Source organism: Parvularculales bacterium, assembly GCA_036881865.1.
Taxonomy (GTDB): domain Bacteria; phylum Pseudomonadota; class Alphaproteobacteria; order JAPOUT01; family JBAJNM01; genus JBAJNM01.
In genome coordinates, this window is record JBAJNM010000013.1 from 1 (window position 1) to 43,388 (window position 43,388).

The following is a 43,388-nucleotide window of genomic DNA, read 5'->3' on the forward strand; positions in this document are numbered from 1 at the left end:
AATATGGCGCGCCCGGAGAGATTCGAACTCCCGACCCCTTGATTCGTAGTCAAGTACTCTATCCAGCTGAGCTACGGGCGCTTACCAACAACCCCATAATATCCACTATCACAACCGGACCGCCAGTGCCGCAGACATTGCATCGGGGAATATACAGAATATGCTTAGGGGGTTTCATAGCGCTCCCCTTGCCTCATGGCAAGCCAACCACCCGCTCCATCCCCGCATCTCCCCCCAATGCTTGACAGAAACGCCGCCAAGGGTAGTATAATAGCCCTAACCGGCTCGGGAGCGGTTTTAGCCTAATCCCTGTGTCCCGAACTCTTAACCCCTGAACGGATATCCTCATGTTTGCAGTCATCAGAACAGGCGGCAAGCAATATAAGATCACCAGTGGCGATGTTATTGCTGTCGAAAAGCTGACCGGTGCGGTGGGTGACACGATCACTCTGGACGACGTGCTGATGCTTGGGGGAGATGAGCCCGTTGCAGGGACACCCCTTGTGGACGGAGCGCAGGTATCCGCCGAGATTGTCCGTCAGGGACGCGATAGCAAAATCACGGTCTTCAAAAAGAAAAGACGCAAGAATTACCGCCGTACCATGGGACACCGGCAACATCTGACCTGGCTGAAGATTACGGGCCTTGAAGGCCCCCAACAAGCGGCAGGTAAAACATCAACTAAAAAAGCGGCAAGTAAAACGGAAAAAACTGCCAGCCAAACCGAGGAGACCTGAACCATGGCCCACAAAAAAGCGGGCGGCTCATCGCGCAACGGACGTGACTCAGCAGGACGCCGTTTAGGCGTTAAAAAGTTCGGGGGTGAAAAAGTAGCCCCCGGCATGATTATCGTGCGCCAGCGAGGGACAAAGTGGCATCCCGGTCTTCATGTGGGCATGGGACGCGATCATACCCTGTTTGCCAAGACCCATGGCGCGGTTACCTTTCATGTCGGACGCGGCGGACGGCAATCCGTTTCCGTTGTTCCGGGCGATATCCCACCGGCTCCTTCGCAGGAGCATGCATCCTGAGCCTGACTGTTGTTCTTTCGTAGAGACATTTGCAGGGAGGTGGGATACGGCCTCCCTATTTTTTTATCTTTTTTTTGAAAAGCAAAATCCATGAAGTTTCTTGATGAAGCACGTATTTATATCAGTTCAGGCGATGGTGGCGCAGGGTGCGTCAGTTTTCGCCGTGAAAAATATATCGAGTTCGGTGGCCCCGACGGCGGTGACGGCGGTAACGGCGGCAATGTGGTGACAGAATGTGTTGCGGGGTTGAATACGTTAATCGATTACCGCTACCGCCGTCACCTTCGGGCGGGGCGGGGGCAACCCGGTATGGGACGCAACCGCACCGGCGCACGCGGAGACGATGTCATACTCAAAGTGCCGGTGGGTACGCAGATTTTTGAGGAAGACAGCAACACTCTCATGGCAGACCTGACCCATGTCGGACAATGCATCACCCTCGCCCATGGCGGCAATGGAGGGTTTGGCAATGCACGCTTCAAGACGGCGACCCGTCAGGCCCCGCGCCATGCCAACCCGGGCGCCCCCGGCACGGAATATTATATACGGCTGCGTCTTAAACTCATTGCCAATGCCGGCCTTATAGGACTGCCCAATGCGGGAAAGTCAACTTTGCTTGCGCGTGTTAGCCGGGCGCATCCTAAAGTCGCCTCTTATCCCTTCACCACGCTTTATCCCCATCTCGGTGTTGTAGAGGCTGACGAGGAACGGTTCGTGCTGGCCGATATTCCCGGATTGATCGAAGGGGCTCACAAGGGAGACGGACTAGGTCACCGGTTTCTGGGCCATGTAGAGCGGTGCTCCGTCTTGTTTCATATTCTTGATGCCACCCGTGAGAGTGTCACCCGGGACTGGCATATTGTCCGCGATGAGATCACCGCATACGGGGGCGGGCTTGCGGACAAGACCGAGATTATCGGTCTCAATAAAATTGACAGCCTGACGGAGGATGTCATACGCACCAAGGTAGAAGAAATCACAACGGCAGCGGGAAAAGAACCTCTTTGCCTGTCGGGTGTTTCAGGTACCGGAGTCACGGAGGCCATGAGACATATACTGCAGCAGTGCCAGCGCCATGAAAGCGATGGCGATCATGAGACCCGTGAAGCGATGGAGGATGAGTATGCTCCCACCGATCAAAGGGAGGTATGGCACCCATGAGCAGCGGCGATATTACCCAGGCGAAGCGATTAGTCATCAAGGTTGGCTCTGCTCTTCTGGTGGATGAAGCAACGGGGCGTTTGAACGAAACATGGCTTGCGACTCTAACGGAGGACATAGCGCGCATGGTGGCGCGAGGTCAGGAGATTATTGTCGTTTCGTCAGGGGCCATTGCTCTTGGACGTCATGCGCTTAAGTTGCCGAGGGGCGAGTTGCGCCTTGAGGAGAGTCAGGCAGCGGCGGCCTCCGGACAAATTACGCTGGCCAATATATGGGCCGGCGCTTTGGGGAAGCATGAGCTAGCGGCGGCGCAGGTTTTACTTACTCCCGGTGATACGGAGCAGCGCAGGCGATACCTTAACGCCCGCGCAACCCTGACGACGCTTATAAAGTTTAACGCCATTCCCATCATCAACGAGAATGACACGGTGGCGACCAGTGAAATACGCTATGGCGATAATGACCGGCTGGCCGCAAGGGTGGCGGTTATGATTGGTGCCGATTGTCTGGTTTTGCTGTCTACGGTGGACGGGTTTTATTCTGCCGACCCCGGCGAAGACCCCACCGCCAGGCGATTTGATATTATTGATATCGTAACGCCACAGTTAGAAGATATGGCAGCGGATACAGGGAGCGATCTCAGCCGGGGGGGAATGAAGACCAAACTGGAGGCGGCGCATATGGCGTTGGAGTCCGGTTGCCGTATGGTGATCGCCCCGGGGGATACATCCGCACCTTTGCAGGCGATCGAAGCGGGTGGCCCCTGCACATGGTTTCACACACCTCATAGTCCTGTTACAGCCCGCAAGGCGTGGATTTCAGGGAGTCTTGCCCCTCTCGGTGTTCTGGAGATTGACGAGGGAGCCCTTCGCGCTTTGGGGGCGGGTAAGAGTCTACTTCCGGCGGGTGTCAAGTCGGTCACAGGGATTTTTGACCGGGGTGATGCGGTGCGTGTGGTCACAGGTCAAAATCAGGAGGTTGCGCGTGGCCTGTGTGCCTGGTCCAGTGCAGATGCGGCACAAATTGCTGGGTGCAAAAGTAATGAAATCAAAGCCATTCTGGGATATGGTGGCCGTGAGGAAATGATACACCGGGACGATCTGGTGCTAAAAAAACAGGGAAAACCATGAGTGCGACTGTCCAACACATAACGGATTCCGTAGAGACTACGGCCCACGCATTAGGCAGGGCCTCCCGTGAGGCTGCCGAGGTATTAGCGTGCCTTGGGCCTAAAGCGAAAGAGGCAGCATTGCTGGCCGCCGCCATGACCATGCGGGCGGATGCGGGTGATATTCTTGACGCTAATGCTCGCGATTTAGAGGAAGCATCCCAACGGGGGCTTGCCGAAGCCAAGCAGGAGCGTCTCACCCTTAATGATGAGCGTGTAGAAGCCATGGCTACAGCTCTGGAAGATATTGCGGCCCTGCCGGACCCTGTAGGACAAACCGTTAGTGAATGGTCCCGGCCCAACGGGCTTAATATTCGCCGGGTGCGTACTCCTTTGGGAGTTGTTGGGGTCATTTATGAAAGCCGCCCCAATGTAACGGCGGATGCCGGTGCCCTGTGCCTAAAAGCAGGGAATGCGGTTATCCTCAGGGGTGGGTCAGAATGTTATCACTCCAACCGTGCCATTCATGAATGTCTGAAGCAGGGCCTTATTGCTGCAGACATACCGGAGGGAGCCATCCAGTTGGTGCCCTCTCAGGACCGGGCCTTTGTCAGCGCTCTACTGAGTGGTCTTGGTGGTGCTATTGATGTTATTGTGCCCCGTGGCGGGGTGTCACTTCTGGGGCGGGTTAAGGCTGAAGCGCGAGTGCCGGTGTTTGGTCATCTGGAGGGGGTCTGCACGATTTTTGTAGACCGTGAGGCTGACCTTGCCATGGCCCGCGACGTTGTCGTGAATGCCAAGCTGCGACGCACCAGTATTTGCGGGGCGGCAGAAACCCTGCTGGTAGATGAGCAATGTGCTGCCACTCACCTTAAGCCCCTTGTGACAGATTTGCTGGATGCCGGATGCGCCGTGCGGGGGGATCAGGCAACGCAGGCCGTTGACCCCCGTGTTGAACCGGCAACACAGGAAGATTGGCCACGGGAATATCTGGATGCCATCATCAGTGTAGGGGTTGTCGCCGACGTGCAGGCCGCTATGGCCCATATCGGCCGCTATGGATCCCAACACACGGAAGCCATCATCACCGACAATGAAAAAACAGCGGCTTTGTTTCTTGATCAGGTGGACAGTGCCATTGTTATGCACAACACCTCCACCCAATATGCCGACGGAGGTGAGTTTGGCATGGGCGCGGAGATTGGCATTGCCACAGGACGACTGCATGCGCGCGGGCCGGTCGGGGTTGAGCAGTTGACCAGTTTTAAATATCAGGTGCGGGGCTCAGGTCAAACGCGCCCCTAACCCCTCCCTCATCATGCGTGCCAACCCTGCCATAGGTGTTCCCGCCCCTGAAGCGGGTATGCGGATAGGTCTTCTTGGGGGCTCATTCAATCCGGCTCATAAGGGGCATCTTGACCTGAGCCTGTGCGCCCTTGCCCGCCTTGACCTCCATCAGGTGTGGTGGGTGGTATCACCCCGGAACCCTCTCAAAGAGACACTTCAGGTTGCGCCTTATGAGGAGCGGCTTGAACGGGCACACGATCTGGCACAACATCCCGCTATTGTCGTTAGCGATATAGAGTACCGAATGGGGCTGCGTTATACCATTGACACCATAACCGCCCTTCAGAACAGAAACCCCGGCGTGGACTTTGTGCTTTTGCTCGGCGCCGATAATGTGTTGCAATTACCCCATTGGCGGAATTGGCGGAAAATTATCATGCGGCTACCTCTGGCCGTAATGCCCCGCGCACCCTATACGCGAACCGCCCGAACAGGAAAAGTGGCTCAAATCGTTAATAATCACCACGTTTATGGCCACACTGACAACCTGCATGCACATCTCAGACCTCCGGCCCTTATTTTTCTTGAGGGGCCGGAAAACCCCCTCTCGTCAACCGCATTGCGAAATAAAGAGACCTGACCCGGAGTATGTGTGCCTCCTTTCCGGTTGACAGTGCCCCTCCATTCGCGTTTATTTGACTATATGCCCCTACGTTGCGCACGCATGTTGCGCCGTTTATGCTTCATCTTATGTATCATCGGTGAAAAGGAAAAAGCAGGTTAGAGAGCATTAACCCTCACATTTGGTGGATAACCTCCATTTGGACCCGAGGTTAACAGGTATTTCCCCTGTCTTTGGCTCCCTGTCTTTGCCCCACAGGATTTATGACAAGCGATATTCTTATACATCCCGCATCCCATGATGCTGCGCACCGCACGCAGACCCGAGATCCTACCCCTTGTCATCATCCGCCAGCACACCGCGATGACCGCGAAGGCTTTTTGCACTGGTACAATACGGTTCGTACCGATAGTCAGATTCTGGCCGACCCCCTCGCACCGGAAGACATGGTTATCCAATCCATGCCGGATGTCAGCCCCACCAAATGGCATCTGGCTCATACCAGCTGGTTCTTCGAAACATTTCTGCTTACTCCCTACGTATCTGCATACGAACCGCCCAATGCCATTTATGGGCACCTTTTCAATTCTTATTATGAAGGCATAGGACAGCCTTTTTCCCGTCTCCGACGCGGCATGATATCGCGCCCTACCGTTAGTGAGATTTTAGACTATAGAGCGCAGGTGGATGCTGCCATGGCAGCGTTTATTCTCAACGCCCCCCAGGACACATGGCGCGAAGCGGCGGCTTTTGTCAGTCTGGGTCTTCATCATGAACAACAGCATCAGGAATTGATGCTCACCGACATTAAGCACGTACTCTCTGAAAACCCCATGATGCCTGCGGCCTATAAAGCCGTTGATGATTTCAGGGGCAATATGGCAGAAGCACAAGCTCTTGAGTGGCATGCTTTTGATGGCGGGCTTGTTGACATCGGACACGACAGTCAGGGAACAGACCCCGCTCTGGATTTCGCTTTTGATAATGAAAGCCCCCGCCATGAACAATTAGTGCGTCCGTTTTTATTGGCCAACCGGTTGATCACCAATGGAGAATATTTATCCTTTGTAGAAGATGGCGGGTACCAAAACCCTCTGCTCTGGCTGGCTGACGGATGGAGTCAGGTGCAGGAAAACAACTGGGTAGCCCCTCTTTATTGGCAACGGGGTGAGGGATATGACTGCGAGCAAAGCGATGTCTGGCGGGAGTTCACGCTGGCGGGCCTCGTGCCGTTAAATCCGGCCACTCCGGTCTGTCATTTGTCTTATTACGAGGCCGATGCCTTTGCCAGATGGGCAGATGCGCGGTTACCCTCGGAAGAAGAGCAAGAACATGCAGCGAACGGGCAGTCTATCACGGGTAATTTTGGCCGCATGATCATCAAGGGAATTGCCCACGCCGTTCATCCCGACCCTGCTACAAAAAACGGCACAACACCAAATCAGATATACGGAGACGTATGGGAGTGGTCTCACAGTGCGTACGCCGCCTATCCCGGTTATCGTCCAGCTCAAGGGGCGGTGGGGGAATACAACGGTAAGTTCATGTGTGGACAATATGCTCTGCGCGGCGGCAGTTGTGCTACACCGACGGGTCACGTGCGCTTGACGTATCGCAATTTCTTTCCTCCCAGTGCGCGCTGGCAGTTCTCCGGTCTGCGCCTTGCGCAGGATGCCTGAACTCAGGAGCCTTACGTCTCATGCCCGCCATCGCCGAACCCCTCAGTCAGGAGGGAGCGCTCTCGTTTTTTCTGGACCAGGCACCGGATGCCGGCGACTTTCGTCAGGATGTCATCGCGGGTCTATCGCAAGCCCCCAAACAGATTGCTCCTAAACATTTCTACGATGCCGAAGGCTCCCGCTTATTTGATCTTATCTGCGAGACACCGGAGTATTACGTTACCCGCACCGAGTGCACTCTTCTGGATGACATAGCCGTCGAGATGGCACAACTGGCAGGTCCCGACGCCATCATTATCGAGTTTGGAAGCGGGGCCAGTGTTAAAATCCGCCGCTTACTTGACGAACTCAAAACACCACAGGCCTATGTAGCCATTGATATCAGCGCAGAACATTTACACACTTCGGCACAAAACCTAGCCAAAGATTGGCCCGTTTTGGACATCGGTGCTATCTGTGCCGATTTCACCGGCCACATCAACCTACCGGAATCTTTAACTCACCCCACCACCAGACGCCTCGGTTTTTTGCCAGGCTCTACTATCGGCAATTTTACGCCGACGGAAGCACAAGCTCTCCTCACACGATTTCATGACCTGCTGGCTCCCAACAGCGCTTTCCTCATCGGCGTGGATCTCAAAAAAGATCCCTCTCTCATAGAAGCCGCTTACAATGATGCCACAGGCATAACAGCAGCCTTCAACTACCATCTGCTTGAGCGCATGGTTGATGAGCTTGACGCCGACCTCAACCCCGATGCCTTTCACCACCGCGCTTTTTACAACACCGGCAAAGGACGAATAGAAATGCATCTGGAAAGCCAACACGCCCACACGGTTACCATTGATGGGCACAGTTTTGATTTTACAGAGGGAGAAACCATCCATACGGAAAACTCTTACAAATATACCGTTGAGGAGTTTCAGACGCTGTCTATCAAAGCCAAGTGGACACCTCAACGAGTATGGACAGACCCCAATCACCTACTCAGTATTCACTGGCTGGAAAGCACGCCCTCATAGCCGTGCCATCTTGAACATGAGTTCTGAAACATTTATGCTGACAACCGTGTCAACACAGCATAAAACAACAGACTCTGGAAGTTCTCCGGCAGGGCAAGTCCCATGAACCACAAAACCGGTATGCACCCTGAGATCTCTTTCATGACCCTTGGGGAAGGCACGGACAAAACCCAACGCAGTACCAAGACACTGGACGTAATTCTTGACAGCCTGTCTGATGATAAGGCTTTTGAAATTATCGTGATTGATTTAGCGGGTAAAACCCAGATTGCCGATTATATGGTGATCGCAAGTGGCCGCTCGGCGCGTCATGTAGGGGCAATCGCCGACCATGTTGTCAGACGTCTCAAAGAAACCGGCGCCGGACGCGCACGCATAGAAGGTTTACCCCAATGCGATTGGGTTTTAATTGATGCGATTGATGTTATTGCTCATGTTTTTCGCCCTGAAGTGCGGCAATTTTATAATCTGGAGAAAATGTGGACCGAATCTCATCTCTCCGACGATATGATCGTCTCTGCCCCCGAAGTGGACACCCCAACGGACACTCAATGAAGCTCCATATTGGCGCTACCGGCCGGATTCGTTCAGGACCGGAACAGGACCTTGTGCAGACTTATCTGAGCAGGGCAGTCAGCGCCGGACAAGGGCTTGGATTTCATGGACCTGAACTCCACGAAGTAGACGTAAAACAATCCCTCCCCATTGCGCAGCGCCAAACAAAAGAGGCGGATTTGCTGCGCAAATGTGCTCCCGATAATGCCATCATTGTTGCTCTGGATAGACAAGGACACACAGAAGACAGCGAAACCTTTGCCGCACGACTTGCGGATTGGCGGGATAGCGGTATCCGCGATCTTATCTTTATGATTGGCGGGGCTGACGGGTTGGATGCGGAATTATGTGCTCAGGCGCGTTTTGTTTTAGCCCTTGGCCCTATGACCTGGCCTCATGGACTTGTACGCATTATGCTGACCGAGCAGATTTACCGCGCCTTAACCATTTTGAACAATCACCCCTATCACCATGGTCATTAACCGGCCTGCAATTGTTTTTTTGGTTGCTCTGGCCCTTCCGGCCAACACAAGTATGGCGCAAACCCAACAAGACCAAAGCCGTCTTACAGCACTGGATAATCAGTTGCGCCTTGTCGTGAAAGAAAAACAATCTATTCAAGACGACATAGAAGAAAATCAACGTCTCATGGCGGCTGTTCTCGTTGGACTTGTTCACAACCGGCTTCGGGAGAATAAGACACCTACACCTTCTGCCGAAGAACGGCTTGCCGGAGAACGACGGAAAATGGTTATGCGCAGCCTGATTCCCCTTCTGCAAGAACGATATGAAACATTGCTGGGCAAAATAACCACCCTGAACGAGCAGCATCAAGCACTTCTAGCACAAAGGCAAGATATTGACCCCACCGCTCAAGCCACTCCTGATGATATAGAGACCTATCTTCAAGAAGCTCCTCGCTCGTTAACCATACCTGTTACCGGTACTTTCGCCCGCCGTTTTGTCAGCGAAGACAGTAACCAGAACGATGTGGATGGCGTATTTAAGGGTATCGTCATTGAAACACGTCTTGATGTCCCGGTATTCTCGCCTGTTGATGGCATCGTTATTTATGTGGGCGCACTAAATTTTTATGGAAAGACATTAATTATCAGGGCCGGAAAAGGGTATCATGTATTGCTGGCCGGGATGGAACGGGTTAAGGTTCAAACAAACCAGCGAGTTTTATCTGGTGAGCCTGTCGGCTTCACAGGCGTGGCCGGGCGTAGATTTGACAGTAAATTTAGCGGCAAAAACGAGGGGCAAAGTCAAAGCCATAAAAATCATGATGCAACGGACAACCGCACCATGCTATATTTCGAATTCAGAAAAGATGGTACCCCTATTGACCCCGTTCCCTGGTTTACAACAGGCACATCGCCACCGCTCTCATAGAGAGTAATAGCCACCATTCTACAGTCAACGTTCTACAATCAACAAAATCATAAGGGTAAAAACGATGAACCGGCCTCTTGCCATTGTTACGATAATTACGTGCGTGAGCCTTGGCATCGCCGCAGGTGTTGGGTTTGTACTCTTCACCCGCACCTCCCCTGCGGCTCTGGTCGTGGCTCAAAGCGCAGAGGTTGACGACAAAATTTATCGCCAACTCAATCTGCTCGGCGATATTTTTGAGCGCGTTCGTGAAGATTATGTAGAAAAACCGGAAGAGGAAGAGCTTATCAAATCTGCCATCAATGGCATGTTGAACTCTCTGGACCCCCATTCTTCATATCTGGATGCCGAGGCTTATAAAGATATGAGAGAAAACACCAGTGGTGAGTTCGGAGGGCTTGGCATTGAGGTAACGCTAACAGATGGCGTTGTGCAAGTTGTATCTCCCATTGATGACACGCCTGCTCAACGGGCTGGTATGCAAGCGGGGGACAGAATTACTCATCTGGATGGCGAGTCCATCACCGGCATTACCCTTTATGAAGCGGTCAAGAAGATGCGCGGAGAGGTAGGTGAAGAAATAGTACTCACCGTTGCGCGTGAAGGGATTACTAAACCGTTTAAAATCAAGATTGTGCGTGACCTTATCCGCATTCAGCCAGTCAAACACGAAGCCCGTGGCAATGTAGGTTATGTTCGCATCACTGTTTTTAATAACAACACTACGGAAGATCTTCACAAGGCGCTTGAGGAACTATCAGAAGAATTAGAGACAGATAAAGTTGCGGGCTATATTCTGGATTTGCGTAATAATCCGGGAGGGCTTCTCAATCAGGCGGTTTCCGTTTCGGATAGTTTTTTAGATCGCGGTGAAATTGTATCAACCCGGGGCCGTCAGGCCGGAAACATTCAGCGCTTTAATGCTAAAAAGGGAGATATGACAGATGGCGCCCCTATTATTGTACTAATTAATGGGGGAGCTGCGTCAGCTTCTGAAATCGTTGCCGGTGCTCTGCAAGATCACCGACGGGCTACAATTTTAGGTACGAGATCTTTCGGCAAAGGCTCTGTTCAAACGGTCTCTCCCATCGGTGAGGGGGGTGCTCTTCGCCTTACAACAGGGCGCTATTACGTTCCGTCCGGTGAATCTATTCATGATCGGGGCATAGAGCCGGACATTGAAGTCAAGGCTGTCCTTAAAGAGGATGAAGACGCGGAGGTTGAAGCAAGGGCAGAGGGTGAAGAAGACGAAGATGAAACCAGCGCCGTTTACTATTATGTGCCCAGAGACAAAGAAGAAGACGCCCAGATTAATTACGCTATGAAACTGCTGCAGGCGGTTCAAGAAGAACGTCTCAAGGTTACAGAGGCATCAAACAACAATAACGTCAACTAAGACGTTCAGGAATGTCTACCATCCAACGAGAGAATATGCCCTACCGCCCCTGCGTTGGCATTATGTTAATCAATCAGGAGGGCCTGGTATGGACAGGGCGACGGTCTTCTTTGGCCGGCGCTCCCCCGCTCGCTCAACCCTGGCAAATGCCTCAAGGCGGCATTGATGAAAACGAAACCCCTCTTGAGGCGGCTTTTCGTGAATTAAAAGAAGAAACCGGCACCAATGAAGCACAGGTTTTAGCCGAAACACCGGAGTGGCTCTACTATGACCTCCCTGACGAAAGCCTCGGTTGGGCACTTAAGGGTAAATATCGTGGCCAAAAACAAAAATGGTTTGCTATGGACTATCAGGGGCAGGATGAAGTCTTTAATTTAGGAACGGGTAACAAGGCCGAATTTGACCAATGGGCATGGCGTCCGGCACAAGAGCTGATTCACATGGTAGCCTCTTTCAAACGCGAGGTCTATGAACAGGTTGTCGCAGAGTTTGCCTCTCTCCTGCAACAGAGAAACTAAATATCCAAAGCATCCCTTAGCTGGCGCAACTGGTCAAGATTCTGCCGGGCACGTTCACGGGTGGCGTCATCTTTAGCATCGGCAATATCCTCCTCCGTATTACGGATATGCTGATCTAACGTCTCAGCGTTCAAATCTTCAAGGAGAATGGCCTCTTCCGCCAGCATGGTCAGATCACCTCCCTGTTTAACTTCCGCAAAACCACCCCGCACAAAAACACGACGTTCCTCACCTTCCGTACCTTCAATATGCAAAACGCCCGGACGTACCACCGTCATCACCGGCGCATGGCCAGGCAAAACGGCAAAGTCTCCCTCCACACCAGGGGTAACTACCATTCTCACCGGCTCTGAAATCAGAAGACGTTCCGGTGAAACTAAATCAAAGTGCAACCCTTCAGACATTTAAGCCGCTTTCATCGCCAGCTGTTCGGCTTTTTCCACTGCTTCCTCAATGCCGCCTACCATATAAAATGCCGCTTCCGGCAAATGGTCATAATCGCCATTGCACAAGCTCTGAAAACCCTTGATGGTATCCGCCAACCCCACCAACTTGCCCGATGAGCCGGTAAACACCTCTGCTACGTGGAACGGTTGAGATAAGAACCGCTCAATTTTACGCGCTCTCGACACGGTGAGTTTGTCTTCTTCCGATAATTCATCCATTCCCAAAATGGCGATGATGTCCTGAAGTGCCTTGTAACGTTGCAGGATTTCCTGCACCTGACGTGCCACCGCATAATGTTCTTCACCTACCACCTGAGGTTCCAGAATACGGCTGGTTGAATCAAGCGGGTCAACGGCAGGATAAATACCTTTTTCCGAAATAGCCCGCGATAGCACCGTGGTGGCATCCAAATGCGCAAACGAGGTAGCCGGAGCCGGGTCCGTTAAGTCGTCCGCCGGCACATAAATCGCCTGCACCGATGTAATAGACCCTTTGTTGGTACTGGTTATGCGCTCTTGCATGCTACCCATATCGGTAGCCAGAGTTGGCTGATATCCCACGGCACTGGGGATACGGCCCAACAAAGCAGAAACCTCTGAGCCTGCCTGCGTAAAGCGGAAGATATTATCCACAAAGAATAATACGTCCTGGCCCTGATCACGGAAATGTTCAGCAACAGTAAGACCCGTCAAGGCAACGCGAGCACGAGCACCGGGTGGTTCATTCATCTGCCCATACACCAACGAGCACTTAGAACCCTCGCCGCCTTTCTCTTTATTCACACCGGATTCAATCATCTCCCAATACAAATCATTGCCCTCACGGGTGCGCTCTCCAACACCGGCAAATACGGAATAACCACCGTGGGCCTTCGCCACATTATTGATGAGTTCCATAATCAACACGGTCTTGCCAACACCGGCACCACCAAACAAGCCAATTTTACCGCCCTTAGCATAAGGGGCCAGCAGGTCCACCACCTTAATGCCGGTCACCAGCATTTCCGCCTCGGTAGACTGATCCACAAACAAGGGCGCTTCCTGATGGATGGCACGAGTTTGGGCAGCAGGCACGGGACCGGCTTCATCCACCGGCTCACCGATAACATTGATGATGCGCCCCAGCGTCTCTTCTCCCACCGGCACGCTAATGGGAGAGCCCGTGTCAGTCACATCAGCACCGCGCACCAACCCCTCGGTTACGTCCATGGCAATAGTACGCACTGTATTCTCACCTAAATGTTGCGAGACCTCCAGCACCAGCCGGTTTCCGTTATTATCTACCTCCAAAGCGTTAAGGATAGCGGGAAGATGGTCATCAAAATGCACATCCACCACAGCCCCGATAATCTGAGTTACTTTTCCAACGACGTTTGGTTTTTCAGTCATGTATCTTTCCTATTCTATCGACCTGTTCTACCGGCTGTTTTACATTTGTTTCAAATTTGAATTCACAGCTTATATCACAACGCTTCTGCGCCGGAGATGATTTCTATCAATTCACGTGTAATCATTGCCTGACGGGTGCGGTTATAAGTAATGGTCAGCTTATCAATCATCTCACCGGCGTTGCGAGTGGCATTATCCATAGCCGTCATACGCGCTCCTTGCTCACTGGCAGCATTTTCCAAAAGTGCACGGAATATCTGCACCGCTACATTACGTGGCAAAAGAGCGTGGAGGATTTCTTCTTCATCCGGCTCATAATCAACTGCCGCTCCATCCGGAGGCAGAGCCGTGCTAACCTCATTTTCACTGTCTTCACCATCCTCACCCGTGATGGCAGCCGGAATAATCTGCCGCGCCATAGGCTCCTGAGCAATGACCGAACGAAATCGCGAATAAAACAGCGTACAAACGTCAAACTCGCCCGCTTCAAACATGGCCAGCACACGATCCGCAATACCCTTAGCTTCGGAAAAGCCAATATTTTTGACAGTGGAAAAATCAACCGTATCCACAATCTTCCCACCCATCTCACGCTTAAGCGCATCGCGTCCCTTTTTACCTATACAGATAATTTTAATCGTTCGCCCCTGCTCCATAAGAGAACGGGCATGGTCCCGTGCCTTGCGCGCAATGGAACTGTTAAACCCCCCACACAACCCCCTATCAGCAGTAGCTACCAATAACAGATGAACATCCTCACGGCCCGTTCCAACCATCAGTGGGTGACCGTCGTCACGACCTTCCATAGCATAAGCGAGGTTCGTCATAACCCGCTCCATACGTTCCGCATAAGGGCGTGCCGCCTCAGCCGCCTCTTGAGCACGGCGCAGTTTAGAAACCGCTACCATCTGCATGGCACGTGTAATTTTGCGTGTTGCAGCAACGCTACCAATGCGATTCCTCAGTTCCTTGAGGCTTGGCATAACTCCACCCCTTCCCGATTAGGCGAATGCCCTGGCGAAGGTCTGAACGGCTTCCCTGAGGGAGGAGGTTGTGGCATCGGACAATTCTTTCTCCGAGGCAATCGTCTCAAGCAAAGATTCGTTTTTGTCGTGTATATAGCGCAACAGTTCTTCCTCAAAGCGTCTAATATCAGCCACTGCCAACGGGTCAAGAAAGCCATTAACACCGGCAAAAATCACTACCACTTGCTCTTCCACAGACAATGGCGAGAATTGCGCTTGTTTGAGGAGTTCCGTCAAGCGCTCGCCACGTGCCAATAATTGCTGAGTGGCTGCATCAAGGTCTGACCCGAACTGAGCAAAAGCAGCCATATCGCGATATTGAGCCAGTTCACCCTTGATTTGCCCTGCCACCTGTTTCATGGCCTTAATTTGAGCCGCCGAGCCCACACGAGACACCGACAGCCCCACATTAAGCGCCGGACGCACACCCTGATAAAACAAATCCGTCTCCAAAAATATCTGCCCATCAGTGATGGAAATCACATTGGTGGGAATATAAGCGGAGACGTCATTGGCCTGGGTTTCAATAATGGGCAGGGCCGTCATAGAGCCTGCGCCATTGTCTTCGTTCATCTTGGCGGCACGTTCAAGGAGGCGTGAATGCAGGTAAAACACGTCACCCGGATAGGCTTCACGTCCCGGTGGACGACGCAACAACAAAGACATCTGACGATAGGCCACCGCCTGTTTGGACAAATCATCATAAATCAAAAGACTGTGCATGCCATTGTCGCGAAAGTATTCGCCCATAGTACACCCAGCAAAGGGAGCCAAAAACTGCAACGGTGCCGGCTCGGAGGCGGTTGCAGCTACCACAATAGAGTATTTCAAGGCATCATTTTCTTCCAGCGTGCGCACAATCCGCGCCACCGATGAACGCTTCTGACCTATCGCTACATAAATACAATAAAGTTTGGCGCTTTCGTCACCACCTTCATGAGCTTCTTTTTGGTTGAGGATGGCATCAATGGCGATAGCAGTTTTTCCGGTCTGGCGGTCACCAATAATCAGTTCGCGCTGACCACGACCAATCGGAATAAGAGCATCCACTGCCTTCAACCCTGTCTGCATCGGCTCATGCACCGACTTACGCGGCAAAATACCCGGTGCCTTAACATCAACCCGGCGACGCTCCTCCGTCTCAATCGGCCCCTTGCCGTCTATAGGATTACCAAGAGGGTCTACCACCCGCCCCAACAACGCCTTGCCAACGGGAACCTCAACAATGTCCCCGGTACGCTTGACCGTATCACCCTCTCCGATTTCCCTGTCAGAGCCAAAAATAACGACACCGACATTGTCCTCTTCAAGGTTCAGAGCCATGCCCCTGACACCATTGGCAAAAGCCACCATCTCACCGGCCTGCGCATTATCCAGACCATATACTCTGGCGATACCATCACCAACGGACAAAACCTGTCCTACTTCCGATACCTCAGCCTCATTGCTGAAATTACGAATTTGTTCTTTGAGAATAGCGGAAATCTCCGCTGCACGAATATCCATCAACCAACCTCTTTCATGGCAGTTTTCAACATGGCGGTTTTCAACCGGTCTAATTTCATCGCCAGAGACAAATCAACCATTCGGCTGCCGATCCTCACAACAAGCCCCGCCAGAAGAGCCTCGTCGACCCGCAATACAACCCGCACCTGTGCTCCAACAGTTTCTTTTAAGACTTCCATTAAAACATCCAGTTGTGTCTGTGTTAAGGCCTTAGCACTTGTCACTTCAGCGGTTACTTCTCCATTATGGCGCGCCAGCAAAAACCGCCACGCCGTAATAATACGCTCAAGAGCAGACAACCTCCGCTTGCGTGCCAAAAGCCCTGCAAAACCCACAACAACGCCCTCAATATTTGCCCGCGCCAACAAAGCCGAAAGCGCCTGCCACTTCTCCATAGCCGTCAATACAGGCGAACGTACCAACCGACGTAAATCAGGACTCTCCTCAAGCAGATTTGCCAACCGCTCCATGGCCGTATTGATTTCATCTAACGCTTTATCTTCACGGGCCAACTCAAAGAGAGCCGTTGCATAACGGCCCGCAACACCCGCCAACGCAGACGATGTGCCCCCGGCCCCGCCCGAAACCATTGTATCTACTGTGTCCATCGTATCTACTGTAATGGGAAAACAAACACCATCCGATGACACCTTGCAGGAGCCTCCGAAGACCCCCGTTTCGTACCACACGGTGCACCAGAGTGCAACACAAGGCCACCAAAATAGGCCACACTACGATGGTACTCAGGGCGGTCTCAAATCTCCCACCGGCCTTCTTTATTTGTTCTCTACTCTAGGGTGAATCTTACCGGTATTGAGCCTCGGTAAGCCGCCAATAGGCTCTGGTGTCCTTAAGGACCTCATTCTTCCGAATAAGGTCAAAAGGTGTATCTCCCGATTTGTTTTGCACCGCGCCATCGGCCCCATGATCCAGCAATAGTTCAACTACCGCCGATGTTTCGCTATTCTCCGCTGCCCGATGCAAGGGTGTAGAGCCCCATCCATTACGGGCCTCTATATCAGCTCCATGGTCCAGTAGCAGTTTCACCACCGCTGATGCGCTACTAAACCACGCCGCCCAATGCAGGGGCGTGGACCCATCCTCGGCACGATCTTCTATATCGGCTCCATTGGCCAGTAAAAATCCAGCACTGCCGGTGTTTGGGTAATTACTGCCGCCAAACACAGAGGCGTGACCCCCTCCTCATCGCGGGCGTTAATATTCGCTCCACCTTTGAGAGCGGACTCTACATCCGCCGCCGTGGCCATCTGCCAAAACTCCGCATTCAAAAACACATTACCTTGATCATCTTGCACCTGAAAGAGATATACCAAGATGGAAAATAAAAACAGACACCCCAGAAAGACACTCGCTTTTGTTCTCATGTTTTATTCTCCTTCTTCAGGTTGCGTTTTTCAATGATGGTGTCCAACCGGAAATCATTTTGTCTCTTTCAAGAAAACGCTATAGTAAATCGCCGATTGTGACGGCTTTTTTTTTCTATTTTTCTGCACGTCACGTCACCTATCTCAGATAGTCGAGATACATGCGTCCCCCCACAGGGCTGGAGGTCAACACCCTCAACCTCAACCATGCTGATGCCGCCATCAATCACCGGAGGGGTAACCGCTGCCGTACGTACAAATTCTTCAATTGTCTTTTCAACGTTTTCGGTAATTCGAAACTGCCGCACCGGAGAATCTGCAGCAATAAGTTTGTTGAGCAATTCCGTTACTTCAGCTTTGTTAATGGTGGATTCCGGCATATCCAGATCAAGCCGTGCCTTTTCTGCGCTGATGCCGCATCCGGTTACCCTGACAGGAAGCAGGCTGCATAATAAATGCAAACAGGTGTGCATCTTCATATGTGCATATCTTCGATCCCAGTCAATCTCACCCCCCACTGACACTCCGGGTTGGACGGCAAGGTCGGCGTCTTCACAGCGATGCCAAATCTTTAAAGGGTGGCTTTGATCAGAGAAAGTGTCGGCAACAACGACAGACTGCCCATTGATCAAAAACCGCCCGGTATCGCCCTTTTGTCCTCCTCCCCCCGGATAAAAACATGTTTGATTCAATGCGATTTCGTTTCCCCGCACATCAACAATTTCACCTTCAAAAGATTGAAGATAAGCATCATCCTCAAACAACCGTACCGTTCTGTTTTCATTTTCCATTATCATTGCAAGGCTCCTTCACGGACTAAAGGTCAGGCTCTATCGTATAGTAGCACCCTCGTATTAGTGGGTACCTTACAAAAAAACCACCCTTAAAAGAAACTCCATGGATCAACATCCACCACCACCCGCACAGAGGATGGTGCCTTCGCCAGAGCAAACCAATCCTGCACATAAGCTTGCACTTTGACATGTAGGTCGGCCTTTACCAGCAGACGATATCTATGTCGCCCCCGCAGCCACGCCATAGGGGCCGGAGCAGGACCCAGCACGCGGACTCCCTGAGCCTGAGGGGCCGTATCCGTCAAGGTCTGCGCAAAATTTGCCACCGCAGCCTCATCACGCCCGGACACCACAAGAGCCACTAAGCGTCCGAAAGGCGGCAAAGCGGCGTGCTCCCGCGCCTCCCATTCGGCACGAATAAAATTCTCGCGCTCTCCCGCCGCCAATGCCTCCATAACCGGATGCGACGGCATCCACGTCTGTAACAACGCCCAACCCGGTTTATCCTCACGACCCCCACGTCCCGCTACCTGATGCAACATCTGATAGGTCCGTTCAGCAGCCCGCAAATCTCCGTTAGCAAGGCCCAGATCGGCATCCGCAACGCCAACAAAAACCAGACGCGGAAAATGATGCCCCTTGGCTACCAACTGAGTGCCAACGATAATGTCCACCTCGCCGTTGGTGATTTTTTCAAGAGCCTCCCGATGGGCGGACGCTCCACGCAGATGATCTGACGACATCACCAAAAGTCGTGCCTCCGGCATGAGTGCCGTCAATTCTTCAGCAACCCGCTCCACCCCCGGACCGCACGCCACAAGACTATCTGCAGCATCACACTCAGGGCACACATCAGGTACTCTTAAACGGTGACCACAATGATGACATTGGAGTTTTGAACCTTGTCTGTGAGTAACAAGCCAGGCATCACAATCGGGACAGACTAAGCGATACCCGCACTTCCGGCACAACATAAGAGGCGCATACCCCCGCCGGTTAAGAAACACCATAGCCTGCCGGTCTGAGGCCAGAGCCTTCTCAAGCCCCTCCATCAAGGCAGGAGCCAGCCATCGCCCGGACGGTGGAGGATCAAGGCGCATGTCAACAAGGTCAATATGAGGTGGGGGAGCCCCCCCATGGCGATGGCCTAAAATCACACGTCCATAGCGGCCTCGATTACTGTTTACCAATGTTTCCAACGAAGGTGTTGCCGAACTCAACACGATGGCAAACCCATCCAACGAGGCGCGTGCCACCGCCATATCCCGCGCCTGATAGATGACGCCATCCTCTTGTTTGAAAGCGGCATCATGCTCTTCATCTACCACAATCAAACCCAGATCAAGCCACGGTAAAAACAACGCCGAGCGAGCCCCCACCACAAAACGCGCCTCACCACAGGCAACTGCACGCCAAATCCGCCGCCGTTCGTTTATACCCAGACCCGAATGCCAGCACAAAGGCGCACATCCAAAACGCGCCTCAAAGCGTTCCATAAACTGAGATGTCAGAGCAATTTCAGGAACCAAAACCAACCCCTGCCGCCCCTCTCGCAATGCAGTCGCTACCGCCTCAAAATAAACTTCCGTCTTGCCGGATCCCGTCACACCATCCAACACCGTAGCGCTGAACCCATCCGCTAACACTCTGCAGCGCAAAACATCAACCGCCTCTTGTTGCTGATGAGATAAATCCACGCCGCTATGGTCAGGGTCCGGTATCGGTAAAGGCGCTTCTTCTATCATCACACGATGTATAACGTCATGTGATACAAGCCCCCGTATTACCGTAAGGGACACTCCTGCCGCTTGCGCCAGCGCCGACGCTGATAAGGGTCCTTCTTGTAAAACCTCCAACACTCGGCGGCGGGCAGGAGTCATCTTTATTGATGAAATATCAGTATTTGTCTCACGCAACGCATAAGCCCAATCCCCCCTCTGCCCTTCAAGAGCGGCAGGTGTATTAAGCACCAAGCGCAAGACCGCACCCGGCATCGCAAGGGTATAGGCGGCTACCCAATCGACAAACCGGCGCGTGGCCTCCGTTAAGGGTGGTGCATCCGGCCGTGCAGCTACATCTTTCAAGCGGTGGGCGGCAACCTCGCCACCGGCCCCCAAGGTCCAGACCACTCCCACCACTTCCCGCCGCATCCCCCATGGAACCCGCACAATATCCCCCGGTGCTAAGACTTCAGACGATAAGTAATCATAAAGCCCCCGTGCACCCGGCCCGGCCACAGCAGGCAGAACCCGCACACACCCACCGCCCTTTATGGGATCAGGGATAGAATCAGAGATATAATTGGGAGCATCTGGCATCATAGGGTCAATGTGTCCTATAACAGGCTACACCGTCAAAGAGCCAATAAGGGAAAATCCGTTTATGCAATTTTTTGTTGATACCGCCGATGTAGCAACCATCCGCGATTTAGCCGAAACCGGCATGGTAGACGGTGTTACCACCAACCCATCTCTGGTAGCCAAGGCAGGAGGAGATTTTTTTGCCACGCTGGCCGATATCTGCGCCGCCATTGATGGCCCTGTCAGCGCCGAGGTCACGGCCACCGACACGGAGACTATGGTTGCCGAAGGGCACAAACTAGCCAAAGTTGCCGAGAATATTGCCATCAAAGTGCCCCTTACATGGGAAGGGCTTAAAGCCTGTCGTACGCTTGCCGACGACGGTCATATGGTAAACGTCACGTTATGTTTCAGTGTTGCCCAAGCGCTGTTGGCAGCCAAAGCGGGAGCTAGTTTTATATCGCCCTTTATCGGACGACTGGATGACACCGGGCAAAATGGCATGGCATTGATTGGTGATATTCGCGCCATATACGACAACTACCCCGCTCTTAAAACTGAAATTCTAGCAGCCTCCATTCGCCACACCGATCATGTGCGTGAGGTCGCTCTTGCGGGTGCTGATATTGCCACTCTCCCTCCTGAGGTTTTGCGCACTCTCGCTCATCATCCCTTAACGGATAAAGGGCTTGCCATTTTTCTGGATGACTGGAAAAAAACCGGACAAACTATTCTTTAAGGGGTTATCCGGTGAGCAATGGGATTATGAGTCCTTGCGGAGCTCAGGGTACGCCGTGCGTAGCTCATCGTAACCTAACGGATAGTCAATAATAATTTGACCCACAACCCCCGCAGGCCCCAAGCGGCGGCCTGCCACCTCTAAAACCAGAGCGCCCGCATCCTGCGTACTAAAAAAAGCAGGCAGGTCGCTCATAGACACTACAAAATACTCTCCAGCAGACAAAAAATCATTCAACAAAACATCACCCGTACTTGTCTCAACACGCACCCAGACTTCACCCGTAGCGTGAAGAACAATCGGATAGGTGATCCGACCGGTTAGGATAGCATCCGCCTTACCTTCTTTTGGCTTTGAAACCTCAGAAAAAGAGAGAGAAGACGAAGGAGTTAAGGCCAACGCCTGACCGGAAACAGGGGGTGCATCAGTTGAATCATCCACCACATCATCTGTCTTAGCGTTTGTTGAATCCTTCTCAACCATCGGCGAGTAATCACTCACCTGAGGATATTCAAACGTTTGCCACTCTACCTTATCGGCCGTTGCAAAAATCCAACCGCTATAAATTACAGTCGTCAAAAACGCCGCCACTAAAGTATACGGAACGCCCCTCACACGACTATCATAATTGAGACGTACGAAATGCTCTGATGTGAATTTATGATTATACTTTAACTTTGCCTTTAGGCGGCGCTCTTCCGAGCCGGGCCCGCGATAGACAGCAACAAGCGCCTCAGCGTCAAGACCCAACTCAGCAGCGTAACAACGTAAAAACCCAAGGGTGTAAACCCGTTGGGGCAGATAATTCCACGCCTCACATTCCAGCGCCTGCAAATGACGAGAGGGCACATGAATCCGCGCGGCAATAGAATCAATAGTCTCCCCGCGTGCCTCTCTGGCTTGCCTGAGCGCCTCTCCAATCACGCCGGGGGCTTTCTGGTCATCCTTTTTCATCTCAATCCAATGTCGGGTGTCCCATGACCAAGCATAACACACCCACTCTCAATCTTACCTAGCACGGCCTCAAACGGATTGTAGGTAATGCGCCTACCTTTTTCAATAAGCCCCCTAATAGAAATTAAGGGACGGATGGTAGGCTTTCTGTGAAAAGCTTCCATAACAACCAAAAAAATGGGCATATAGACAGCCCACAACCACAACATACCAGACGTAGTATCTTTATGCTACAACCAACTCGGCCGGAACCAAACATCACAGATGTCCTCTATCACGGTCGCCCCTATCGTGGTTGAAAATCTACATCGTGCTCACAGGCATAAGCCAGCAACCGGCCCCGGACACTATCTTGAGGCGCGTCACATAGTTGCTCAACAAAAGTACCAAGAGCGCCGTGGTTGACGGAACGTATCATCATCTTAACTGGCCCCACCGATGCCGGCGTCATGGAGATATTCCTAAACCCAAGGCCGATAAGCGCCATAGCCTCCAGAGGGTAGCCTGCAATTTCACCACATAAAGAAAGCGGAACATTATATTGGCGACAGGACAGAACAATTTGACGCAACATGCGCAACACGGCAGGATTAAGTGGATCATATCGGTTTGATACTTTGATGTTACCACGGTCGCTGGCAAACAAAAATTGCAATAGATCATTACTGCCAACGGAAACAAAATCTACAAGGGGCAACAATGTGTCTAACTGCCAAACCAACGCCGGCACTTCTAGCATGACTCCCACGCGAATCTCATCCGGACCCTGACGGCCAAACCGGACCATACGCTCTTGCTCCACATTTACCAACGCCCGCGCGCGTTTGAACTCTTCAACAGTGGAAATCATAGGAAACATAAGCCGCAACTTATGCCCCCGCGAAGCCATCAACAAAGCGCGTAATTGATAGCGCAACAAAGCCGGACGATCCAACGCCATACGAATAGCCCGCCAGCCCATCATGGGATTTTCTTCCTGAACGGCTTCCATATAGGGCAGAATTTTATCGCCCCCCGCATCAAGAGTCCTGAACACCACCGGCCGTGTTCCGGCAACCCCCAACACCTGCCTATAAAGATCTGCCTGAGATTTAAGACGTGGTAAGGTAGACGCTATCATGAACTGAAGCTCCGTGCGAAATAAACCAATACCCCCCGCACCGGATGCCTCCAAAAGAGGTAACTCAACAAGTAAGCCTGCGTTAATATTGACGTCTATGTCCACACCATCCAGGGTGATGGCAGGTTTATGACGATGTGCGCGATACCGCGCCTGACGGCTAGCCTGTAGCCGCACTTTATCTGCATAGGCAGCTATAATATTTTGATCCGGGTGAATATAAACTTCACCCGCGTCACCATCCACAATGATGGCCGACCCAGATTCGGTCATGAGCAGAATATCTTTGGAGCGCCCGACAATAGGAATACCCAACGCGCGCGCTACAATGGTGACATGAGCACCCCGTGCGCCCTCTTCCAACACCAATCCACGCAACCGCTCGCGGTTATAACTCAACAATTCTCCCGGCCCCATATTGCGAGCGATGACGATAGCATCTTCCGGTAATTCCTCCTCGCTGGCCGTGATGGGTAAGCCACTCAAATGACGCAACAACCGATTTGCTAAATCCTCCAAATCATGAAGCCGCTCCCGTAAATAGGGATCCGTTTGACGCCGAAATCGCGCCCTGATATCGCCCCGAACCCGCTCTACAGCAGCTTCCGCCGTCAATCCCGTACGCACCGCCTCCCGCAACCGGTTGCGCCAGCCACGATCATGAGCAAACATGCGATACGCCTCCAGAATATCCCGATGCTGACCTGCATGAGATAAATCCTCCATGGCCAACATGCGATCCGTAAAGCCCTGCAAGTCGTTAATGGCATCCTCAAGGCGCTTAAGCTCAACATCCGTATCTTCCGCAATAAGAGCATCAACCAACACGCGAGGCTCATGCAACACCACATGACCAAGAGCTACACCACCAGCAAAAGATACCCCCCTAATATGCTCCGTATGCGCTTGAGCATCCCGACCCGATAACCCAACCTCTTCAACTAAATGGCTGGCTACTACCAATTCTGCAAGCACCATGGAGATGGTTTGCAAATCCTCCAACATCTCCTCACTATAAATGCGCTCCTCACGGTTTTGCACCACCAGGACCCCAATTACCCGCGCCGCCCGCAATATGGGAACCCCCATCAAGGATTTATATTTCTCTTCTCCACTTTCAGGCTGATAAGTAAATTTAGGATTGCTCTGCGCCTCGGCCAGATTTAACGGGCGTGCATGAAGAGCAATATCCCCAACAAGCCCCTCGCCAAACGCCAGAGTAATCTTATCTACTACGCCGGGCTTAAGCCCACAGGTAGCTCTTAGAACAAGATTCTCCGGCTCCCCAACAAGATAAATGGAGCATACATCCACCCCTATGTGGGCGGTAATTAACTGGGCGGTCTGATCAATACGCGCGCGCCCCGTTTCATCACCTGCCATAATACTGCGCAACCGACGCAATAAATCTCGCGTGCTTACAATCGTAGATTGCATAGCGTGCGCAGAATCGCGAAGAGAAGAAACCATAACAACGCTCTTTCGATCCTAAGCTCCGTCAAGCCCATACGCCGTATGTAGCGCCCTCACAGCAAGCTCGGTATATTGCTCCTCAATAAGAACACTAATCTTTATTTCAGAGGTAGAAATAACCTGAATATTGATACCTTTGTCCGCCAATGCCCGAAACATCCGCAAGGCAGAACCCGCATGACTGCGCATACCAACCCCTACCACTGAAACCTTAGCAACATCTTCAGCGCTGATTATTTTCCGATAGCCAAGAGCATCCCGACAGTTCTCCATAATCTTCAATGCTTCCGGCAAATCATTGCGAGACACGGTGAAGGTTACATCGGTTTGCTCACCATTCTCCGAAACATTCTGAACAATCATATCCACATTGATACCGACGTCAGCGAGAGGATCAAAAATATCCGCCGCCACCCCCGGCTTGTCTGCTACCTGCACAAGGGTAATTTTTGCCTCATCATGCGCATACGTAATACCGCTTACAATTTCTTGTTCCATAATTTTATCCTCACCGCATACTAAAGTACCGCTAAATGGAGAATCCCCTTCTTCGGGAGACGCAAAGCTAGAACGCACACAAAGTTTGATATCATGCGCCATGGCCAATTCAACCGACCGCGTTTGCAGGACTTTGGCTCCCAGAGAGGCCATTTCCAGCATTTCTTCATACGTAACTCTATCAATCTTGCGGGCCGATACAACCATACGAGGGTCAGCCGTGTATACACCTTCAACATCGGTATAGATATCGCATCGGTCTGCGCCCAATGCGACCGCCAGCGCCACAGCGCTGGTATCAGACCCGCCGCGACCCAATGTAGTAATACGATTATCGGGCCCCACCCCCTGAAAGCCCGCTACAACCGGCACTTGTTTTTGTGCGAGTCTCTCATTGAGGTGCGTTATATCAATATTTTCAATTCGAGCCGCCCCATGAACGCCACTTGTTATGATCGGTACCTGCCAACCAAGCCATGAGCGTGCCGCAATGCTATTGTTCTGCAATATCATTACTAGCAGACCGGAGGTTACTTGTTCTCCGGTAGACACAACCGCATCATATTCGCGGGCGTCATGAATTGTAGCCGCCTCGCGGGTCCAGTTGATGAGTTGATTGGTCACCCCCGCCATAGCCGAGACGACCACCGTTACTTCATGTCCGGCTTCAACCTCTCGGCCAACATGAGCTGCCGCATGACGCAACCGCTCCATATCCGCAAGCGACGTACCGCCGAACTTTAGAACCAGTCTGGCCACAATTTATCTTTACCTCCTGACAGGCCGAAATCCCTGACAGAAACTGATTTCCGGCAGAGGCTAAAACAATCTTACTACTTAAAAAGTGAGGGGGGTTGGCTTTGTTGCACAACTCTTGATACGCTTAATGGATACACTGAAATCTTGCTTCAGGCAAGAGAGCCTCTAGATTTACCCTGTATTTATGGAAAAACCCCCTCTTTCTCGTTTAACCATGACCACCTCTCCACCCAACCCCAGCACCATTGATAAAACGGAAATTGCCCGTTTTGCAGCTATGGCGGATACGTGGTGGAATCCGAAGGGTAAGTTTCGGCCTCTTCATATTTTTAATCCTGTGCGTCTTAATTTTATTCGGAAGCAGGTATGTGCTCATTTTGGGTGTGATGAGACAAGCCTTCGTCCTTTCGAGGGCTTGTCGTTTTTGGATATTGGTTGCGGGGGTGGTCTGGTGAGTGAACCCATGACGCGTCTTGGTGGACGGGTTACGGGGGTGGATGCCGGAGAATCTACCGTCATGACGGCAAAGCATCACGCAACCTCTCAAGGGCTAGAGATTGACTATCAAGCAACAACGGCTGAAGAGTTGGCATCCTCCGGTGTTTCCTTTGATGTGGTGTTGAATATGGAGGTGGTAGAACACGTAGCTGATGTGCCTTTGTTTATAGACTCATGCGCAGATTTAACAGCCCCCGGCGGCTTGATGATTGTCGCAACCCTTAATCGCACTTTGAAGTCTTTTGCATTGGCGATTGTTGGCGCGGAATATATTCTAAGGTGGTTGCCACGTGGAACCCATCAGTGGGCTAAATTTATCAAGCCTTCCGAACTATGCACCATGCTAGAAAAAACCGGTATGGATATAACTCACATCGGTGGCGTGGTGTATAACCCCCTCACAGACCAGTGGTCTGAGTCTAATGATACGGACGTTAACTACATGATGGTAGCCACTCGCCACGTTGCTTCCTGACTACAGCTTTTTGAATATCAAGGAGCGCTGATAGGTCGATCGTGGCGGAGAGAGGGAATACGCGTTCGCGCTTTGATTACCTCTTCAGGGTCAATGCGGGCGGTTATCACACACGGTGCCTGGACTCCATTCTCGTCTTCCGCCTCCGCTATAATGTCGCCCCATGGCCCTACAATCAAACTATGACCATAGGTGCGTCGTCCATCTTCATGGAGACCCGCTTGGGCGGGCGCAAAGACATAACAACCCGTTTCAATCGCCCGCGCCCGCAATAAAATATGCCAGTGGACTTTTCCTGTCTCTTCAGTAAAAGCCGATGGAACGCTTAAAAAATCCGCACCTGCCTGAGCCAACATGCGATAAAGGCCGGGGAAGCGCACATCATAACAAACCGTCATCCCTACCCGCCCCCAAGGCAAGGCAGAAATAACAGCCTTATCGCCCGCATCATAAGAGTTGGATTCACGATAAACACCACTGTTCTCCAAATTAACGTCAAACATGTGGATTTTGTCATAACGAGCTGCAATGTCGCCCTCCGGGGTTACCAGAAAAGAACGATTACAAGCACGGCCCGCCTCGTTTTTAATTGCCAACGACCCCACCAAAAGCCATACACCATGATGACGCGCCCGCTCCCGAAAAACCTCCAATGACCGACTTGCCTCTTCAGGAGCCAGCGCCACATACAGCGCATCTCTGTCACGCTCCATCAACGCAGTCATCTCCGGTGTCATGATAAAATTCGCCCCTTGTAAGGCGGCTTCGTCAACTAAATGACAGCAGATCTCTATATTGGCATCTTCATTACGTCCACTACAGAGTTGAACGCAAGCCGCCGTAAATCCGACACCACCCTCTAAAGAACTTGCCATTATCTCTCTATCCCCAAAATAGCATCCAGTTTCCGTTCTTCATCAAGACGGTGAAGGGCATCACTATCCCCAACATAAACACCATCAACAAAAACCTGCGGCACCGTATGACGACCACCAGCGCGATGCATCATCTCTTCTCGCAAAGCGGGGTCACTGTTCACATCTATATTCCGAAATGATACACCCTTGCTCTCCAAAAGCATGCGCACTCGCACACAAAACGGACACCATGGTGTTGTGTAAATCTCAACATCAGCCATGTCATTACTCATTATTATCTTGCTATCTTATAACGTATCTATCAGCGCCTGTCATACTGGTATGCTCTTAAATGCGGGGCTATCCCTCCCCTCGCGCAACCCGCGCCAGAGTGAGAACATCCACCCGACCTGCTCCGGCGCGCTGTAGAGCACGCGTAGCTGATGCAAGAGTAGCCCCGGACGTCAAAACATCATCCACCAACACAAAAGCGGAACCCTTAATGCGCGCCTCCGCCCCCAATGAAGGCGCAAACGCTCCCACCATATTGCGATGACGAGCCGCCACCGATAACCCTATCTGACTGCGGGTCGGGCGTATCCTCTCCAGCATATCCACCGCTAACTCAACACCACTTTCACGGCTTATCACCCGAGCAAGTTCTACCGCCTGATTAAACCCTCTCTGACGCAAACGCCTAACATAAAGCGGTACTGGAACGATATAATCAGCATCCGACAAGAGGTCATGGCCTGCGCGTGCCATCCAACGCCCAAACGCACGAACACATTCATGGCGGCCACTATACTTAAACCGTCCGACAAGCCGTTGAACCAGAGGGGTATACACCATAACGGAGCGAGCCTGTCTCCATGGCGGTGGATGGGCAAGGGCTGAAGGATCTACCGCACCCACCCCATGGTTATGGGCGAACGGCAACCCTGTAACAGCGCACAAGGGCTCATCAATAAAGCGTATCTCCTGCCAGCACGACCCACACAAAGATCCCTGAACCGTCAACTGGGCACGGCATCCCGGACACAAGGGCGGTAACAGAACATTCACTACAGATTGCATCCATAGTGTAAACCTCCCGCTTTTTTTGCCGCTTTCAAGCGCCCATGCCATCTATGCCCACCCCTGCGTCTTAACACTTAAGTACCATCATGCCATAGTACGCTCATGGGTGCATTGTCTTCTACAATTGGTACTCCGGTTATTTTTGACCGAATTCTCGCCCGACATCATCGAGCGCGGGCAGCAAAAGAACTGGAAAAATACAATTTTCTAGAGCGACGCGCCGTCCATGATTTGTCCGAACGTATTCAAGCCACCAATCGCCACTTCACTACAGCTTTACAATGGGGCGGTACGCTCTGCTCACTTGATGCAACACCGGCGACCTTAAAAATAAAACATCTCATCCATGCCGACAGTGCTGAGGCCTTGCTGAAAGACCGACCTCTCGCGTTCACAGGTGATGAAGAACATTTGCCCATAGGGGATAATGGTTTTGACCTCATCGTAAGCGTTTTATCCCTGCACAAAGTAAACGACGTCCCCGGGACGCTTATTCAAATCAACCGAGCCTTACGTCCTGATGGTTTGTTTTTAGCCGCCCTGCTTGGTGGCAACACTCTTGATGAGTTACGACACTCCCTAACGGCAGCAGAGGCAGAAATCACCGGTGGTGCCAGCCCCCGCATAAGCCCGTTTGCCGATGTGCGGGATATGGGGTCTCTTTTGCAGCGCACAGGTTTTTCCTTACCAGTGGTGGATGTGGACCATCTTACCGCCCACTATGACACTATGACGTCCCTCATGAAAGATTTGCGCGGCATGGGAGAAGCCAACAGCCTCACAAGCCGTCGCCGTGTACCCACACGCCGCACCGTACTAACCCGCGCGGATGATATTTACCGTGATTATTTTGGGCTGCCCGATGGGCGGCTACCGGCCCAGTTTGACATATTATATCTTACCGGCTGGTCGCCCCATGAAAGCCAACCCCGCCCCCTTAAACCCGGGAGTGCACGTCTCTCTCTTACTCAGGTGCTACCGGACAACACTCCTTCAGATAGATAGTCTGTTCAGTAATCGCTCTACGATAGAAGTATTTGCAGGCAACATATCCCAATCTGATAGATTTTCCTGTGCAACCCACGACAAATCTTGCCCCTCCATAGGCTGAACCACACCAGACCACTGCCGACATACATAAACCAGCATAAGAAGATGAAAATCACCATAATCATAGCTGACAAACGTCAGGGCTTCCAGAAAAGACGGGTCAATGTTTATGCCGAGCTCTTCATGGAGTTCACGGACGATCGCCTGCTCCGGCGTTTCTTCCGTATCAATTTTGCCGCCTGGCAGCTCATACAGGCCCGCAAAAGACCTCCCCGCCGGGCGCTGGGCCAACAACACCCGCCCTTGCTCATCAATTAAGGCGCATGCCACAACAAGTAGTACTCTCATAGGCCGGATTTCATCTCAAGAACGATAATCAGCGTTAATAGAAATGTAGTCATGAGTTAAATCACACGTCCAGACAGTAGCCTCGCCCTTGCCCACACCAGCATCTACATGAATATCAATCTCTGCCTTCTTCATGTGCCGGGCGACAGGAGCCTCTTTGTACCGGCTTACTCTCTGACCGCGCCGGGCAATCGTAATGCCACCGATAGAAATCACTATGCGCTCCTGCCGCAAAGGCTCTCCCGCCTTGCCCGCTGCCATAACAATACGACCCCAATTTGCATCCTCCCCCGCTATCGCCGTCTTAACCAATGGTGAATTAGCAATGGAAAAGGCGATCCGCCGGGCAGAAACTTCAGAACGTGCACCGCTTACCTTCACCGTAATAAACTTACGCGCCCCCTCACCATCCCGCACGACCTGCTGCGCTAAATCCTGCATCAATGACTCCAACGCTTCCCTAAAACTGCGCAAGCGTGGGTCTGATGCACGGGTCGGCAGGGGCTTTGCAGAGCGCACCGCACCGGTAGCACACAACAACACACTATCGTTGGTTGAGGTATCGCTATCTACCGTTATGGCATTAAAACTATCTTTCACAGCCTTTTTAAGAAGACTCCGCAACACTGAGGCAGACAGGGCGGCATCTGTAAAAACAAAACCAAGCACTGTCGCCATGTCAGGCGCTATCATGCCCGAACCTTTGGTGATGCCATTAAGAATAACCGTCTGCCCATCTATTTCAGCCCGACGGGTAGCCCCCTTGGGATATGTATCCGTAGTCATAATGGCACGAGACGCCTGCTCCCACGCCACCGCCTCTGGTCTCTTCCAAGCCTGTTTCATAGCTGCAACAAGCGGCGCTACCTCCAGTGTTTCCCCAATCACGCCAGTAGACGCGACCAATGCTTCATCAGCCCTACCCCCCACAAGACTTGCCGCCACTGCAGCCATTTTCTCAACACAATCCCTGCCGGAGGCACCTGTAAAAGCATTAGCATTGCCTGCGTTCACCACCAACGCACGCGCCCGTCCTCTTGCTACAACCTGACGACACCATGAAACCGGAGCCGCCACCGTTGCCGATTTAGTAAAAACGCCCGCTATTTTCGTCTCAGGTTCCAGAGATATAAGCAGAAGAGTATCATCACGCTTCTTCTTGCTCCCAGAAACCTGCGCTGTGCCTATCATCACTCCGGACACCGCAGGCATAGAAGGAAACCGCCGCGGAGCCAAAGGGGAAACAGAACGGTTAGATTTGGTACTCATAGAAAACTCCTCCGAGACGGAATACCCCCAACGCGCCACGCAGGCAGGCCCGGCAAGACGTTAAAGGGTTTTGTGTAAAATACGGTAAATTTACGCAATAAGTGTTGACACTTCGTCCCTCTGATTTGGCCGCCTCAGGGGATCGGGGGCTTCTGGTTGGGAGCCACCTAGTTGGGGGCGTTGGGTAGACCGTGATGGGGGATGGGCTGTGGTTGGGAGGCTCCCGGTTGGTGCACCGGGGTGGGGGGTGTCCCGGACTGAGGGGATCTGTGGTTGGGGGGCAGCCGATTAGCCGCCTCCCTGACCAACGCCTGCCAGACCGGGAAGGGTTACCTCATATTTGTCCCGCAATTCTTCAAGCCGCTGAGTCCCCTTTTCGCGCGCGATAACCTGTTTCACCTGCGCCTTTACAGCATCATACGCAGGAGGGCTCGACAGGCGTTCACCATCCATCTTGATGATGTGCCACCCAAAACCCGTCTCTACCGGCTCAGATATTTCACCAATATCCAGAGCAAAAGCGGCCTCGGCAAAAGCAGGGTCAACCGATTCTCTGGAAATCCATCCGATGCGTCCCCCGTTGGTACCCGCATCATCAATCGATCTTTCTTCTGCCACTATGGTAAAGGACTCGCCTGAACGAACATCCGCCAACGCCGTTTGCGCATCGGCCTTTGATGACAACAGAATATGCTGGACGCTCACTTCCTCCTGAGGTTCAAAATTCTTAATTTCCGCATCGTACCGGGAACGAACTTCATCTTCACCGATTTCATCCGCTACCTTGCGCTCCAGATACAGGTCATACAAAACGCGCTCCTTGTAATATCCCATCCGCCGGTCAAAATCCGGATCGGACTCGAGACCGCCTCCGGTTGCCTCCATAGAAACAATCCGGCGGCTAACGAGATAATCGATAACGGCCCCCAACCGCGCCTGCGGTTGAAGATTAACCAGCACCGGCCCCAATTCCTCCTGCGCCAACCTGATATCCATATCGGTGACGACACTATCACCAACGGTGGCGATAGTTCTTTCACCCGCCGGTGCGCTCTGTGCCCGAACGGGCGTTATCCCGCCAACGAGCCCGCCAACAAGCATCGTCACCACCAACAAGCCGGCGCAACGTGAAACCGTGCCACGCCATGCAAAAAGCAAGGGGGCAAAAAATGAAAATGTCATCCTTGAACCTCAAATATCAAAAAAACCTCCGCCATTATGGCTACGGAGAACCAAAAAACAAGAGAAAATCACCACAACCCGCCAGAAACACACAGAGACCAAAAGAGGCCACAAGAGGCCACCGGAAACTTTTGTGCATACCCGTTCACGAAACCCTGTGAGCCATACCTCATCCGTCCTGCTTTCCGTTCCCCCTGCCTCCGGCCTTCATCAACCTGCATCGACTTGCATTCACCCGCTACTACCATAATATAGGTATATGGGAACACTGCTTTGGTTTCTTTCAGGGTGCGGGCTTATACCCATATGCCAGCGCTTATATACCAGAAATAAATATCAGGAATTAACACCATGGCCTTGCTGGACGATTTCGTCAGGCGATTTTTCTCCGCCTCGCCCGAGCGCAAGGTAAAGTCCTATCTGGCCCGTGTGGACCGTATCAACGCTCTGGAGGACGAGTATCAGGCCCTTGACGATGCGGCCCTGACCGCCAGGACCGGTGACTTCAAACAACGATTAGCCGAAGGCGCGTCCCCGGACGACATACTGCCGGAGGCTTTTGCTACGGTACGCGAGGCCGCAAGGCGCACTCTGGGTCAACGTCATTATGACGTGCAGCTCATCGGCGGCATGGCGCTCCACGAAGGCCGGATTGCCGAGATGAAAACCGGCGAAGGTAAAACTCTGGCATCCACTCTGCCGGTTTATCTAAACGCGCTGACAGGACTGGGTGTTCATGTGGTGACGGTGAATGATTATCTGGCACAGCGCGATGCCGAATGGATGGGCCAGATCTACCGGTTTTTAGGTCTTGAGGTCAGATGCATTCTTCATGAGATGAGCGATGAAGAACGCCGCGCCGCCTATCATGCCGATATTACCTACGGCACCAACAATGAATTAGGTTTTGATTATTTACGCGACAATATGAAATATCAAATCGACGATATGGTGCAGCGTGACCATGTATTTGCCATTGTTGACGAGGTGGACAGTATCCTGATTGATGAAGCGAGAACACCTCTTATCATCTCCGGTCCGGTGGAAGGTCAACAGGACCTTTATACAAAAACAGACATGATTATTCCGGATTTAACGCCGGACGATTATGAGCTGGACGAAAAAAACCGCACCGTCTCCCTGACGGAACAGGGAACGGAACATGCCGAGCAACTCCTTACCGATACGGGCCTCATAGAAGGAGAGTCGCTCTATGACGTAGAGAATGTCTCTGTCGTTCATCATCTTAATCAGGCGCTTCGTGCCCATACCCTGTTTCAGAAGGATAAGGATTACATCGTCAAGGGTGACCGGGTGGTCATTATCGATGAATTCACCGGACGCATGATGGAAGGCCGCCGGTATGGCGATGGCCTGCACCAGGCGCTGGAAGCCAAAGAAAAGGCAGAGATACAACCCGAAAACCAGACGCTGGCCTCTATTACCTTCCAGAACTACTTCCGGCTCTATAACAAGCTCGCAGGCATGACCGGTACGGCGGCAACCGAGGCGGAAGAGTTCATGGATATTTACGGTCTGGACGTCGTAGAAATTCCCACCAATGTTAACGTCCAACGCGACGATCAGGATGATGAGATTTACCGGACCGCCAAGGAAAAATATGACGCCATTCTGGAACTCATCAGGGATTGCCATACGCGCAAGCAACCTATTCTGGTGGGCACTACCAGTATTGAAAAATCCGAATATCTTGCCGACATGCTCAAGAAAGCAAAAATCCGTCATACCGTCCTCAATGCCCGTTACCATGAACAGGAAGCCCATATCATCGCCCGGGCCGGTATGCCCGGTGCCGTTACCATCGCTACCAACATGGCCGGCCGCGGCACGGATATTCAACTGGGCGGCAATCCCGACATGCGTATCGAAGATGAAACCCAAAATGCCGCCCCCGAAAAGCATGACGCGATTATTAAAAGCATACAAACGGATACGGGCCGGCAACGCGAACAGGCCATGGAACAAGGCGGGCTTTTTGTTCTGGGCACCGAGCGTCATGAAAGCCGCCGCATAGACAATCAGCTCAGAGGCCGCTCGGGACGTCAGGGCGACCCCGGCACGTCACGTTTTTTCCTCAGCCTTGACGATGATCTGATGCGTATCTTCGGCTCCGACCGTCTGGACGGCATGCTTCAAAAACTGGGCCTTAAAGACGGCGAGGCCGTTGTTCATCCGTGGATTAACAAGGCACTGGAGCGGGCACAGAAAAAAGTTGAAGCCCGCAACTTCGACATCCGCAAGAACCTGCTCAAATATGACAATGTGATGAACGATCAACGCCGTGCCATCTTTGACCAGCGCCTTTCCATGATGCGCACTGATGATATCAGCGATACCATTGTTGATATGCGTCACGAACTGGTAAGCGATATGGTGGATGGGCATGTTCCCGAAAAGGCCATGTCGGAGCAATGGGACATGGATGGCCTTGAGCAGTCCATTATTGATTATTTTGATACGCTGCTTCCGGTGCGCGCCTGGGGTCAGGAAGAAGGTATTGCCGGAGAAGAAATCAAAGAACGTCTGACTGAGGCTACGGATAATCTCATGGCGGCCCGCGTGGCTCAAATCGGTGCACCGACCATGCGTCAGGTTGAAAAAGCCGTGCTACTGCAAACTCTGGACCATCACTGGCGGAACCATCTCAGTGCCCTGGACCATCTGCGACAAGTCGTCGGGTTGCGGGGCTATGGTCAGCGTGATCCTCTCAATGAATATAAAACGGAGGCTTTTAGTCTGTTTGAAGGGCTGCTTTCCCGGCTGAGAAGCGATGTCACACGTCAGCTGGCGCGGATAAAAATTTCAGCGCAGACACCGCCTCCCCAACTGGAAGACACGCCGCTTCCGGCAATGGAAGCCCACCACATTAATCCTCTCACGGGACGCGATGAAATGTCAGACAGCACGCCGGACGTACGTTCCATGCCGCCACCGGGTGTTCCAAACGCCGGCGCAATGCCGCAATCTGCGCCACAATCCGGTGCTCCAAACGCCGGAGGCGCCGCCGCACCCCCTAATGAGCCGGCCCGCTCTACCAAAGTTCCCCGCAATGCCCCCTGCCCCTGCGGGTCGGGCAAAAAGTACAAACACTGTCACGGTAAAATTGCCTGACGCCCAAGACTAAAACACCCTTGATGTTTTTAGGGGCTTATATATAAAAAGTGCCCAAAATAATTTCCCGCCAAAGTCATCCCTGCCCTCATTCCGGCCTGACCCGTACTATTTCGACGGAAGAAATCTTTTTATATCAGATAGATATATAAGGATGTTGCGATAAGGGTATTGTTGTGCCACTATTCAAACATGCTGGAAATCGCAAAATCAGATGTCCTGAGGAGCCTGAGGCGGGACAATCCATGGTGGAGCGCAGAATATGAACCACCGGCTGCCGGAGCGCAAATATACCGGGCGTATTTTTCGCGCTTTACTGAGCGGGCCCTCGATTGGGGCATAAAGCGTTCAACTATTCTCATGGGGCCGAGACGGGTCGGCAAGACCGTTATGCTTCGCCAAATGGTTGAAAACGCAATCAGAGAAGGTTTTGATGGCCGGAAGATCCTCTACGTATCCATAGACACGCCGCTTTATAGCGGCATGCCGCTCAGTCGCTTGCTTGAACTGTTTGAAGAAGAGACATCCCACAATCCGGAAGAGCAGCGCATTGTTATTTTCGACGAGATTCAATATCTCAGGGACTGGGAGGTTCACCTGAAGGTGCTAACGGACCGGTATCCGAACACACGGTTTGTGGGGTCCGGTTCGGCAGCCGCGGCACTTAAATTGAAGAGTCAGGATTCAGGAGCGGGGCGATTTACGGACTTTTTCCTGCCACCGCTGACCTTCTCAGAGTTTCTGGCCTTTCGGGAATTGGAAGATGATTTGATTGATACCCATTGGACGGGAAAATCAGTTGATTATATAACCTCCGATATTGAGCGTCTCAATAAAGAATTCATCCACTATCTGAACTTCGGGGGATATCCTGAGACAGTGCTCAACAAGAACATTCAGACTGATGTCCGGCAATTTGTGGGACGGGATGTCATAGACAAGGTGCTGCTACGCGATTTGCCAAGCCTGTATGGCATTCAGGACATTCAGGAGTTGAACCGGCTTTTTATGACACTGGCTTATCACACGGGTCAGGAGATTAGTCCGGACAGTCTGTCGCAAAACTCCGGCGTCGACAAGAAGACGATCTCCAAATATCTGGATTATCTTGAGGCTGCGTTTCTAATCGTCAGGGTCAGACGGGTTAACGAAACGGGAAAAACTTTTGCGCGGATGCGTAATTTCAAGGCCTACCTGACCAACCCTTCCATGCGCACGGCACTCTTCGCTCCGATTGAAGACGGGGATAAGCATATAGGCGCGCTTGCAGAGACGGCAATCTTCTCGCAGTGGGTTCATTCGGAAGAGGTGAATGATATCTTCTATGCGAGATGGAAGAAGGGACGTTCAACTCAGGAGGTTGATTTAGTCCACGTTGAACCGGCCACATTGAAACCGACCTGGGCCACCGAGATCAAATGGTCAGACCGCTACGCTACCGATAAATCCGGCGAACTGAAAGGCCTGTCGGAACTGGCAAAGCGCCATGCCGGTTTTCTGCTCTCAGTCAACGCAACGTCCAAGACAATGTCATGCGAGACCACGGTAGATGGTATTACGATTGAACACACCCCGTGCGCCCTCTACTGCTATACGGTCGGTAAGATCATCGCTGAGTGGGGAAGACACTAATGCGACGATTGGAGAGAAAGCCGGAGGTGCCGCCGGCCCCCCTAATGAGCCTGCCCGCTCCACCAAAGTTCCCCGCAATGCCCCCTGCCCCTGCGGGTCGGGCAAAAAGTACAAACACTGTCACGGCAAAATTGCCTGACGCCTGATGTCGGGTTTCATCAGGAATGATAAAAAATCAGGCTGGTTATAGTTTCCGGTATTAAAGAACCACGCCGGTTATCCGAATCAATAAAGACATCATCAGGGCGTCTTAAATCCGGAAATTTAGTAAAGAAATTTCTTATATTGCTCTTCCGTTTCCGCCTGTGGCTCAGGCTCACCGGTAAACCCGATCTGATCCTTCATCATCTGCCCCATGCTGGGGAGTTTATCGCGATCTATTTTGTGAGCATCCCCCCACAACTGCGACCGCATCAGCGCTTTGGCGCAATGGATATAGGCTTCGACAACTTCAATGCAGACTACCGTTCTGGGCAATTTGCCTTTTGTAATAAATCTTTCCCGCAATTCTTTTTCTACCGAGATTGTAGCCTTACCATTAATCCGGAGTGTTTCATTGACACCAGGGATTAAAAACAACAATCCTACGCCCGAGTTTTTCAAAATATTCTCAAAACTATCCAGCCTGTTATTTCCGGGCCAGTCCGGCAGTAATAGTAGCCGGTCACTTTCCACAGCAACAAAGCCAGGGGTACCACCGCGAGGTGTAGAGTCACAAAGTTCATCTTCGCCATAAGTAGCCATGACCATGAAAGGCGACATGCTAATAAATTTGCGCATATGACCATCCAGTTTTGACAACTGTTTCAGGTCTGCGCCTTCTACTAGCGGCGGATATAACGCCCGGAGTTCTTCAACTGATTTTATCGTATTCATTTGTGATCTCCTGTAAGGATCATTACCGCAGAAATATCTGGTCCGGAGTTTTCCGGCCACGCTTTATGTTTTCTTCGGAATCCTGTGGTACCAGTGTCAATTGTACACTTTTTTACACTTTCCAAAACAATTTGAGAGAGCGTAAATTTTACGCACCTAAAACAATAATTTATGGATCTGTGAGTAAAACTTAATTGTTTTGTAGACAGGTTAAGTGAAAATCAGACAAAATTAAAGATTACTTACAAGGAGGATTAATCATGAGCAAACCGAGTCCCTTTACCGTCGCCATATCCGATGAAACCTTATCGGGTATTTATGAGCGTGTTGCGTCTTACCGCTGGCATGAGATGCCGGACATCGAGGACGGGCAAGACCGCTGGGCCTACGGCACAGACATGACCTACCTGAAAGAGTTGTGTGCCTATTGGGTCAAAGACTATGACTGGCGGCGGGGAGAGGCTTTGCTCAACCGGTTTTCTCACTACCACGCACCGGTTGACGGGACGGACATTCATTACATTCTGGAGCCGGGGTCGGGTGATGATCCCCGCCCCTTAATTATTACACACGGCTGGCCGGGGTCGGTATTCGAGTTTGCCGGTGTGATTGAGCAACTGGCTCATCCGGAGCGCTTTGGCGGACGCGCGGAAGACGGGTTAACCGTGGTTGCTCCCTCGTTGCCGGGTTACGGTTTTTCGGCAAAGCCGCCGCGTCCCGTAGGCCCGCGCCACACGGCTCAACTATGGGACAAATTAATGAGAGAGGCGTTGGAGTTTGATCGCTATACCGCCCAGGGGGGAGATTGGGGGTCTATTGTCTCCAGCTGGCTGGGCTATGAACATGACCCCGAACATGGCGGGGGATGTGAGGCCATACACCTTAATATGTATAGCCTGCGGCCTCATGGCGTGAGCCCCGAAACTGACGAAGAACGCCAATGGGCGGAAAAAGCCGCCCTCACCCTTCAGATGGAAGGTGCTTATTTGCAGCTACAGATGACCAAGCCGCAAACTTTATCATACGGCATGATGGATAGTCCGGTCGGGGTAGCGGCATGGATTATTGAGAAGTTCAACACATGGAGCGATACGCGTGGAGACGATGGCAAATCTTTTATTGAAAACGCCTATTCAAAAGACGCGCTACTGGACAATATAATGGTGTATCTGGTGACGGAGACCTTCAACACGGCTACGTGGTTTTACCGGGGCATGATGGAGGAAGGTGGTGTTACCATGGCCGACGGTCAACGTGTGACAGTGCCTACGGGGGTTGCCTATTTCCCTTATGAGTTCATCACCTTTCCGCCCCGCCGCATGATGGAGGCCGGATATAACATTACCCGCTGGACGGAGTTTGACCGGGGCGGACATTTTGCCGCCATGGAAACCGGCTCCCTGTTTGCCGGGGACGTATTGGCCTTTGCGCGGGAGTTATCCTAACTCAAGTTATTTAGACGGGAGAAAGCCTTTTATATCAGATAGATAAATAAGAGCGTTACGATAAGATCAATGCTGTGATACTATTTCAACATGTTAGAAATCGCAAAATCAGATATCAAAAATATCCTGAGCGGCAATTACAAAACATCATTTACGTATTTTCACAACATTCATGAGAGGGTTTCCCTATGAAGAAAGTTATATTTACCGTAGCAATGCTTGTTGCGTCTACCCTGGCTATATCAACCGGTGCAATTGCCCAAACAGCTTCAGAAATGAAGAGAGGAAATATCAACCCATTTACACAATGCGGTATCGGTGGGGCAGTTTTCCCGAATGTACCCGTCGCTGCGGCTATCTCCAATGTTATCTGGGACATAGGTACAACGGCTTCTTCCTCCATGGTTTTCTCACCACAAACGTGTTATGGCAGAAGGCTAGAAGCGGCCGTGATTATCAATAAAACCTTACCTGAATTGGAAAAAGATATCGCCATGGGTGAGGGTGAATATTTGACAGCACTGACAAGCACCATCAATTGCGACGGCATGACATCTTATAAGTTCAATGCCAACTTGCGTGAAGCCTATTCTGATGTCACTCTGGACGTGACCTATGATAGTAAGTCTCATGTACAACGCGCCAGTGACATGTATGACACCGTCAGGCTAGTCACTTCCGAGTTTGAAGGTTGTAGTACCATTCTCTAATCAAGATGCAATGTAACCTTGTCAACACAAGGGTAAAAGGCCACCTGATATGTTTGGTGGCCTTTTTCTTTCTGTGCCTTACTGCCAGAGTAGCGGAGGCTTTTCCGCAAAGCGTGCACTTTGACAGATTAAACTCAGAGGCATCTGAGCATTGGCAGACGCTAAATTATTATCATCAAACGAGTGATGATCTCTATATTTCAGAAATTGTTAATAGTGAATTTTTTCTCTCCCCTGAAGGTGCGCACAACCCTCAGGCTGAGCTCGAAGCTTTCGTGCAACTACTTGAGCAGTCAAAGTATGATAAAACAGCCCGTCTGCGTCTGTGCGACTTCCCGGCCCGCATACGTTTTGTCAAAAAGCACCTTGTACCCCACGCCTCCTTCCCCCAGCCAAGTTGCGAAGAGTATCTAAGAAAAAACCGGCCCGATAAAATCACCTCCATTTCACTGGTCTATGCCAGCGGATATTATGACAATCCTGCTTCCTATTTTGGGCATGCGCTTATTAGGCTGAATTATGACAATCTGCCCATCAATCAGACATCTTTGGATTCAGGCATTAATTATGGTGCGAGCCTGCCCAATGACGTATCGATGATTGCCTATGTTGCCAAGGGTTTAACCGGGGGTTTTACGGGCAGTTATCAACGCAACAATCACTTTATCCACGGGCATCATTATACAAACAGGGAAATCCGGGACCTGTGGGAGTATCGGCTAAATCTTACCCCTGAAGAGCAACGTTTTGTAGTCGAGCATAGTTGGGAAATCCGCCACGCAAAGTTCCGCTATTATTTCTTTAATGATAATTGTGCACACCGCATAGCACGTATGATTAACATGGCAACCGGTAATCATCATTCAGACAACTCGCATGGATTCTGGATGATGCCGATGCAGGTGGTTAGAGGCACCATAAGCCGCAATAACATGGCAAGTAAAACGTTCATCGCAGAAGAAATATACCACCCCTCTTTGCGCAAGAGATTTACAGACCAATACGAATATTTACCATCTGATAAACAACATCAACTGATCAACTTTTTAGGCAGTTCTCAAACCGTAAGAGAAGAAAAAATAAACGCGCTAAACCCCGAACTACGACTTCTGGCGTTGGATTATCTAGATCTGCAAATTGCACGACAAACGATCAAAAGCAAAGACAAAGACAAGATGCACTCGCTACAAACTCAACGCTCCTTTCTGCTACGTTCCTTAATGACAGAACCCGCCGAACATGTTGTCAGAGACGCTTATGATACACGAACGCCTAACTCGCCACTTGATTCCAATGCCGTCTCTTCCTTACGCCTGACTGTCGGCATGCGGGATAGTGAAAGTTTTGCACGCCTCGGCTATCGTATTGCCAACAATGATTTTCTGACTGCTCCCAACCCCGGGCAGGAAGCCTCCACTTTCATTGTCGCCGATATGGAAACGGAGTTAAGTGATGACTCCATTGAATTCCACAAATTCACCTTGCTAGATTTGAAAAACATCAACACCAACCCGCTTCCCTTAAGCCTGACAGGCGAGTTCTCATGGAGTTTCAAAATAAACTATGCCGCACGTAACAACCTCTGCACAGACTGTAAACGCTTCAATCTGGAAGGGGGTATTGGCACCGCGACAAGACTCAACCAATATATGATGCTTTATGGCCTGACAGGTATCAACCTCCATAACCGCAGCAACGACAATGAAGAACCATTTTCCAGTTTCTCTGAACTGGGAGTGGTGCTTTATGTGAATGAGTATATCAGAGCGACTCTTACTTCCCATTATGAATATGACCCACTTGAAAACAGGGACTGGAAGTTATTCAAAGCCAACGCAAGCTATGACATACGCAAAAACAACGACATACGATTCAGTGTAGAAAGCGATCTACATAACACTACTGCGCTGGTCAGCATAGGGTATTATTTTGATTAGGGCCGGTTACAATATTATCCAGTACTATTTCACATAACTTACATTGCAACAAAAAATCCGGCACCGCATTACCCGCCGGACGGAGTTTGACCGGGGCGGACATTTTGCCGCCATGGAAACCGGCTCCCTGTTTGCCGGGGACGTATTGGCCTTTGCGCGGGAGTTATCCTAACGCGGACTATTTCGACGGAAGAAAGCCTTTTATATCAGATAGATGAATAAGAGCGCTACGATAAGATCAATGCTTTGATACTAATTCAACATGATCCCGACCTAACTGCCGGGAAACCGGATTATCCCAGGTCAGCACAGAAATGTGGGTGATCGGGGGAATGGTTAATAGTGAAGATAGAGGCTATTGTTAACAGGCGTGACTTATAGTATTCACGTGCCGGGGGTTCCCGAATCCCCTCACAAATCAGGTAAAACTCCTTCGCCGGATGTGGTTCGGTGTGTATTCCAGCCCCGGAACCCGGTGTGGTGTGGAGGGGAATTGAAAACAACCCCCCAAATCTGTATCATTTTCTGAAAAGCGGATGGCACAGACGATATGATTGTTGAAACTAAAGGAAAACAGAAAATGACATACCCCCGAATTTCTTTGATTATTGCCATCATAGCGCTGGTTATTTCAACTTTTTCCCTGTTAAGAACACCATCCGAAACAGGCATGACCGCCAGCGTTTCTCCGCCGCCGCTACTTGCCAACACAAGTGCTGAATTCAATACGGAAAT

43 protein-coding genes and 1 tRNA gene are annotated in these 43,388 nt (G+C 51.6%); 23 read left to right on the top strand and 21 right to left on the bottom strand.

Features of this window, described 5'->3' with window-relative positions; genetic code table 11:
* Positions 1-4: 4 nt before the first annotated feature.
* Positions 5-81: transfer RNA gene (locus V6Z81_04575), tRNA-Arg, on the bottom strand.
* Between the two features lie 266 nt (positions 82-347).
* Here V6Z81_04575 and rplU point away from each other — a divergent pair.
* The 13 genes from rplU (at position 348) to V6Z81_04640 (ending at position 11,774) form a co-directional block, all read left to right on the top strand.
* The gene (gene rplU, locus V6Z81_04580) at positions 348-737 is read left to right on the top strand and encodes a 50S ribosomal protein L21 (protein ID MEG9861763.1); all 390 of its coding nucleotides are present in this window, start codon (positions 348-350) and stop codon (positions 735-737) included.
* Positions 738-740: 3 nt separating this feature from the next.
* Complete coding sequence (gene rpmA, locus V6Z81_04585) at positions 741-1,031, top strand: 50S ribosomal protein L27 (protein ID MEG9861764.1); 291 nt, start codon at positions 741-743, stop codon at positions 1,029-1,031.
* A gap of 90 nt (positions 1,032-1,121) precedes the next feature.
* Positions 1,122-2,192 (top strand): GTPase ObgE, encoded by a 1,071-nt coding sequence (gene obgE, locus V6Z81_04590; GenBank protein ID MEG9861765.1) that lies wholly within the window; start codon positions 1,122-1,124, stop codon positions 2,190-2,192.
* Positions 2,189-3,322 carry a glutamate 5-kinase gene (proB, locus tag V6Z81_04595; GenBank protein MEG9861766.1) on the top strand — a complete coding sequence of 378 codons (1,134 nt, stop codon included), beginning with the start codon at positions 2,189-2,191 and terminating at the stop codon, positions 3,320-3,322. Before obgE ends, proB begins: the two co-directional genes overlap by 4 nt.
* Entirely contained in the window at positions 3,319-4,605 is a 1,287-nt protein-coding gene (locus V6Z81_04600) for a glutamate-5-semialdehyde dehydrogenase (GenBank protein MEG9861767.1), read from the top strand. Before proB ends, V6Z81_04600 begins: the two co-directional genes overlap by 4 nt.
* A 58-nt stretch (positions 4,606-4,663) precedes the next feature.
* The gene (gene nadD, locus V6Z81_04605) at positions 4,664-5,227 is read left to right on the top strand and encodes a nicotinate (nicotinamide) nucleotide adenylyltransferase (GenBank protein MEG9861768.1); all 564 of its coding nucleotides are present in this window, start codon (positions 4,664-4,666) and stop codon (positions 5,225-5,227) included.
* A gap of 245 nt (positions 5,228-5,472) precedes the next feature.
* Positions 5,473-6,888, top strand: coding sequence for an ergothioneine biosynthesis protein EgtB (gene egtB, locus V6Z81_04610; GenBank protein ID MEG9861769.1), 1,416 nt, complete (start codon positions 5,473-5,475; stop codon positions 6,886-6,888).
* Positions 6,889-6,908: 20 nt separating this feature from the next.
* A complete protein-coding gene (gene egtD, locus V6Z81_04615; protein MEG9861770.1) occupies positions 6,909-7,910 on the top strand; it encodes an L-histidine N(alpha)-methyltransferase in 1,002 nt (333 codons plus the stop codon).
* A gap of 102 nt (positions 7,911-8,012) precedes the next feature.
* Positions 8,013-8,465 carry a ribosome silencing factor gene (gene rsfS, locus V6Z81_04620; GenBank protein ID MEG9861771.1) on the top strand — a complete coding sequence of 151 codons (453 nt, stop codon included), beginning with the start codon at positions 8,013-8,015 and terminating at the stop codon, positions 8,463-8,465.
* On the top strand, positions 8,462-8,947 hold the full coding sequence (gene rlmH / locus V6Z81_04625; protein MEG9861772.1) for a 23S rRNA (pseudouridine(1915)-N(3))-methyltransferase RlmH: 486 nt from the start codon (positions 8,462-8,464) through the stop codon (positions 8,945-8,947). Before rsfS ends, rlmH begins: the two co-directional genes overlap by 4 nt.
* 52 nt (positions 8,948-8,999) lie before the next feature.
* Complete coding sequence (locus V6Z81_04630; protein MEG9861773.1) at positions 9,000-9,860, top strand: peptidoglycan DD-metalloendopeptidase family protein; 861 nt, start codon at positions 9,000-9,002, stop codon at positions 9,858-9,860.
* A 64-nt stretch (positions 9,861-9,924) separates the two neighbouring features.
* Positions 9,925-11,256 carry a S41 family peptidase gene (locus V6Z81_04635; protein MEG9861774.1) on the top strand — a complete coding sequence of 444 codons (1,332 nt, stop codon included), beginning with the start codon at positions 9,925-9,927 and terminating at the stop codon, positions 11,254-11,256.
* Positions 11,257-11,267: 11 nt separating this feature from the next.
* Positions 11,268-11,774 (top strand): RNA pyrophosphohydrolase, encoded by a 507-nt coding sequence (locus V6Z81_04640; GenBank protein ID MEG9861775.1) that lies wholly within the window; start codon positions 11,268-11,270, stop codon positions 11,772-11,774.
* Here the strand turns inward: V6Z81_04640 and V6Z81_04645 are convergent.
* From V6Z81_04645 to V6Z81_04685, 9 genes are all read right to left on the bottom strand, one after another.
* Positions 11,771-12,178 (bottom strand): F0F1 ATP synthase subunit epsilon, encoded by a 408-nt coding sequence (locus V6Z81_04645; protein ID MEG9861776.1) that lies wholly within the window; start codon positions 12,176-12,178, stop codon positions 11,771-11,773. The genes V6Z81_04640 and V6Z81_04645 overlap by 4 nt on opposite strands.
* A complete protein-coding gene (atpD, locus tag V6Z81_04650; protein MEG9861777.1) occupies positions 12,179-13,609 on the bottom strand; it encodes a F0F1 ATP synthase subunit beta in 1,431 nt (476 codons plus the stop codon). It abuts the gene before it with no gap.
* 74 nt (positions 13,610-13,683) lie between these two features.
* Entirely contained in the window at positions 13,684-14,592 is a 909-nt protein-coding gene (locus V6Z81_04655; protein ID MEG9861778.1) for a F0F1 ATP synthase subunit gamma, read from the bottom strand.
* 18 nt (positions 14,593-14,610) lie between these two features.
* Positions 14,611-16,140 (bottom strand): F0F1 ATP synthase subunit alpha, encoded by a 1,530-nt coding sequence (gene atpA / locus V6Z81_04660; GenBank protein MEG9861779.1) that lies wholly within the window; start codon positions 16,138-16,140, stop codon positions 14,611-14,613.
* Positions 16,140-16,748: a F0F1 ATP synthase subunit delta gene (locus tag V6Z81_04665; protein ID MEG9861780.1), complete on the bottom strand. Its 609-nt coding sequence runs from the start codon at positions 16,746-16,748 to the stop codon at positions 16,140-16,142. The genes atpA and V6Z81_04665 overlap by 1 nt, the downstream gene beginning before the upstream one ends.
* A 196-nt stretch (positions 16,749-16,944) precedes the next feature.
* The gene (locus tag V6Z81_04670) at positions 16,945-17,325 is read right to left on the bottom strand and encodes an ankyrin repeat domain-containing protein (GenBank protein MEG9861781.1); all 381 of its coding nucleotides are present in this window, start codon (positions 17,323-17,325) and stop codon (positions 16,945-16,947) included.
* Complete coding sequence (locus V6Z81_04675) at positions 17,256-17,525, bottom strand: ankyrin repeat domain-containing protein (GenBank protein ID MEG9861782.1); 270 nt, start codon at positions 17,523-17,525, stop codon at positions 17,256-17,258. Before V6Z81_04675 ends, V6Z81_04670 begins: the two co-directional genes overlap by 70 nt.
* A 68-nt stretch (positions 17,526-17,593) precedes the next feature.
* On the bottom strand, positions 17,594-18,322 hold the full coding sequence (locus V6Z81_04680; GenBank protein MEG9861783.1) for an alanyl-tRNA editing protein: 729 nt from the start codon (positions 18,320-18,322) through the stop codon (positions 17,594-17,596).
* 86 nt (positions 18,323-18,408) lie between these two features.
* The gene (locus V6Z81_04685) at positions 18,409-20,640 is read right to left on the bottom strand and encodes a primosomal protein N' (GenBank protein MEG9861784.1); all 2,232 of its coding nucleotides are present in this window, start codon (positions 20,638-20,640) and stop codon (positions 18,409-18,411) included.
* Between the two features lie 61 nt (positions 20,641-20,701).
* Here V6Z81_04685 and fsa point away from each other — a divergent pair, with 61 nt between their 5' ends.
* Positions 20,702-21,358: a fructose-6-phosphate aldolase gene (fsa, locus tag V6Z81_04690; GenBank protein MEG9861785.1), complete on the top strand. Its 657-nt coding sequence runs from the start codon at positions 20,702-20,704 to the stop codon at positions 21,356-21,358.
* Positions 21,359-21,382: 24 nt separating this feature from the next.
* Here the strand turns inward: fsa and V6Z81_04695 are convergent, their stop codons facing one another.
* From V6Z81_04695 to V6Z81_04710, 4 genes are all read right to left on the bottom strand, one after another.
* Positions 21,383-22,312, bottom strand: a complete 930-nt coding sequence (locus V6Z81_04695; GenBank protein MEG9861786.1) for a RodZ domain-containing protein — start codon at positions 22,310-22,312, stop codon at positions 21,383-21,385.
* A complete protein-coding gene (locus V6Z81_04700; GenBank protein MEG9861787.1) occupies positions 22,309-22,497 on the bottom strand; it encodes a hypothetical protein in 189 nt (62 codons plus the stop codon). The genes V6Z81_04695 and V6Z81_04700 overlap by 4 nt, the downstream gene beginning before the upstream one ends.
* A gap of 101 nt (positions 22,498-22,598) precedes the next feature.
* Positions 22,599-24,902, bottom strand: a complete 2,304-nt coding sequence (ptsP, locus tag V6Z81_04705) for a phosphoenolpyruvate--protein phosphotransferase (GenBank protein ID MEG9861788.1) — start codon at positions 24,900-24,902, stop codon at positions 22,599-22,601.
* Positions 24,903-24,920: 18 nt separating this feature from the next.
* Positions 24,921-26,162: an aspartate kinase gene (locus V6Z81_04710; protein MEG9861789.1), complete on the bottom strand. Its 1,242-nt coding sequence runs from the start codon at positions 26,160-26,162 to the stop codon at positions 24,921-24,923.
* A 184-nt stretch (positions 26,163-26,346) separates the two neighbouring features.
* Here V6Z81_04710 and ubiG point away from each other — a divergent pair, with 184 nt between their 5' ends.
* On the top strand, positions 26,347-27,135 hold the full coding sequence (gene ubiG / locus V6Z81_04715; protein MEG9861790.1) for a bifunctional 2-polyprenyl-6-hydroxyphenol methylase/3-demethylubiquinol 3-O-methyltransferase UbiG: 789 nt from the start codon (positions 26,347-26,349) through the stop codon (positions 27,133-27,135).
* A gap of 17 nt (positions 27,136-27,152) precedes the next feature.
* Here ubiG and V6Z81_04720 read toward each other — a convergent pair whose 3' ends face one another.
* From V6Z81_04720 to V6Z81_04730, 3 genes are all read right to left on the bottom strand, one after another.
* A complete protein-coding gene (locus V6Z81_04720; GenBank protein ID MEG9861791.1) occupies positions 27,153-28,010 on the bottom strand; it encodes a carbon-nitrogen hydrolase family protein in 858 nt (285 codons plus the stop codon).
* Positions 28,010-28,273 (bottom strand): glutaredoxin 3, encoded by a 264-nt coding sequence (gene grxC / locus V6Z81_04725; protein MEG9861792.1) that lies wholly within the window; start codon positions 28,271-28,273, stop codon positions 28,010-28,012. The genes V6Z81_04720 and grxC overlap by 1 nt, the downstream gene beginning before the upstream one ends.
* Positions 28,274-28,352: 79 nt before the next feature.
* Positions 28,353-29,120, bottom strand: coding sequence for a ComF family protein (locus tag V6Z81_04730; protein MEG9861793.1), 768 nt, complete (start codon positions 29,118-29,120; stop codon positions 28,353-28,355).
* A gap of 54 nt (positions 29,121-29,174) precedes the next feature.
* Between V6Z81_04730 and V6Z81_04735 the strand changes: the two genes are divergently transcribed.
* On the top strand, positions 29,175-30,077 hold the full coding sequence (locus V6Z81_04735; protein MEG9861794.1) for a methyltransferase domain-containing protein: 903 nt from the start codon (positions 29,175-29,177) through the stop codon (positions 30,075-30,077).
* Here V6Z81_04735 and mutT read toward each other — a convergent pair.
* The 3 genes from mutT to V6Z81_04750 all read right to left on the bottom strand — a co-directional run bounded on the left by mutT (position 30,066) and on the right by V6Z81_04750 (position 32,921).
* Positions 30,066-30,470, bottom strand: coding sequence for an 8-oxo-dGTP diphosphatase MutT (gene mutT / locus V6Z81_04740; protein MEG9861795.1), 405 nt, complete (start codon positions 30,468-30,470; stop codon positions 30,066-30,068). The two genes, V6Z81_04735 and mutT, sit on opposite strands and share 12 nt — an antisense overlap.
* Before the next feature lie 15 nt (positions 30,471-30,485).
* Positions 30,486-31,739 carry a bifunctional glutamate N-acetyltransferase/amino-acid acetyltransferase ArgJ gene (gene argJ / locus V6Z81_04745; GenBank protein MEG9861796.1) on the bottom strand — a complete coding sequence of 418 codons (1,254 nt, stop codon included), beginning with the start codon at positions 31,737-31,739 and terminating at the stop codon, positions 30,486-30,488.
* A 288-nt stretch (positions 31,740-32,027) separates the two neighbouring features.
* Entirely contained in the window at positions 32,028-32,921 is an 894-nt protein-coding gene (locus tag V6Z81_04750) for a peptidylprolyl isomerase (GenBank protein MEG9861797.1), read from the bottom strand.
* A 351-nt stretch (positions 32,922-33,272) separates the two neighbouring features.
* Between V6Z81_04750 and secA the strand changes: the two genes are divergently transcribed.
* From secA to V6Z81_04765, 3 genes are all read left to right on the top strand, one after another.
* The gene (gene secA / locus V6Z81_04755) at positions 33,273-36,053 is read left to right on the top strand and encodes a preprotein translocase subunit SecA (protein ID MEG9861798.1); all 2,781 of its coding nucleotides are present in this window, start codon (positions 33,273-33,275) and stop codon (positions 36,051-36,053) included.
* 192 nt (positions 36,054-36,245) lie between these two features.
* Positions 36,246-37,685, top strand: coding sequence for an ATP-binding protein (locus tag V6Z81_04760; GenBank protein ID MEG9861799.1), 1,440 nt, complete (start codon positions 36,246-36,248; stop codon positions 37,683-37,685).
* Positions 37,603-37,824 (top strand): SEC-C metal-binding domain-containing protein, encoded by a 222-nt coding sequence (locus V6Z81_04765; GenBank protein MEG9861800.1) that lies wholly within the window; start codon positions 37,603-37,605, stop codon positions 37,822-37,824. The genes V6Z81_04760 and V6Z81_04765 overlap by 83 nt, the downstream gene beginning before the upstream one ends.
* A 125-nt stretch (positions 37,825-37,949) precedes the next feature.
* Here V6Z81_04765 and V6Z81_04770 read toward each other — a convergent pair whose 3' ends face one another.
* Positions 37,950-38,561, bottom strand: coding sequence for a pyridoxamine 5'-phosphate oxidase family protein (locus V6Z81_04770; GenBank protein MEG9861801.1), 612 nt, complete (start codon positions 38,559-38,561; stop codon positions 37,950-37,952).
* 260 nt (positions 38,562-38,821) lie between these two features.
* Here V6Z81_04770 and V6Z81_04775 point away from each other — a divergent pair, with 260 nt between their 5' ends.
* From V6Z81_04775 to V6Z81_04790, 4 genes are all read left to right on the top strand, one after another.
* On the top strand, positions 38,822-40,006 hold the full coding sequence (locus tag V6Z81_04775; GenBank protein MEG9861802.1) for an epoxide hydrolase family protein: 1,185 nt from the start codon (positions 38,822-38,824) through the stop codon (positions 40,004-40,006).
* 188 nt (positions 40,007-40,194) lie between these two features.
* The gene (locus V6Z81_04780; protein ID MEG9861803.1) at positions 40,195-40,716 is read left to right on the top strand and encodes a DUF3015 family protein; all 522 of its coding nucleotides are present in this window, start codon (positions 40,195-40,197) and stop codon (positions 40,714-40,716) included.
* A gap of 56 nt (positions 40,717-40,772) precedes the next feature.
* Positions 40,773-42,653, top strand: a complete 1,881-nt coding sequence (locus tag V6Z81_04785; protein MEG9861804.1) for a DUF4105 domain-containing protein — start codon at positions 40,773-40,775, stop codon at positions 42,651-42,653.
* 43 nt (positions 42,654-42,696) lie between these two features.
* A complete protein-coding gene (locus V6Z81_04790; GenBank protein MEG9861805.1) occupies positions 42,697-42,825 on the top strand; it encodes a hypothetical protein in 129 nt (42 codons plus the stop codon).
* Positions 42,826-43,388: the final 563 nt, after the last annotated feature.

Bases quoted from the DNA above. Each gene is read 5' to 3' on its own strand.
- rplU (MEG9861763.1), top strand. From the start codon at position 348: ATGTTTGCAGTCATCAGAACAGGCGGCAAGCAATATAAGATCACCAGT.
- rpmA (MEG9861764.1), top strand. From the start codon at position 741: ATGGCCCACAAAAAAGCGGGCGGCTCATCGCGCAACGGACGTGACTCA.
- obgE (MEG9861765.1), top strand. From the start codon at position 1,122: ATGAAGTTTCTTGATGAAGCACGTATTTATATCAGTTCAGGCGATGGT.
- proB (MEG9861766.1), top strand. From the start codon at position 2,189: ATGAGCAGCGGCGATATTACCCAGGCGAAGCGATTAGTCATCAAGGTT.
- V6Z81_04600 (MEG9861767.1), top strand. From the start codon at position 3,319: ATGAGTGCGACTGTCCAACACATAACGGATTCCGTAGAGACTACGGCC.
- nadD (MEG9861768.1), top strand. From the start codon at position 4,664: ATGCGGATAGGTCTTCTTGGGGGCTCATTCAATCCGGCTCATAAGGGG.
- egtB (MEG9861769.1), top strand. From the start codon at position 5,473: ATGACAAGCGATATTCTTATACATCCCGCATCCCATGATGCTGCGCAC.
- egtD (MEG9861770.1), top strand. From the start codon at position 6,909: ATGCCCGCCATCGCCGAACCCCTCAGTCAGGAGGGAGCGCTCTCGTTT.
- rsfS (MEG9861771.1), top strand. From the start codon at position 8,013: ATGAACCACAAAACCGGTATGCACCCTGAGATCTCTTTCATGACCCTT.
- rlmH (MEG9861772.1), top strand. From the start codon at position 8,462: ATGAAGCTCCATATTGGCGCTACCGGCCGGATTCGTTCAGGACCGGAA.
- V6Z81_04630 (MEG9861773.1), top strand. From the start codon at position 9,000: ATGGCGCAAACCCAACAAGACCAAAGCCGTCTTACAGCACTGGATAAT.
- V6Z81_04635 (MEG9861774.1), top strand. From the start codon at position 9,925: ATGAACCGGCCTCTTGCCATTGTTACGATAATTACGTGCGTGAGCCTT.
- V6Z81_04640 (MEG9861775.1), top strand. From the start codon at position 11,268: ATGTCTACCATCCAACGAGAGAATATGCCCTACCGCCCCTGCGTTGGC.
- V6Z81_04645 (MEG9861776.1), bottom strand. From the start codon at position 12,178: ATGTCTGAAGGGTTGCACTTTGATTTAGTTTCACCGGAACGTCTTCTG.
- atpD (MEG9861777.1), bottom strand. From the start codon at position 13,609: ATGACTGAAAAACCAAACGTCGTTGGAAAAGTAACTCAGATTATCGGG.
- V6Z81_04655 (MEG9861778.1), bottom strand. From the start codon at position 14,592: ATGCCAAGCCTCAAGGAACTGAGGAATCGCATTGGTAGCGTTGCTGCA.
- atpA (MEG9861779.1), bottom strand. From the start codon at position 16,140: ATGGATATTCGTGCAGCGGAGATTTCCGCTATTCTCAAAGAACAAATT.
- V6Z81_04665 (MEG9861780.1), bottom strand. From the start codon at position 16,748: ATGGACACAGTAGATACAATGGTTTCGGGCGGGGCCGGGGGCACATCG.
- V6Z81_04675 (MEG9861782.1), bottom strand. From the start codon at position 17,525: ATGAGAACAAAAGCGAGTGTCTTTCTGGGGTGTCTGTTTTTATTTTCC.
- V6Z81_04680 (MEG9861783.1), bottom strand. From the start codon at position 18,322: ATGATAATGGAAAATGAAAACAGAACGGTACGGTTGTTTGAGGATGAT.
- V6Z81_04685 (MEG9861784.1), bottom strand. From the start codon at position 20,640: ATGATGCCAGATGCTCCCAATTATATCTCTGATTCTATCCCTGATCCC.
- fsa (MEG9861785.1), top strand. From the start codon at position 20,702: ATGCAATTTTTTGTTGATACCGCCGATGTAGCAACCATCCGCGATTTA.
- V6Z81_04695 (MEG9861786.1), bottom strand. From the start codon at position 22,312: ATGAAAAAGGATGACCAGAAAGCCCCCGGCGTGATTGGAGAGGCGCTC.
- V6Z81_04700 (MEG9861787.1), bottom strand. From the start codon at position 22,497: ATGCCCATTTTTTTGGTTGTTATGGAAGCTTTTCACAGAAAGCCTACC.
- ptsP (MEG9861788.1), bottom strand. From the start codon at position 24,902: ATGGTTTCTTCTCTTCGCGATTCTGCGCACGCTATGCAATCTACGATT.
- ubiG (MEG9861790.1), top strand. From the start codon at position 26,347: ATGGAAAAACCCCCTCTTTCTCGTTTAACCATGACCACCTCTCCACCC.
- V6Z81_04720 (MEG9861791.1), bottom strand. From the start codon at position 28,010: ATGGCAAGTTCTTTAGAGGGTGGTGTCGGATTTACGGCGGCTTGCGTT.
- grxC (MEG9861792.1), bottom strand. From the start codon at position 28,273: ATGGCTGATGTTGAGATTTACACAACACCATGGTGTCCGTTTTGTGTG.
- V6Z81_04730 (MEG9861793.1), bottom strand. From the start codon at position 29,120: ATGGCATGGGCGCTTGAAAGCGGCAAAAAAAGCGGGAGGTTTACACTA.
- V6Z81_04735 (MEG9861794.1), top strand. From the start codon at position 29,175: ATGGGTGCATTGTCTTCTACAATTGGTACTCCGGTTATTTTTGACCGA.
- mutT (MEG9861795.1), bottom strand. From the start codon at position 30,470: ATGAGAGTACTACTTGTTGTGGCATGCGCCTTAATTGATGAGCAAGGG.
- argJ (MEG9861796.1), bottom strand. From the start codon at position 31,739: ATGAGTACCAAATCTAACCGTTCTGTTTCCCCTTTGGCTCCGCGGCGG.
- V6Z81_04750 (MEG9861797.1), bottom strand. From the start codon at position 32,921: ATGACATTTTCATTTTTTGCCCCCTTGCTTTTTGCATGGCGTGGCACG.
- secA (MEG9861798.1), top strand. From the start codon at position 33,273: ATGGCCTTGCTGGACGATTTCGTCAGGCGATTTTTCTCCGCCTCGCCC.
- V6Z81_04760 (MEG9861799.1), top strand. From the start codon at position 36,246: ATGCTGGAAATCGCAAAATCAGATGTCCTGAGGAGCCTGAGGCGGGAC.
- V6Z81_04765 (MEG9861800.1), top strand. From the start codon at position 37,603: ATGGTATTACGATTGAACACACCCCGTGCGCCCTCTACTGCTATACGG.
- V6Z81_04770 (MEG9861801.1), bottom strand. From the start codon at position 38,561: ATGAATACGATAAAATCAGTTGAAGAACTCCGGGCGTTATATCCGCCG.
- V6Z81_04775 (MEG9861802.1), top strand. From the start codon at position 38,822: ATGAGCAAACCGAGTCCCTTTACCGTCGCCATATCCGATGAAACCTTA.
- V6Z81_04780 (MEG9861803.1), top strand. From the start codon at position 40,195: ATGAAGAAAGTTATATTTACCGTAGCAATGCTTGTTGCGTCTACCCTG.